This is a genomic window from Acinetobacter sp. YH12249 (assembly GCF_013417475.1).
GTDB lineage: Bacteria > Pseudomonadota > Gammaproteobacteria > Pseudomonadales > Moraxellaceae > Acinetobacter.
Window position 1 is genome coordinate 1 of the sequence record NZ_VPDX01000013.1, and the last position, 57,671, is coordinate 57,671.

At 44.1% G+C, this 57,671-nt stretch carries 52 protein-coding genes and 3 tRNA genes (1 of these 55 running past the window's edge); 26 read left to right on the forward strand and 29 right to left on the reverse strand.

The features are described from left to right. Window positions 1-173: 173 nt before the first annotated feature. Complete coding sequence (locus FTV25_RS08785) at window positions 174-419, reverse strand: SlyX family protein (RefSeq protein WP_004781873.1); 246 nt, start codon at window positions 417-419, stop codon at window positions 174-176. A gap of 39 nt (window positions 420-458) precedes the next feature. Between FTV25_RS08785 and FTV25_RS08790 the strand changes: the two genes are divergently transcribed. Continuing rightward, a complete protein-coding gene (locus tag FTV25_RS08790) occupies window positions 459-2,366 on the forward strand; it encodes an ATP-binding cassette domain-containing protein (RefSeq protein WP_180002963.1) in 1,908 nt (635 codons plus the stop codon). 123 nt (window positions 2,367-2,489) lie between these two features. Then, on the forward strand, window positions 2,490-3,425 hold the full coding sequence (locus FTV25_RS08795; protein WP_179993125.1) for a lauroyl acyltransferase: 936 nt from the start codon (window positions 2,490-2,492) through the stop codon (window positions 3,423-3,425). A 40-nt stretch (window positions 3,426-3,465) separates the two neighbouring features. On the opposite strand, the gene FTV25_RS08800 is transcribed toward FTV25_RS08795, so the two are convergent. Both FTV25_RS08800 and FTV25_RS08805 read right to left on the reverse strand, forming a co-directional pair. After that, window positions 3,466-3,873, reverse strand: coding sequence for a GNAT family N-acetyltransferase (locus tag FTV25_RS08800; protein WP_180002965.1), 408 nt, complete (start codon window positions 3,871-3,873; stop codon window positions 3,466-3,468). A 335-nt stretch (window positions 3,874-4,208) separates the two neighbouring features. Further along, the gene (locus FTV25_RS08805) at window positions 4,209-5,339 is read right to left on the reverse strand and encodes an endonuclease/exonuclease/phosphatase family protein (protein ID WP_180002967.1); all 1,131 of its coding nucleotides are present in this window, start codon (window positions 5,337-5,339) and stop codon (window positions 4,209-4,211) included. A 188-nt stretch (window positions 5,340-5,527) separates the two neighbouring features. Between FTV25_RS08805 and asd the strand changes: the two genes are divergently transcribed. From asd to truA, 5 genes are all read left to right on the forward strand, one after another. Then, window positions 5,528-6,646, forward strand: coding sequence for an aspartate-semialdehyde dehydrogenase (gene asd / locus FTV25_RS08810; RefSeq protein ID WP_004781864.1), 1,119 nt, complete (start codon window positions 5,528-5,530; stop codon window positions 6,644-6,646). 138 nt (window positions 6,647-6,784) lie between these two features. Next, window positions 6,785-8,389, forward strand: a complete 1,605-nt coding sequence (locus FTV25_RS08815; RefSeq protein WP_180002969.1) for a FimV family protein — start codon at window positions 6,785-6,787, stop codon at window positions 8,387-8,389. A gap of 65 nt (window positions 8,390-8,454) precedes the next feature. Continuing rightward, entirely contained in the window at window positions 8,455-9,783 is a 1,329-nt protein-coding gene (locus FTV25_RS08820; RefSeq protein ID WP_180002971.1) for a fimbrial protein FimV, read from the forward strand. 47 nt (window positions 9,784-9,830) lie between these two features. Next, window positions 9,831-10,802: an asparaginase domain-containing protein gene (locus FTV25_RS08825; protein ID WP_180002972.1), complete on the forward strand. Its 972-nt coding sequence runs from the start codon at window positions 9,831-9,833 to the stop codon at window positions 10,800-10,802. Between the two features lie 18 nt (window positions 10,803-10,820). Beyond that, window positions 10,821-11,618: a tRNA pseudouridine(38-40) synthase TruA gene (gene truA / locus FTV25_RS08830; protein WP_159123637.1), complete on the forward strand. Its 798-nt coding sequence runs from the start codon at window positions 10,821-10,823 to the stop codon at window positions 11,616-11,618. Between the two features lie 108 nt (window positions 11,619-11,726). Here the strand turns inward: truA and FTV25_RS08835 are convergent, their stop codons facing one another. Then, entirely contained in the window at window positions 11,727-12,734 is a 1,008-nt protein-coding gene (locus FTV25_RS08835; protein ID WP_004781856.1) for an AraC family transcriptional regulator, read from the reverse strand. A gap of 231 nt (window positions 12,735-12,965) precedes the next feature. Here FTV25_RS08835 and infA point away from each other — a divergent pair, with 231 nt between their 5' ends. From infA to FTV25_RS08850, 3 genes are all read left to right on the forward strand, one after another. Further along, complete coding sequence (gene infA, locus FTV25_RS08840) at window positions 12,966-13,187, forward strand: translation initiation factor IF-1 (RefSeq protein ID WP_001284370.1); 222 nt, start codon at window positions 12,966-12,968, stop codon at window positions 13,185-13,187. A gap of 140 nt (window positions 13,188-13,327) precedes the next feature. Next, window positions 13,328-13,723 carry a hypothetical protein gene (locus FTV25_RS08845; protein ID WP_180002974.1) on the forward strand — a complete coding sequence of 132 codons (396 nt, stop codon included), beginning with the start codon at window positions 13,328-13,330 and terminating at the stop codon, window positions 13,721-13,723. A gap of 189 nt (window positions 13,724-13,912) precedes the next feature. After that, window positions 13,913-14,326 (forward strand): hypothetical protein, encoded by a 414-nt coding sequence (locus tag FTV25_RS08850; protein ID WP_004781855.1) that lies wholly within the window; start codon window positions 13,913-13,915, stop codon window positions 14,324-14,326. A 66-nt stretch (window positions 14,327-14,392) separates the two neighbouring features. Here FTV25_RS08850 and leuB read toward each other — a convergent pair whose 3' ends face one another. The 4 genes from leuB to leuC all read right to left on the reverse strand — a co-directional run bounded on the left by leuB (window position 14,393) and on the right by leuC (window position 18,271). Continuing rightward, window positions 14,393-15,472 carry a 3-isopropylmalate dehydrogenase gene (leuB, locus tag FTV25_RS08855; protein ID WP_004781852.1) on the reverse strand — a complete coding sequence of 360 codons (1,080 nt, stop codon included), beginning with the start codon at window positions 15,470-15,472 and terminating at the stop codon, window positions 14,393-14,395. Between the two features lie 41 nt (window positions 15,473-15,513). Beyond that, window positions 15,514-16,077: a hypothetical protein gene (locus FTV25_RS08860; protein ID WP_034702380.1), complete on the reverse strand. Its 564-nt coding sequence runs from the start codon at window positions 16,075-16,077 to the stop codon at window positions 15,514-15,516. Between the two features lie 88 nt (window positions 16,078-16,165). Next, entirely contained in the window at window positions 16,166-16,816 is a 651-nt protein-coding gene (gene leuD / locus FTV25_RS08865; RefSeq protein WP_034702382.1) for a 3-isopropylmalate dehydratase small subunit, read from the reverse strand. Window positions 16,817-16,837: 21 nt separating this feature from the next. Continuing rightward, on the reverse strand, window positions 16,838-18,271 hold the full coding sequence (leuC, locus tag FTV25_RS08870) for a 3-isopropylmalate dehydratase large subunit (protein ID WP_004781848.1): 1,434 nt from the start codon (window positions 18,269-18,271) through the stop codon (window positions 16,838-16,840). Window positions 18,272-18,533: 262 nt separating this feature from the next. On the opposite strand from leuC, the gene FTV25_RS08875 reads away from it, so the two are divergent. From FTV25_RS08875 to ovoA, 3 genes are all read left to right on the forward strand, one after another. Then, window positions 18,534-18,770, forward strand: coding sequence for a DUF2061 domain-containing protein (locus FTV25_RS08875; protein ID WP_159123642.1), 237 nt, complete (start codon window positions 18,534-18,536; stop codon window positions 18,768-18,770). A gap of 185 nt (window positions 18,771-18,955) precedes the next feature. After that, complete coding sequence (locus FTV25_RS08880) at window positions 18,956-19,825, forward strand: LysR family transcriptional regulator (RefSeq protein ID WP_004781845.1); 870 nt, start codon at window positions 18,956-18,958, stop codon at window positions 19,823-19,825. Window positions 19,826-20,042: 217 nt separating this feature from the next. Continuing rightward, entirely contained in the window at window positions 20,043-22,166 is a 2,124-nt protein-coding gene (gene ovoA / locus FTV25_RS08885) for a 5-histidylcysteine sulfoxide synthase (protein WP_166138123.1), read from the forward strand. Window positions 22,167-22,209: 43 nt separating this feature from the next. Here ovoA and FTV25_RS08890 read toward each other — a convergent pair whose 3' ends face one another. Both FTV25_RS08890 and FTV25_RS08895 read right to left on the reverse strand, forming a co-directional pair. Then, window positions 22,210-22,461 carry a DUF2789 domain-containing protein gene (locus FTV25_RS08890; protein WP_004781841.1) on the reverse strand — a complete coding sequence of 84 codons (252 nt, stop codon included), beginning with the start codon at window positions 22,459-22,461 and terminating at the stop codon, window positions 22,210-22,212. A gap of 156 nt (window positions 22,462-22,617) precedes the next feature. After that, on the reverse strand, window positions 22,618-23,268 hold the full coding sequence (locus FTV25_RS08895; protein ID WP_180002976.1) for an HAD family phosphatase: 651 nt from the start codon (window positions 23,266-23,268) through the stop codon (window positions 22,618-22,620). Between the two features lie 182 nt (window positions 23,269-23,450). Here FTV25_RS08895 and FTV25_RS08900 point away from each other — a divergent pair, with 182 nt between their 5' ends. From FTV25_RS08900 to FTV25_RS08910, 3 genes are all read left to right on the forward strand, one after another. Beyond that, entirely contained in the window at window positions 23,451-23,933 is a 483-nt protein-coding gene (locus FTV25_RS08900; protein WP_004781838.1) for an RNA pyrophosphohydrolase, read from the forward strand. 91 nt (window positions 23,934-24,024) lie between these two features. Next, window positions 24,025-26,322 carry a phosphoenolpyruvate--protein phosphotransferase gene (gene ptsP / locus FTV25_RS08905; RefSeq protein ID WP_034702391.1) on the forward strand — a complete coding sequence of 766 codons (2,298 nt, stop codon included), beginning with the start codon at window positions 24,025-24,027 and terminating at the stop codon, window positions 26,320-26,322. Window positions 26,323-26,364: 42 nt separating this feature from the next. Continuing rightward, window positions 26,365-26,865: a hypothetical protein gene (locus tag FTV25_RS08910; RefSeq protein ID WP_180002978.1), complete on the forward strand. Its 501-nt coding sequence runs from the start codon at window positions 26,365-26,367 to the stop codon at window positions 26,863-26,865. Here the strand turns inward: FTV25_RS08910 and FTV25_RS08915 are convergent. Next, window positions 26,862-27,038, reverse strand: a complete 177-nt coding sequence (locus FTV25_RS08915) for a hypothetical protein (protein WP_004781833.1) — start codon at window positions 27,036-27,038, stop codon at window positions 26,862-26,864. The two genes, FTV25_RS08910 and FTV25_RS08915, sit on opposite strands and share 4 nt — an antisense overlap. A 637-nt stretch (window positions 27,039-27,675) precedes the next feature. Here FTV25_RS08915 and FTV25_RS08920 point away from each other — a divergent pair. Next, entirely contained in the window at window positions 27,676-29,196 is a 1,521-nt protein-coding gene (locus FTV25_RS08920) for a catalase (protein ID WP_004781832.1), read from the forward strand. Window positions 29,197-29,322: 126 nt separating this feature from the next. On the opposite strand, the gene FTV25_RS08925 is transcribed toward FTV25_RS08920, so the two are convergent. From FTV25_RS08925 to FTV25_RS08935, 3 genes are all read right to left on the reverse strand, one after another. Continuing rightward, window positions 29,323-29,463 (reverse strand): hypothetical protein, encoded by a 141-nt coding sequence (locus FTV25_RS08925; RefSeq protein ID WP_004781830.1) that lies wholly within the window; start codon window positions 29,461-29,463, stop codon window positions 29,323-29,325. Window positions 29,464-29,544: 81 nt separating this feature from the next. Beyond that, a complete protein-coding gene (locus FTV25_RS08930; protein ID WP_180002980.1) occupies window positions 29,545-30,600 on the reverse strand; it encodes an MBL fold metallo-hydrolase in 1,056 nt (351 codons plus the stop codon). Window positions 30,601-31,011: 411 nt separating this feature from the next. Next, a complete protein-coding gene (locus tag FTV25_RS08935) occupies window positions 31,012-31,950 on the reverse strand; it encodes a cation diffusion facilitator family transporter (protein ID WP_034169853.1) in 939 nt (312 codons plus the stop codon). A 131-nt stretch (window positions 31,951-32,081) separates the two neighbouring features. On the opposite strand from FTV25_RS08935, the gene FTV25_RS08940 reads away from it, so the two are divergent. Next, window positions 32,082-32,519 (forward strand): GNAT family N-acetyltransferase, encoded by a 438-nt coding sequence (locus tag FTV25_RS08940; protein ID WP_180002982.1) that lies wholly within the window; start codon window positions 32,082-32,084, stop codon window positions 32,517-32,519. Window positions 32,520-32,574: 55 nt separating this feature from the next. Here FTV25_RS08940 and FTV25_RS08945 read toward each other — a convergent pair whose 3' ends face one another. The 7 genes from FTV25_RS08945 to hcaE all read right to left on the reverse strand — a co-directional run bounded on the left by FTV25_RS08945 (window position 32,575) and on the right by hcaE (window position 39,062). Beyond that, window positions 32,575-33,483 carry a DMT family transporter gene (locus FTV25_RS08945; RefSeq protein ID WP_180002984.1) on the reverse strand — a complete coding sequence of 303 codons (909 nt, stop codon included), beginning with the start codon at window positions 33,481-33,483 and terminating at the stop codon, window positions 32,575-32,577. A 286-nt stretch (window positions 33,484-33,769) separates the two neighbouring features. Then, window positions 33,770-34,999, reverse strand: coding sequence for a 3-phenylpropionate/cinnamic acid dioxygenase ferredoxin--NAD(+) reductase subunit (hcaD, locus tag FTV25_RS08950; RefSeq protein WP_180002987.1), 1,230 nt, complete (start codon window positions 34,997-34,999; stop codon window positions 33,770-33,772). A 4-nt stretch (window positions 35,000-35,003) separates the two neighbouring features. Continuing rightward, the gene (locus FTV25_RS08955; RefSeq protein WP_180002989.1) at window positions 35,004-35,969 is read right to left on the reverse strand and encodes a 3-carboxyethylcatechol 2,3-dioxygenase; all 966 of its coding nucleotides are present in this window, start codon (window positions 35,967-35,969) and stop codon (window positions 35,004-35,006) included. A gap of 66 nt (window positions 35,970-36,035) precedes the next feature. Continuing rightward, window positions 36,036-36,851 (reverse strand): 3-phenylpropionate-dihydrodiol/cinnamic acid-dihydrodiol dehydrogenase, encoded by an 816-nt coding sequence (hcaB, locus tag FTV25_RS08960; protein WP_004781818.1) that lies wholly within the window; start codon window positions 36,849-36,851, stop codon window positions 36,036-36,038. Window positions 36,852-36,853: 2 nt separating this feature from the next. Further along, on the reverse strand, window positions 36,854-37,180 hold the full coding sequence (hcaC, locus tag FTV25_RS08965) for a 3-phenylpropionate/cinnamic acid dioxygenase ferredoxin subunit (RefSeq protein WP_004781817.1): 327 nt from the start codon (window positions 37,178-37,180) through the stop codon (window positions 36,854-36,856). Beyond that, the gene (gene hcaF / locus FTV25_RS08970; protein ID WP_004781816.1) at window positions 37,180-37,698 is read right to left on the reverse strand and encodes a 3-phenylpropionate/cinnamic acid dioxygenase subunit beta; all 519 of its coding nucleotides are present in this window, start codon (window positions 37,696-37,698) and stop codon (window positions 37,180-37,182) included. The genes hcaC and hcaF overlap by 1 nt, the downstream gene beginning before the upstream one ends. Further along, window positions 37,695-39,062 (reverse strand): 3-phenylpropionate/cinnamic acid dioxygenase subunit alpha, encoded by a 1,368-nt coding sequence (hcaE, locus tag FTV25_RS08975; RefSeq protein WP_004781815.1) that lies wholly within the window; start codon window positions 39,060-39,062, stop codon window positions 37,695-37,697. Before hcaE ends, hcaF begins: the two co-directional genes overlap by 4 nt. A gap of 280 nt (window positions 39,063-39,342) precedes the next feature. Here hcaE and hcaR point away from each other — a divergent pair, with 280 nt between their 5' ends. Beyond that, window positions 39,343-40,251 (forward strand): DNA-binding transcriptional regulator HcaR, encoded by a 909-nt coding sequence (hcaR, locus tag FTV25_RS08980; RefSeq protein WP_159123907.1) that lies wholly within the window; start codon window positions 39,343-39,345, stop codon window positions 40,249-40,251. A 376-nt stretch (window positions 40,252-40,627) separates the two neighbouring features. Here hcaR and FTV25_RS08985 read toward each other — a convergent pair whose 3' ends face one another. The 7 genes from FTV25_RS08985 to FTV25_RS09015 all read right to left on the reverse strand — a co-directional run bounded on the left by FTV25_RS08985 (window position 40,628) and on the right by FTV25_RS09015 (window position 48,770). Further along, complete coding sequence (locus FTV25_RS08985) at window positions 40,628-41,488, reverse strand: alpha/beta fold hydrolase (protein ID WP_004781813.1); 861 nt, start codon at window positions 41,486-41,488, stop codon at window positions 40,628-40,630. 283 nt (window positions 41,489-41,771) lie between these two features. Continuing rightward, a complete protein-coding gene (locus FTV25_RS08990) occupies window positions 41,772-43,046 on the reverse strand; it encodes an OprD family outer membrane porin (RefSeq protein WP_180002991.1) in 1,275 nt (424 codons plus the stop codon). A 415-nt stretch (window positions 43,047-43,461) separates the two neighbouring features. Continuing rightward, window positions 43,462-44,481: a 4-hydroxy-2-oxovalerate aldolase gene (gene dmpG, locus FTV25_RS08995; protein WP_125279391.1), complete on the reverse strand. Its 1,020-nt coding sequence runs from the start codon at window positions 44,479-44,481 to the stop codon at window positions 43,462-43,464. A gap of 11 nt (window positions 44,482-44,492) precedes the next feature. Further along, window positions 44,493-45,389, reverse strand: coding sequence for an acetaldehyde dehydrogenase (acetylating) (locus tag FTV25_RS09000; RefSeq protein WP_004781810.1), 897 nt, complete (start codon window positions 45,387-45,389; stop codon window positions 44,493-44,495). A 22-nt stretch (window positions 45,390-45,411) separates the two neighbouring features. Then, window positions 45,412-46,209: a 2-keto-4-pentenoate hydratase gene (locus tag FTV25_RS09005; RefSeq protein ID WP_004781809.1), complete on the reverse strand. Its 798-nt coding sequence runs from the start codon at window positions 46,207-46,209 to the stop codon at window positions 45,412-45,414. 420 nt (window positions 46,210-46,629) lie between these two features. Then, the gene (locus FTV25_RS09010) at window positions 46,630-47,298 is read right to left on the reverse strand and encodes an HAD-IA family hydrolase (RefSeq protein WP_180002993.1); all 669 of its coding nucleotides are present in this window, start codon (window positions 47,296-47,298) and stop codon (window positions 46,630-46,632) included. 503 nt (window positions 47,299-47,801) lie between these two features. Continuing rightward, window positions 47,802-48,770: an RluA family pseudouridine synthase gene (locus FTV25_RS09015; RefSeq protein WP_004781807.1), complete on the reverse strand. Its 969-nt coding sequence runs from the start codon at window positions 48,768-48,770 to the stop codon at window positions 47,802-47,804. Between the two features lie 769 nt (window positions 48,771-49,539). Between FTV25_RS09015 and FTV25_RS09020 the strand changes: the two genes are divergently transcribed. From FTV25_RS09020 to FTV25_RS09040, 5 genes are all read left to right on the forward strand, one after another. Then, the gene (locus tag FTV25_RS09020) at window positions 49,540-52,974 is read left to right on the forward strand and encodes an Rne/Rng family ribonuclease (RefSeq protein WP_180002995.1); all 3,435 of its coding nucleotides are present in this window, start codon (window positions 49,540-49,542) and stop codon (window positions 52,972-52,974) included. 173 nt (window positions 52,975-53,147) lie between these two features. Further along, complete coding sequence (locus tag FTV25_RS09025) at window positions 53,148-54,989, forward strand: long-chain-acyl-CoA synthetase (RefSeq protein WP_180002997.1); 1,842 nt, start codon at window positions 53,148-53,150, stop codon at window positions 54,987-54,989. A 197-nt stretch (window positions 54,990-55,186) separates the two neighbouring features. Next, window positions 55,187-55,262 (forward strand) — tRNA-Lys (locus FTV25_RS09030). A gap of 21 nt (window positions 55,263-55,283) precedes the next feature. Continuing rightward, window positions 55,284-55,359 (forward strand) — tRNA-Lys (locus FTV25_RS09035). A gap of 57 nt (window positions 55,360-55,416) precedes the next feature. Continuing rightward, window positions 55,417-55,492: transfer RNA gene (locus FTV25_RS09040), tRNA-Lys, on the forward strand. A 157-nt stretch (window positions 55,493-55,649) separates the two neighbouring features. Here FTV25_RS09040 and FTV25_RS09045 read toward each other — a convergent pair. Beyond that, window positions 55,650-56,336, reverse strand: coding sequence for a hypothetical protein (locus FTV25_RS09045; protein WP_159123913.1), 687 nt, complete (start codon window positions 56,334-56,336; stop codon window positions 55,650-55,652). Window positions 56,337-56,586: 250 nt separating this feature from the next. On the opposite strand from FTV25_RS09045, the gene FTV25_RS09050 reads away from it, so the two are divergent. Both FTV25_RS09050 and FTV25_RS09055 read left to right on the forward strand, forming a co-directional pair. Then, complete coding sequence (locus FTV25_RS09050) at window positions 56,587-56,859, forward strand: PspC domain-containing protein (protein WP_034169835.1); 273 nt, start codon at window positions 56,587-56,589, stop codon at window positions 56,857-56,859. A gap of 180 nt (window positions 56,860-57,039) precedes the next feature. Beyond that, on the forward strand, window positions 57,040-57,671 hold the 5' portion of the coding sequence (locus FTV25_RS09055; RefSeq protein WP_180002999.1) for a sulfite exporter TauE/SafE family protein. Its footprint extends 151 nt past the window's final position; the window shows 632 of its 783 coding nt (coding positions 1-632); its start codon is at window positions 57,040-57,042; its stop codon lies off the right edge, out of view.

Consider the following 57,671-nt stretch of genomic DNA (forward strand, 5'->3'; position numbering starts at 1 on the left):
ACAGAGTCACCATGACCAGACAAGTAATGTTCAACAACTTTTAATTTGAATTCTTGAGAATATTTAGCCATTAAAAAGCACCCTTCAAATTAGACTAAGAGTGTCCAACTTTCGGGGTGCAGATTAGACTGGAGGGCTTTTTTTTGCTTTCTTTCTTTAAAATTATTTGTAAATTAATAATGCGGTGGACGGTTGGTGACCGGATCAAAAGCATCAATCCCTTCGGACAAATCTGCAGACTCAACACGTTGATATAACAACTGCATTTGTTTTTTTAAATCGGCAATTTCCAGATTCTGGCGAGTGACCTGCTGATTCAGCTGTTCAACTAAATCATCTAAAAATGCAATTCGCACTTGCAAATCTTCAATGGGTGCGGAAAATGACGCCTGATCATTTAGATTTTGTTGTTTAGTCATTTTAAGTCCTCATTTGGGATTTCAGGAAACATTAACATTATGGCCTATATTACTTTAAGGGATGTCCAACTGGCATTTGGCGGACCTGCCTTGCTCGACGGCGCCAACTTTAATTTGGAACGCGGTGAACGAGTATGTTTGATTGGCCGTAATGGTGAGGGTAAGTCTACCTTACTTAAACTGATTGAAGGAAGTTTACTCCCGGATAGTGGTGAAGTTTCGTTACAAAATGGCATCACCATTTCCATGCTGGCCCAAGACGTGCCAATGGATTCCGGCAAGGTTGCAGATATTGTTGCCGACGGCGCTGGTGAAGCTTCAGAAGTGTTGCGTGCTTACCATGAAGCCAGTGAAGCTTGCGTGCTCGGTGATATGGAAGCCTGTGACCGCATGGGACATTTGCAGCATCAGATGGATCAGCTGGATGGCTGGGCTTTAGAAACTAAGGTTAATTCAATCCTAAGTAAAATGGGACTGGATCCTGAAGCGGATCTGGCCGATTTATCTGGCGGTCGTAAACGCCGTGTCCTGTTGGCACGTGCCCTGCTCACCCAACCTGATGTGCTGTTACTCGACGAACCGACGAACCATCTGGACGTCGAAAGTATTGAATGGCTGGAAAAATTCTTGCTCGAGCAGAATAACTTGACCTTACTGTTTATTTCGCATGACCGTGCCTTTGTGGACAGTATTGCGACCCGTATTGTCGAGCTGGACCGTGGTATTTTGCGTAGCTATGAAGGCAACTATTCACGTTACCTCGACCTAAAAGCTCAGCAGCTGGAAGCAGAAGAAAAACAGAATGCCCTGTTCGAGAAAAAACTCGCTGAAGAAGAAGCCTGGATTCGTCAAGGCATTAAAGCACGTCGTACCCGTAACGAAGGTCGTGTCCGTGCTCTGAAAGAATTGCGTGAAGAGTCTAAAGCACGCCGCTTCCAGCAAGGCAAAGTCAACATGTCGACTCAGGAAGCACAGCGTTCAGGCAAAGTGGTGTTCGAGATTGAACATCTCAGCGTGAAGTTTGGTGACAATGCACCGATCATTAATGATTTCTCGGCGCTGGTAATGCGTGGCGATCGGATCGGTCTGGTGGGTGATAATGGTGTCGGTAAAACTACACTAATCAAAGCCATTCTGGGAGAAATCGAGCATGGCGGTACAGTCAAAACCGGTACCCAGTTGGAAATTGCTTATTTTGACCAGCTACGTAATGTGCTAGATCTGGAAAAATCAGTTAAAGATAACGTTTCGGAAGGTTCAGATCATGTCGATGTGAATGGCCAACGTCGTCATATCTATAGCTATTTACAAGACTTCCTGTTCTCCCCAGAACGTGCCCGTACGCCAGTTAAAGCCCTTTCAGGTGGTGAACGCAACCGTATTCTGCTCGCCAAACTATTACTGAAACCATCCAACCTGATCGTGATGGACGAACCGACCAACGATCTGGATATGGTAACGCTGGAACTGCTGGAAGAAATGCTGGCGGAATACAAAGGCACCCTATTACTCATCTCGCATGACCGTGCCTTCATGGACAATGTCGTCACATCGACCTGGGTCTTTGATGGCAAAGGCAATATTGATGAATATGTCGGTGGCTATCAGGATTATCTGGAACAACGTCCAGATCAAACTGTGGTTGACCAGAAAATGGCAGTCAAAAAAGCTCAGGCCAAAGCTGAAGCAGCAGTTACACCTGTAGCATCGGCTCCGAAGAAAAAACTCAGCTACAAAGATCAGCGTGAACTGGAAATGTTACCGGCTGAAATTGAAGCACTGGAAAAAGAACAAGCTGAACTTTCTGACAAACTGGCGGATGGCTCGTGGTTTGTCACAGATGCAGCAGCAGCGACCAAGGCCTCTGAACGTTTAGGCGAAATTGATGAGATTTTGCTGGAAAAAATGGAACGTTGGGACCAACTGGAAAATATGACCAAAGGCTAATCTTTAAATCGCCTAGTCACTAAGCATCTGTATTCGTACAGGTGCTTTTTTATTTTGCAGTTTTTTATTTCAAAAAGCTCTTCTGCTACACTGCTGACATCTTTGATTTCAAATATTGAATTTATGAGTCGAACGCCAGAATACAAACCCGGTGAATTTCAATGGTCATTCCTGTTACCGCAATACTGGGGTATCTGGGTGGGTATTGTATTTCTGATGATTCTGGCCATCTTACCTTGGGCGATTCAGCATCGTCTGGCACGTCTACTTGGCCAGATGGCATTTAAATATTTGAAATCTCGTCGTGAAACCACGCTTCGCAATCTGGAAGTTTGTTTCCCTGAATGGTCAGCTCAAGAAGTTCAGGACAATGCTCGTATGGTCTTTATTGACCAGATGCTCGGTGTATTTGAGACCTTGAATGCCTGGTACTGTCCAAAATGGTTTAAAGGCCGGGTACAGATTGAAGGGCTGGAACATATCCAGCAGGCTCAGGCAGAAGGTAAAGGGGCTTTATTGCTCGGTACCCACTCGACTTTGCTGGATGCTGGTGGTTATTTATGTGCACAGTATTTTGAGCCGGATGTGGTGTATCGACCACAAAATAATCCCTTGCTCGATATGCTGATTTACCGCTGCCGTGCCACCATTTATGCCAACCAGATTGACCATGATGATATGCGCGGTCTGGTGCGTAACCTGAAAAATGGCCATGCTATCTGGTACAGTCCGGATCAGGATTTTGGTTTAAAACAGGGTGTGATGGCACCCTTTTTTGGAGTACCTGCAGCCACAGTCACTGCACATCGTCGCTTATTAAAAATGACCAAAGCCGCTGCCATTCCACTCTATTTTTATCGAACTGGTGATATTAAAGATCCATGCTACTGTGTGTTGATCGAGCCTGCGGTAGAGAACCTGCCAAGTGCGGATGAAGTCGATGATGCAACCCGGGTAAATCTGATTATTGAACGCCAGTTGCGCATTGCACCGACGCAATATATGTGGTTCCACCGTCGCTTTAAGACCCGTCCTGAAGGCTATGATAAAATCTATTAAAAACTAGAAAAAATATGGACGGTATTATTGGCAAGACAACTCAATGATCCGTTCCTTGATAAATCCACATCGCTTCTGTATGCCCTGCACGCTCAAAACCTAGAGCTTTATAAAATTCAGTGGCATGCTGATCAGCCACCAGAATTTTCTGATGAAATCCTGAATAACGTTGCAGCATTTCTTGCATGATCAGACGACCAATACCCTGTCGCTGCACCTCCGGGTGAACCAATAAATGTGGGAAATACACCACCAGATAACCATCTGAAATCGCATTTCCCAAGCCGACCAGCCGACCGTTGATACGTGCCGTCACCAGACTATGAGAATGCTGCAAAGCCTTTAAAAGCAATTGAGGTTTTTCTGCAGCTGACCATTGATTGACAAGATAGAGCTGTAGCACTTCGAATTCATTGACTGAATCATGATCGGAAATCATAACTTCCATTCAGGTAATATCCATTTTTAATTTAAATTTTATTTTAACAATCAATTAATTATAATAAAAAAATGAGCCAAAAATAATTTAACCCGGGTTCTACATCCTGTAAAACCCGGGTTAATGAGGTTGTGCTTTCATATGTTATAATTGCTTCTTCGTTGTTGTGATTTCCCTTTCAGCATCATTTCCATGATGTTTTCATTCAGCTTCGTCTTCCTTATGAGAATATCCTTTCTCGACTCCCTGTGCTGATGAGCTTAGAATACGTGGATTCCTCTGTACTGCCCATTCGCAAGAAGCGGAAACTGCTGTAAGCAATATCGTACACTTTTCAGCTAAAACTATAAGAATTTCTCCTCATTCTTATAAGCCATCGTAATCTTATCAGTGACTTTCTTCTCTTCTTTCTCTGCCTTTTCAATTCCTTCCTGAATGGCTTCTTTGGCTTCCTGATCATCCTGATCCGTTTCTTCCAGTTCTTCCTGATGATGCTCAAATACCCGCCCAGTTTGTAAAACCAGATAAACCGGAAAATGATCTGATCCGACGTGTTTTAAACGCTCCATATGCACCAGGGCAAAATCGGTGCTGTGAAACACATGGTCAAGTGACCAGCGCAATAAGGGATAATCGGCATGAAAGGTATTTACATAGCGTCGGCCAACACGCGGATCCAGCAAACCACTAATACGCTGAAATAAACGTGTCGTGCGTGACCAGGCCACATCATTCAGATCTCCCATCACAATGCAGCTTTCATCCAGATCCTTAATCTGGTCCCCTACAATCAGCAATTCCGCATCACGTAAGGTTGAATCTTTGGCTTCAGTTGGGCTTGGTGGTTTCGGATGCAGACAATAGAGCTGTACCGGCTGTCCGGAACGTAACAAGACCTTGGTATGAATCGAGGGAATTTCATCACTCAGAATAAATTTAACCTCGGTTTCACTCAGCTCAAGTTTGCTGTACAGATGCATGCCATACAGATTATCCAAAGGTACAGGTACCCGATAGGGGTAATCTGGCTCAATGACGGCCAGCGCATCCTGCCATGCATGATCGGTTTCCAGCGTTAAGACCAAGTCTGGCTGATGGGTCTGGATCTGTTCAATCAGTAAATGATATTTAGTATTGGTGGTCAGAACATTTGAAACAATCAGGGAAATCTGACGATCCGGATCCAGCTGATCCTGCTTGACCTGCTTGACCTGTTTTTTCCAAACAAAGGTATAAGGCAAGACCATTTTCAGCTGATACGCCAAAGCAGCGATCAGGCCGACAAAAAGCAGCTGATTGAAGGCCGTCCATGGGTGATCGACCAGGAGAAAAAGAACAAAGGCAATGAAGCCCAAAACCAGAATCTGTAAACGTGGAAAATCTGCACCACGAATCCACCATTCATCTCGGGGAATCAGCGACCAGAAACTTAACCAGATGACCACGATTGCCATGATCTGGATAAACCCTACCATAAGATACACTCTTTACTAAGTTATTATTTTTTCTAAAAGAAAAATTGCTTTATCAATTTTGTATGTATCATAAAGCAGATATTTCGCTCAAGAATATTGATGTTTTGATTGTGTAGCTCTTGCAGTCACGTCCCTTTTTGATACACTCGAATCCCTTTTGATTTTTTAACGCACCGAGGCAAAGTGACATGAAAGTAGGTCTGGTCGGTTGGCGCGGGATGGTGGGTTCCGTCCTTATGCAACGTATGGTTGAAGAGAATGATTTTGCTCATTTTGAGCCATTCTATTTTTCTACCAGTAATGCGGGTGGTGAAGCTCCGGCATTTGGTGGTAAGACTGCCCCAGCACTTATGGATGCAACAGACATTAACAGTCTGAAGCAAATGGATGTCATTATTACCTGTCAAGGTGGCGATTACACCACTGAAGTTTTCCCAAAAATCAAAGCTGAAGGCTGGGATGGCTACTGGATTGATGCAGCATCTACCCTGCGTATGGATGATGAAGCAATCATCGTACTTGATCCGGTGAACATGCATGTGATCAAAGACGGTCTGGTCAAAGGCACCAAAACTTTCGTGGGCGGTAACTGTACTGTTTCCCTGATGTTGATGGGCTTAGGTGGTCTGTTCCAGAACAATCTGGTGGAATGGGCAACTTCAATGACTTATCAGGCAGCTTCTGGTGCTGGCGCGCAAAACATGCGTGAGCTGATTACTGGTATGGGTTATTTATATAACAATACCAAAGACTTGCTGGATGATCCACGTTCTCCAATTCTGGACATTGATTCTAAAATTGCTGAATTGCAACGTGGTGAAGGCTTCCCATCTGCAAACTTCGGTGTACCTTTAGCAGGTTCTCTGATTCCATACATCGACAAGCAGCTGGAAAGCGGCCAGTCTAAAGAAGAATGGAAAGGTCAGGCTGAAACCAACAAGATTCTAGGTAACCAGCAGATCGTACCGATTGATGGCCACTGTGTACGTATCGGCGCAATGCGTTGTCACTCTCAGGCATTAACGCTGAAACTTCGCAAAGACGTTCCACTGGATGAGATCGAAGATATCATTGCAAATGCAAATGACTGGTCTAAAGTTGTGCCAAACACTCGTGAAGCATCAATGACTGACCTAACTCCTGTTGCAGTCACTGGTACATTAACTGTACCTGTTGGTCGTCTGCGTAAACTGAACATGGGTAAAGAATACCTAGGTGCATTCACAGTAGGTGACCAGTTACTTTGGGGTGCTGCAGAACCTTTACGTCGTATGCTGCGCATCTTGATTGACTATAAAAACTCTTAAGTTTCCGTCAGGAAATAAATCACAAAGCCGATCTTTATTGATCGGCTTTTTTGTGTAACTATTGCGTAAGTATTTTACAAAAAACAAACATCCCGTTAATCTATAATTTTCGCTATGCGATAATGACTGAGCTCACAGATGACTGTATATAACAAATTAAAGCTTGCCATTTTAGCCATTGTTGCTTCACAAAATATCTATGCGATTAATGTAGATTCGGTACAAATCCAGTCTGCACCTGGGGAATTGCTTTATGCGGAAATGAATTTCCGTCAATCAGATATTAACTTGCCCATTGAGGTAAGTTTAGCCTCGCCAGAAGACCTGATTTCTATGGGCGCATCGCATCAGCCACCGGGTCATTTGAATTTTTTCACCCGTCGCAACAGTAATGGAACTGGGGTTATTACCATTACCTCCTCGCGCCCGGTTACTGATCGTGAATTAAATATCATTGTTAAAATCAAGGAAGGCAATGCAGCACGCCTACAGCATATCCGTACTGCATTAAGACCTAAAACTGATTTGTTACAGGCCAGCCTGAAACAGACTGAACAGCCCCTCGCGCCTGTCGTAGTCGTGAGTGAAAAAGATATTGCCCTGAACTTACCGGTGAGTACGCGTTATACCAATGCACAATCCAAACCAACCACCCCGTTTGTGGCAGAAAAACCGTTAGCCTTACAAAACACAGCACCTCCTGCATTATCAGCCAGCTCTATCCCTAAAACAGCGTTAGCTGCTGTGACCCATGAGCCGACATCGAGTATTGCAGCTCAAGTCACAAGCCCAACAAAACTTAATACTGAAACTGCGGTAGCAGCGACAAGTCATAGTTCACAGCAAGCTGGCAATGTAAACACTGCGCCAGTGAATACTTCATCCAAAGCAGCTCACGCGACTGCGGCTCAAGCAGATGCAACGTCAAACTTACAGGCTGCAGCTACAAAAATTCAGGCTGAAACAAAACCAGCTGAAATTACAATAGATCCAACAAATAAAAATGCAGCCTCAGCGCAAGTTTCTGCACCGACAAACCCTGAAAACCAGATGGTGTCCAGTGATCCACTTGTCAAAAAATATGCAGAACAACAGGCTCGCAAGCAGGCGGCATCCAGCACTGCACAGGACAAACCAAATTTAGCGACTAAAACTCAGGCACAGCCGGCAGCCATCAAACAAAGCACCTCAACCCAGATCAAGCCGACGTATGTGGTACAGTCAAATGAGTCGCTTTGGGGCATTGCTTCCAGGATTGCCAATGAACAGCAGCGTCCAGTAAGTGAGGTCATGCAGCAGATCAAGCGTGAGAATGAACATGCTTTTATTGGGGGTGATGCTAACCGCTTGCGTAAAGGCGCAGCACTTAATTTAGCGACCGTTCATACTGCGAAAACTCCGATACAGGCCTCAGCAATTAAGTCTGCTCAAGCACCCTCTAAACCTGCTGCAAAAACCAAATATCGCCTGAATGAGGCTGAAATGAGCCTGGTTGCCGAGAATCAGCGTGATTCCGGCCAGGTTTCTGCCAACTCAAACACAAAAGAAAATCGAACTTCGAAAGAGTTGTCATTAAAAGTTATGACAGCCCGTGAAAAAACCGTTAAATTACAGAGAAACGTAACTGAACTAGAATTGGCACTCAATCAGAAGGATCACAGAATTCAATTATTAAATGCTCGTCTTGCCCAGCTGCAACAACAGCTTAAAGCACAACAGGCAGATAAAAAGCCAATTAATTAAAAAGTTACACATGACGATTTATTGGGATAGGCGAACTTAATGACTCTATCCCCAAGGGGTAAAACATGCTGATTTATGTGATTCCATTAGTGATATTGATCATCGTATTAATTGTCATAAAAAAACGACAAGATGCTCAAGAATCAGATAAAGCAAAAACTAAAACTGTAAAAGCGAAAAAACCTGGCGCTGCGTCAAAATCCACTTCCCAAAGAACCAAAGTGGTCGAGCCAGCCGGAGTCGTTAAAAAATCAGCAACGCCTCTATCAGCAGAGACACGCAAGAAAATTGAAGGTCTGATTCAGGAACGTAATTTCTTTGCAGCCGAAGCGCAAATCAATCAGGCACTGAATCGCGATAATTCTCAACATGAGTTGTATTTACTGCTACTCGACATTCATATCCTGCAAAAAGATGAATTTGCGATTTCACAGCTGATTAACCATGTTCGCTCTCTGGAACTGGAAGATATTCTGGCTCAGGCTGAGGTCAAAAAGCGTGAGTTTGAAAACTCTTCGGTCGCTGTTCAGGATACTATTGATTTCCCAAGTGCTCAGCCACAAACCCCTCCTGTACAGGAAAGCAAACCTTCTACAGATGCCTTTGCAGACCTGGTTGCCGCCCCCGCTTCAAACGAACAGGCATTTGATGCATTACAACAGGAACTGCAACCGAGTAAACCAGCTGCTGTAGCGGAACCAGTACCTGATATCCAACCCTTAGAGTTCAACTTTGAACCGAAGATTCCAGCGGCTGAGCCAATAAAAACGGAAGAAGTTCCGCCTGTATCAGATAATTCAGTTGAATTTGATCTTCAGATGAATACTGCTGAAACCCAGACTGCTCCAACAGCAGCAACTGAGTCAGCACCGGTTCTGGATTTTAAGCTTAAGCTTGAACCATCTATATCCTTAAAAACAGAATCAGCGCCTGCAACAACAGAAGAAATCCAGCCTTTAGATTTCTCTTTCTCTTTAGACACTCCAACACCTACAGCAGAAAAAACAGCCGAACCTGCGACTGAGTTTGACCTGTCTAGCCTCGATATTGCAACGCCTGCAACTGAAACGCCTGCTGCGACTGAAACATCTGGACTAGATTTTAAACTTGATAATATCGAAGCTGTAAAAGAGGTTCCTGTTTCTACAGGGGTGAATTTTGAGATTCCGACAGCGCCTGTGACTTCAACAACCGATCAACATGATCCATTGGTGCAGTCCTTCCCGGAACTGATGGAAGTTAATGAAGCGGACCTTAACCTGGAGCTGGCACAGCAATATATCCAGTTAGGCGCTTATGCAGCTGCCCGTGAAGTCATAGCTGAACGTGAAGCTGAATATACAGCAGCACAACGTCAGCAAGCCGATCAGTTGCTGAATCAAATCGCATCTTAATCAATTTCCCTTTACACTAAAGCAGTCACATTTGGCTGCTTTTTTTTATGATGAAAGATATTGCACTGATTTATATGGGCGGCACCTTTGGCTGTGTCGGTGACCCGCTCGCCCCTATGTCTGCCGATTTATTTATTCCCAAACTGGAACAGCTGCTTGCTACGGATCAACCGTTCATTCAGTATTACTGCGCTCCTGTGATTAAGGACAGTAGTGCCTGTACTGCGACAGACTGGTTAGAACTGGTGCAATTTATCCAAAATCTGCAATCTGAACAGCAGATACAACATTTTGTGATTATTCACGGGACAGATACCCTGAGCTATGCCAGCGCAGTATTGGCACATTTTATGGGGAATTCGGCTCATATTGTGCTGACTGGCAGCCAGTATCCCCTCCTGAATGCTGAAGGCGATGCGCAACGCGAATTTAGCGATGCCATGGACAATCTGAGCTTTGCGCTCGCTTCAGTAACTCAGTGTAATGCAGGTGTTTATCTGGCTTTTCATCAGCAACTGATTCATGCTCAAACTGCCTTAAAGCAACATACCACTGAGCTGAATGCCTTTACTGGTCTGGATGCGCATATCGCTATTCAGGCCAACCAGCAAAGTCATCAGGTTACAGCAGACGATATTGCCAAAGCTCTGGATTTTAACTGTATGAGCTTGATGATGCAGCCGATCGATTTAGTTCAACAGTTCAATAATCTGAAAAATATTTTGGCCTATCCTCCGCATTTTCTATTCCTGCAAGGCTTTGGAACCGGCAATCTGGCCGTCAATCCAGAGATCGTAGATTTTATCAATCAGCTCTATGCCAAAGGCTGTATCTCGGTCTTAACTACTCAAGTGCCTTTCGGTGCCACCGATCAGCGTTATGCCATTGCTGAATGGGTGCATGATTGCAAAATTCTACTCAATGAAAGTTATGGCCATGCTGATCTTTATGCAAAAGCCCTAAAAATGTATTTACAATATGACACGGTAGAACAATGGCATGCCCATTGGTACGATTAGTCAGGTTTTGAGGTCATTATGCAGCGTTTTGCGGTGGGAATTGAGTTTTGTGGAACGAATTATCGAGGTTGGCAGACTCAACAACCGGGCGTAATCAGTGTTCAGGAAACCATCGAGAAGGTTCTCAGTAAAATTGCCGATGAACCGATTATTCTGCATGGTGCAGGCCGAACCGATGCCGGCGTGCATGCGACCAATATGGTCGCACATTTTGATACCCATGCCTTGCGTTCTGAACGAGGCTGGTTAATGGGCTCAAATAGCCAGTTACCTAAGGATATCTCAATCCAATGGATCAAGGAGATGGATGATGGCTTCCATGCACGCTTTAAAGCACAGGCACGCCGTTATCGTTATATTGTCTATAACTATCCGGTACGCCCTGCCTTGCTGCATAAACAGGTCACTCATATTTACTATCCACTTGATGTCAAAAAGATGATTGAAGCGGCTGCAAAGTTTGAAGGCACACATAACTTTGAGAGTTTTCGTGCAGCAGCCTGCCAGTCCAATCAGCCGGTACGTCACGTCCGTCACTGCCGCCTGATCCAGCATGGGCCTTATCTGATTCTAGATATTCAGGCGGATGGCTTCCTGCATCATATGGTACGCAATATCATGGGCTGTTTGCTGGAAATCGGCCAAGGCATGTATGGAGTTGACCATATTGACCATATTTTTGCAGCAGAAGATCGTAAAGCAGCCGGTGTTACCGCACCACCGGACGGTCTGTATTTTATCCAGGCTGAATATCCAGAGTATTTTGACCTACCCAAAGTACCTTTGGGTCCATACTGGTTAAATATGCCGGAATAAGCTAATTATTTTTAATTTTTAAATCCCTCCTAACCTCCCTTTGAAAAAGGAAGGAACTCCTCTCCTTTATTAAAGGAGGGGTTGGGGGAGGATTTTAGATTTTAAAGATTAACGCTGCTTGCGCTTCCGATATTCCACCGGCGTTTCATTGGTCCAGCGTTTAAAAGCACGGTAGAAGGTACTTGGCTCCGAGAATCCAGTCAGATAAACGATACGTTCTACACTTTCATTGGTACTCGCCAATAGACGTTTAGCCAGACGACAGCGATAATCAGACAGAATCTGCTGGAAACTGGTATTAGCCTCACTGAGCTGGGTACGTAAACGGCGTGGAGTAATATTCAGTTGAGCGGCTACAGTTTCTAGCGTTGTTTCACCACTTTCTAAAGTAGAGCCAATAGCCCGACGCACTTCCCCGACTAAATCGTAACGAGCCAGTTCCTGTAATTTTTCAATTGCCAGCTGTTCATGTAGCTGCAACAGTTCCGGCTCTGCCTGCCAAAGCGGGAAATCCAGAATACTGGGATCAAAATACAAACGGGTTTCTTTCTGGCCCAGACTTACCGGACATTCATAAACCCGGAAATATTCTTCATCTGCCGCGCCTTTGGAAAAATTGAAATCGATATAGATCGGTTCAAAACGGCCTTCAGTAATAAATTTAAAGAAACGCAACACACCTGACATCGCACATTCGGTAAAGTGACGATTGACCAGACTTTCAGCAAAAGGCTGTTCACCATTGGTCAGATAGCAGCGATCATCTTCGACCACCAGCTTGGCATGAAAGGCATCACTGATCAGACGCTGATAAGCCAGTGCACGTTTCAAGCCTTCACCAAAATTCTCTGATGAAATAAACAGATGCTCAATCACCTGTCCGCGATAGAGTGGCAAATGTTCACCCAGATGCAATCCGATATCCGGGTCCTTACTGACCTCTTCTGCGGCAACCCAGAAGGCATACTGAGCACTAAGCGGAGTACGGTCATTGGTCTCCACCTGATTTAAAGCGACTCCTGCTTTCGTCAGAAGTTCTTCTGTTGGCAAACCTGCACGACGAATCGCCTGATAGCCTAAACGCAATACGACTGATGCATCCGTTAGCTGACTCACTCAAAAACCTTCCTTGTATGTACTTCATTTATACTTAAAAAGATTGAAATTAGATTAACTGTGATTGACCAAACTGACAACAGATACCACACGCTTTTTAGTTAAAAAGTTTAAACTCACACTTCGCTTATTTTACTGACAGATGATCAGTCTAACGCCCGTTACACCTTGTGTTTTGCGAAAAAATTGACTATAATTTGCGCCTTTCCAATTTATTCATTCAGGTAGGCTATGGCCAATAAAGAGGAACTCATCGAGTTCGAAGGCGTTGTCACCGAGACGCTTCCTAATACTATGTTCCGTGTACGTTTAGAAAACGGTCACGAAGTAATTGCCCATATTTCTGGTAAAATGCGTAAACACTATATTCGTATTTTGACTGGCGATAGCGTGAAGGTCGAAATGACTCCTTATGATTTAACTAAGGGTCGTATCACATACCGTGCGCGCTAAGTTTTAGCGGAAGCAAAAGCCACTCATCCAGTGGCTTTTTTATTGCCTTTTCTTTTATATCAATTCCCCTGTACATTCACTATACTGCATTCGAAGATAATAATTTCTATTTTTCCTCTAATAAAAACAGTGAATCATTCATGCAAAAAATCTTGCTTTCTCTGATCCTAGGAATCAGCCTGACTGCCTGCTCCACTACAAGTTCGATAAAATCACGGCAGCTAGATCAGCAACTACAGCAATATATCGGCCAATCTGCAGAGTCAATTCGCAAGGATCTGGATTTAACTGCACTTGGTTTTAAGACCTCAAAAGCACCTGTACAAACAGAAAAACGTCTGAGTTATACCGTACTTCGCACCATTGAACTGCCACTGGGAACACCGGCCATTCAGCAAAGTGTCAGTATAGGTGCTCCTGTACGACTCGCAACTGCACCCGGCCCGGGTTATCAGGTTGAAATGCCCTGTCAGATTCATTTTCAGCTAGAACAAGAGATTGCCCAATCTGTGCAATATAGTGGACGTGCCTGTTAAGACTCATTTTTGCTTTTTATTCATTTTGAAGTGGATATAAAAGCGTTCTAAGTTGTCTTAGATTTGACAGCTACAGCTAACATCTAACTGCCTGATTGTTCCTGTCCTGTCTAATAATAAATTACAACAGTTCCTCTCACACTTTGCTATTACACTGTTTTTAAGCGTTCCTTGAGTAGGAGTGATGTGATGTTGATAAGCAAAGGTACTCCTCTGGTATTGGGCTTGAGCATCCTGTTGCTCGGTCTGTCAGGGTGTGCACAGACACCCACGATCAGCCAGACCGACCGTGAAGCTTATTTACAACAATTTATTGGTCAGAGCAGCCAATATATTGATCGCAATTTAGATCTGAAACGTTTGGGTTATCAGCAAATCAGTGAGCCTGAGCTCAGCTCCCAACAGCTCAGCTATGTCGTAGAACGTCCTGTGACCGTTCCCTTACCAATTGCCCAGTTTCCGGCAGCAGGTACAGGCACAGTTCCGGTTCCAGTCACTGTGAGTCCTGCATCAGGTTATGATGTGAATTTGCAATGCAAGATTACCTTTTTGCTCAAAGACAATATTGCAACTTCTGTCAGCCTTTCGGGTCGAACCTGTTAATCAAAATCAGTCATAAAAAAACGCAGCTCAAGGCTGCGTTTTTTTTACATGAAACTAATGAGTAACTCAGTTCAATGCAGTTACCACTGCCTGACCCATTTCCACTGTACCCACTTTAGTCATGCCTTCAGACATGATGTCAGCAGTACGCAGACCTTGGTCTAAAACATTCCCTACTGCATCTTCAATCGCTTTAGCGGCTGCTTCTTCACGGAAGGTATAACGCAGCATCATGGCTACAGACAGAATGGTTGCCAATGGGTTTGCCAGGTTTTGACCTGCGATGTCTGGTGCAGAACCATGGCAAGGTTCGTACATCCCTTTACCATTTTCATCCAATGAAGCTGATGGCAACATACCGATTGAACCAGTCAGCATTGCAGCCTCATCAGACAGGATGTCACCGAACAGGTTTGAAGTCACAATCACATCAAACTGCTTAGGCGCACGTACTAACTGCATCGCAGCATTGTCTACATACATATGAGACAGGTTAATGTCCGGATATTGCTCTTCTTTCAGTGCAGTCACGGTTTGTTTCCAAAGCTCAGTCACTTCAAGCACGTTGGCTTTATCAACTGAACATACTTTACCGCCACGCAGACCAGCAAGTTCGAACGCAACCTTGGCAATACGTTTGATTTCAGATTCTGCATAAACGTCAGTGTTGAAACCTTGTTTTTCGCCATTTTCCAGTTCACGGATCCCGCGTGGCTGACCGAAGTAAATACCACCAGTCAATTCACGTACGATCAGGATATCCAGACCAGAGACAATTTCCGGTTTCAAGCTAGAGGCATCAGCCAATTGTGGATAAAGAATCGCTGGACGCAAGTTCGCAAACAGATTCAACTCACTACGTAGTTTTAACAGGCCACGTTCTGGACGGATTGAACGCTCAATCGTATCCCATTTTGGACCGCCTACAGCACCGAGCAGAATTGCATCTGCTTTTTTCGCCTGTTCAGACGTTACGTCTGGATAAGGTGAACCGTGTGCATCAATCGCAGCACCGCCCAACAGACCTTGTTCCCATGTTAAACCCAGATTGAATTTTTCATTAACTCGTGTAAGCACCTGTTCTGCGGCTTTTACAATCTCAGGGCCAATACCGTCACCAGCTAAAATCAAAATTTGTTTAGACATGAGCTTTTCCATTTATAAGGTCAGGCATCCACCTGACTAGGTTAAATTTTTTTTTCTACAAACTCTGCAATGCCATTGATGACATTATAGGGTTTGCAAAAACGACGAATCACTTTCTGCTCTTGCAATAGGTCCACACACAATGGATCAGGTGCAGAGGCATTTAATAAACTGGTGCTACGTGCATTTCGGTCACGGAACATTTTCAGGGTATAGCGTTTATTCGCCTTAAACTGCTGGAACAGATGCAAGGTCTCAGCCTTATCCTTGCTAATCGGATAGAAACGCACCACCAGTTCATGCTGCCCTTCCGGTACAGATAAATAAATCGGATTATCCTGTTTCAGGTTTTTGGCCTGCAAACGAACCAGACGCTGATCCAGCGCTTCTGGGCTGATTCGCTTGGTGGATTCATCCACAATCATGGTCCGATTTAAACGTTCAAACTGACAATCCGGTGTGCCTGCACAATAAATCAAGGCATTGGATTTGCTTTCTGCATCTTCTTTGGCATGTTTAAGTTTGAAGGTATCAATGCTCTGACACGCGGTCATCAGCACTGATACTGCACTTAGAGCAAGCCACTGTTTCCAATACGTTGCCATGATGTCTGTATTAACCTATCAAAAAAAATTAATAATCTTCTGATATTAGCAAGGCCTTCGCAGTCATGCCATGACAATTTTTGCTGTTTTATGAATGAATTTCAGCAAATACCCATGGGCGTGATTGTTTGGTTTTTTCTTCGTAGGCACGAATATCATCTGCTGCCTGCAAAGTTAAGCCAATATCATCCAAACCATTTAACAAACAATGCTTACGGAATGGGTCCACTTCAAACTTGAAACTTTCGCCATTTGGTGTACGAACTTCCTGCGCTTCCAGATCAATCGTTAACTGATAACCTTCAGCTGCTGCACATTCCTTAAATAACCGATCAACCGTTTCTTCCGGCAAGATCACCGGCAACATGCCATTTTTAAAACAGTTATTAAAGAAAATATCAGCAAAGCTTGGTGCAATCACAGTACGGAAACCGTATTCATTCAATGCCCACGGCGCATGCTCACGGCTTGAACCGCAACCAAAGTTAGCACGAGAAATTAAAATCGATGCACCTTGATAACGTGGCTGGTTTAACACGAAGTCCGGGTTAATCGGACGAACCGAGTTATCCTGACCCGGATAACCTTCATCCAAATAACGCAATTCATCAAACAGGTTTTCACCGAAACCGGTACGTTTGATCGATTTCAAAAACTGTTTTGGAATAATTAAATCTGTATCGACATTGGCACGGTCTAAGGGTGCAACAATACCTTGTTCAACGGTATAAGCTTTCATATTTCTGCTCCTGCGTACCAATTAAAATGAACGGACATCAACAAAGTGACCGGCAATCGCTGCCGCCGCCGCCATGGCTGGACTCACCAAGTGGGTACGACCGCCATTACCCTGACGACCTTCAAAGTTACGGTTTGAAGTTGAGGCACAATGTTCGCCTGGCTGCAACTTGTCAGCATTCATTGCCAAGCACATAGAACAGCCTGGTTCACGCCATTCAAAACCAGCTTCGATAAAGACTTTGTCCAAACCTTCAGATTCTGCCTGCTGTTTCACTAAACCCGAACCCGGAACGACCATGGCCTGCTTAATGCTAGAAGCCACTTTACGGCCTTTGATTACTTCAGCCGCAGCACGAATATCTTCGATACGTGAGTTGGTGCAAGAACCGATGAATACACGGTCTAACTGAATATCTGCTAAAGGCTGACCTGCAGTTAAGCCCATATATTGATAAGCACGGTTCCAGTCATTGCGCTGTACATCATCTTTGGCCTGTTCCAAAGTTGGAACCGCTTGAGACACCGGAATCACCATCTCAGGAGAAGTCCCCCAAGACACTTGCGGTTCAATCTCTTCACCTTGTAACACTACAACTGTATCGAAGTGAGCACCTTCGTCGGAGTGCAAAGTATTCCAGTACGCAACCGCCTGATCCCATTGCTCGCCTTTCGGTGCATATGGACGGTCTTTAACATACTCAATGGTTTTTTCATCGACTGCGACCATACCGACACGTGCACCCGCTTCGATTGCCATGTTACACACGGTCATACGGCCTTCAATCGACATGTCACGGAACACCTGACCACCAAATTCAATCGCGTGACCTGTACCGCCTGCAGTTCCGATTTTACCGATAATGGCTAAAACCACATCTTTCGGTGTTACGCCCTGACCCAATTTACCGTCAACGCGTACCAACATATTTTTCATTTTCTTCTGAACCAGGCATTGGGTTGCCAATACATGTTCAACTTCTGATGTTCCAATCCCGTGTGCCAAGCAGCCAAATGCACCATGTGTTGCAGTATGTGAGTCACCACATACAACGGTCATACCTGGCAAAGTTAAGCCCTGCTCAGGACCTACAACGTGCGCGATCCCTTGACGAATATCGTTAATATCAAATTCAACAATATCGAATGTCTTACAGTTGTCATCCAAGGTTTGTACCTGGATACGTGAAGTATCATCTTCAATCCCAGCCACGCCCTGCTCCCGCTCTTTTTTAGAGGTCGGTACGTTATGGTCAGGTGTTGCGATGTTGGCACTTAAACGCCATGGCTTACGGCCAGCAAGTTGCAAGCCTTCAAAGGCTTGTGGTGAAGTCACTTCATGCAATAAATGACGGTCGATATAAAGTAGAGCTGAACCATCATCTCGTTGTTTTACTAAATGGTCATCCCATAACTTATCGTATAATGTTTTTGCTGTTTGGGTCTCGCCTGCCATGTCGATGTGCTCCACTGGACTGGGTAAATTCTTTCGCTAATTTTGATTATATCGCTGCATTCACATAAATCTAATTTATCATTTTTATTAGTTAAAAAACTTTTTGGAATCTTTTAAAACTTAAATTAAATCATGGTTTAGCTCTCTTTTTATAAATCTAATTTTCCGATCGTTTTATTAAAAATATTCGTTTTTACAAATTAAATGAGAATTATTATTATTTCCTCATCGGCACAGATCATTTGTTTTGAGGAAGATCCACATGGCACATATTCAACGTTTCGTAGACAACAATCAGCGCATGTTCAAAAAGACATTTAGCTATTACATCATGCACATCACTGTCGCGATGTTAGTGGGCTATTTTGTCACAGGCAGTTTAACCATGGCGATTGCCTTGAGTTTATTAGAACCGACTGTACAGGCAGTTGCTTTCTTCTTCCACGAGAAAATCTGGGAAGCAAAAAGCCAGCAACAGGATGAGGAAATCACCGCATAATTTTTTGTCGATCTTCCTCTTTGAGCCACCTACCCTCGGTGGCTTTTTTTATGACATAAAATAAAACATTTAAAAATGTGTATTAATTCAACATTAAACCAAGAGTTCTATATTTTTACTTTGATTTATTCTCAAATTATTACAATAATAAACTTAAGCATAAAAAAACTTTATAGGTGATCAAGATGAATCTCGCAGCTTTTGAAGCCTTTGTAAAAGTCATGGAAACAGGTTCGATTTCTTTGGCTGCAGATCAGCTTTTTATTACCCAACCGGCTGTGACCAAACGTATTCACAGTCTGGAAGAATATTTTGGGGTGAAATTATTTGAATCTGCGGGCCGTGGTGTTCAGGCCACTCATGCGGCACATTCCCTGCTGCCTAAGGTAAAAAACTGGCTGAACGAGTTGGGTGATATTCACTACACCCTGAGTCATGAACAAGGTCAGGTCCAAGGCAAACTGAAAATTGGCACCAGCCATCATATTGGCCTGCATCATTTACCGAGCCATCTGCGTGAGTATGTACAGCAATATCCAAATGTGACGCTAGATGTACATTTTGTAGATTCTGAACAGGCGCATGAACAGGTCATTGCTGGTGATCTGGAACTGGCTTTCCTGACCTTGCCACCGCATGGTGATGAACGCCTAAAATATGTCACTATCTGGAATGATCCTCTGGTTTTTGTGGTCGCACCATTCCATCCACTGGCTCAGCAAAAAAACCTGTCTCTTGAAGATCTGGTGAATTACCCAAGCCTGCTGCCTTCTGCGCAGACCTATACTACGCAGATTACGATGGCCGAGTTTGAAAAGCAGGGCATCAAGCCGAAAACGACCATGAGCAATAACCCGCTTGAATCCATCCGGATGCTGGTTTCGATTGGTTTAGGCTGGTCAGTCTTGCCCAAAACCCTGGTCAACCATGACCTGCAAGAACTGGATCTGAATCTGGAAATGAACCGTCAGCTCGGTATGGTCTGGCATCCGGGTCGTACTCAATCGAAGGCGGCTGAAGCATTGGTTCAACTGATGCAAGGCCCGTCAATTTAAAATTAATTTTCACATTTCTCTGCTGCATCGATATCGATGCAGCATTTTGTTACCTAAATACATCGCATCAGTTGCTTCCTTTCAAGTACTTTTAAAAGTATCAAATTCATTTTCCTGAAGATGAAAAATTAAAACGTATTCAAGGAAGCACAGAATGCAGATCAAATCTTCTGATTCCAAAACTTTATTATCTTCTTCTCATGACCTGCTCGAAGAAATGGGTTTATGGAAACCGCTTAAACCAACGCTACACCCGACTCCCAACCTTGATTTTGAAGATGAACCGACAGCGCGTGCCGTATTACGTGATTATTTTCTAAATACCTTTGACACCTATGAGCAACTGTTTGACTGTCTGAAAAATGAAGAAGCCTTTTATGACAAACCGATTGCCTTACGTCATCCACTGATCTTTTATTTTGGTCATACTGCCACTTTTTTTATCAATAAGCTGTTGCTGGCTCAACTGATCCCGGAACGTTTAAATCCGCATCTGGAAAGTATCTTCGCGATTGGTGTAGATGAAATGAGCTGGGATGATCTGGATGAACAGAACTATCACTGGCCTAGCATTCAGGCGGTACGTGATTACCGGCATCAGGTGCGTGCCCTGGTCTTGAAAGTGATAGAACATGCGCCGCTACAACTTCCACTGAACTGGCACAATCCCTGGTGGACCATCATCATGGGCATTGAGCATGAACGGATTCATCTGGAAACCTCTTCAGTTTTAATTCGCCAGCATCAGTTACGTTATGTACAGAATCATCCGCAGTGGCGTGCCAATGTCATTACCGGTATTGCGCCTGAAAATAGTCTGGTAAAGGTACCGGCAGGTCAGGTCAATTTACATAAAAATTTCGAACATGCTTTTTATGGCTGGGACAATGAATACGGCCACCATCATGCCGAAATTGCAGAATTCGAAGCCTCTAAATATCTGGTGTCCAATCAGGAGTTTTTAGCCTTTGTTGAAGCAGAAGGTTATCAGACAGCTGACTACTGGACTGAAGAGGGCCAGCAATGGTTAGCATTTTCTCAAGCCACACATCCTACCTTCTGGGTCAAAACGGAACTGGGTTGGTCCTTAAGACTGATGCTGGAAGAAGTTCCAATGCCTTGGGACTGGCCAGTCGAAGTGAATTATCATGAAGCCAAAGCTTTCTGTAACTGGAAATCAGCACAGACCGGAGAATCCATTCGTCTGCCCACTGAGGATGAATGGTATCGATTGTATGCAGTTTCAGGACTGGATCCAAAATTACCAAGTCCTGAGCAAGCCAATATTGAATTAAAATATGGCCCTAACTCTTTTCCGGTGGATCATTTTCAGCATGGCGATTTTTATGATGTTCAGGGCAATGTCTGGCAATGGACCGAGACCCCGATTTATCCTTTCGAAGGCTTTCAAGTCCATCCTTTCTATGATGATTTTAGTACCCCAACCTTCGATGGCCAACATCATCTGATTAAAGGCGGTTCCTGGATTTCAGCTGGCAATGAAGCCCTGCACAGTTCACGCTATGCGTTCCGGCGACATTTTTTCCAGCATGCCGGTTTTCGTTATGTTGCCGCGGAAGAGACATCACCGCAGTTTCACTCTCAATATGAAAGTGATCAGCTGATTTCCCAATATCTGGAATTCCAGTATGGAGCAGAATATTTTGCTGTTCCAAACTTTGCCCAAAGCCTGATTCAATTGGCTCGTTCTTATTTTCAAAACATTCCGTGTCATAAAGCGCTGGATATCGGGTGTGCAACCGGACGCGCCAGCTTTGAACTGGCCCAAGATTTTGATCAGGTCACCGGTCTAGATTTTTCAGCCCGTTTTATTCAGCAAGGTGTGGTGCTGGCGCAAGGAGAGACCCTGCGCTATAGCATTCCTGTTGAAGGTGAACTGGTGGAATATAAATCCTGCTCACTGGCAGAACTTGGACTTGAACAGGTTGCCAATAAGGTCGAGTTTTATCAGGGCGATGCCTGCAACCTGAAACCGCAGCTTAAAGATTATGATTTTATTCTGGCAGCTAACCTGATTGATCGTCTGCATCATCCTAAAGCTTTTCTAAGTGAGATTCATAATCGCCTGAATATAGGCGGCATTTTGATGCTGGCCTCACCTTATACCTGGCTGGAAGAACATACAGCACGCAGTGAATGGATCGGCGGATTTAAGCAGGCGGGAGAAAACCTGAGTACCTTAGAGGGCATCAAAGCTTTGCTAAGTCCACATTTTGAAATGCTGGACGAACCTGTGGATGTGCCTTTTGTGATCCGAGAAACAGCGCGTAAATATCAACATACCCTGTCCCAAATAACTTTATGGAAAAGGGTACGATAATTCCAAAATGAAAAAGCCAATCAGTTGATTGGCTTTTTGTTCGCTATTCCATCCCACTGGTAGCATCTTCATGCAGAGATTCATTAAGCTGATCCACCACAATGGCCCATTCTCCATCTGAAGCAATTTTTTCAGCCAGGAACTGGCGCTGTGCATCTGACCAATACGGCGCCTCCATCAGGTTTACATCTTTGGGTAATTGATGCTCATGAATAAATTGGGCAATCCCTTCTGCACTCGAATCCAGACCTAACTGTGCAAATAGATGAGTCATACGTGGTCTAACTTGGGTCATTTTCATTACCTCAGCGCTTGCTATCGTTATTGTCGACTTGCTTTATTTATTCTGAGCATAGCATGTTTATTCAGCAACGGGCATGTCAAAAAGTACCCTATTCTGCTTATAAAAAAGCACAACCGAAGTTGTGCCTGATTAAATCAAAAGAATTGCTTAAATCGACCAGTCCTGAATTTCCCAGCCCTGTTCTTTGGCCAATGCTTCCAGACGATCATCCGGATTCACAGCAATGGCATGATCTGCATGTTCCAGCAGAAAACGGTCATTGATTGAATCTGAATAGGCCCAAGACTCGGTCACGTCACGACCTGCCAGCCATTGTTCCAGACGGGTCAGTTTACCTTGTTGATAGCAGGCAATATTGGTCACCTTACCGGTATATTTACCATCAACGACTTCAGCATTGGTGGCAATAATTTCAGTAATCCCAAACTCACGGAAAATCGGTGCAGTAATAAAGTCCGAAGTTGCAGTAATGCCTACAATTTCATGCCCTGCATCTTTATGGCGCTGAATCGCTTTAAAACCTTCCAGACGCATCTGGGGGCGAATGACTTTTTGCATGAACAGTTGATGTAATTCGGTCAGATAATCATGGTCATGTTGGGTCAAAAACTGGAACACAAATTCATTATAGGCATAGGGATCCAGTTGACCCTTTTTATAGTCCTCATAGAACTTGTCATTCATGGCGCGGTGATGAACGGGATCCACCAGGCCTTCATTGACCAGGAATTCCCCCCAGGAATGATCCGAATCGGTGTTTAACAGGGTGTGATCGAGATCAAATAGCGCCAATTTCATGAAAATACTCGTAAAAACTGAAATTTAAGAAAAAAATTGTAAATCTATCTCCGCTAGTCGATAGAAATTCGTTAAGATCATAGCAATTTTAACATTTTTAAACTTTGCTTTTTTTCGAGTTGGATAAAGAAATAATATTCCCCGAAAGCAAAGGCATAAATTAAACAATTTTAGGTAGCCAAATGATCGACTCAGAAGGTTTCCGACCGAATGTCGGGATCATTTTGGCAAACGATGCTGGACAGGTTTTATGGGCAAAACGCATTGGTCATAATGCATGGCAATTTCCACAAGGAGGTATCCAATATGGAGAAACCCCTGAGCAGGCACTTTATCGTGAGCTGAGAGAAGAAGTTGGCTTACTGCCTGAACACGTCCAGATTATCGCGCAGACCAAAGGATGGTTGCGTTATCGTTTGCCGTATCGATACATTCGCACGGATTCAGATCCGGTATGTATCGGTCAAAAACAGAAGTGGTTTTTACTCAAACTGACGGCGCCCGTACAGAACATTCAACTTGATCTGTCCGATCCGCCCGAATTTGATCAATGGCAATGGGTCAGTTACTGGTATCCATTAGGCCAAGTGGTGAATTTTAAACGCGATGTTTATCGCAAGGCCATGATTGAACTCTGTCAGCAATTACCACAACAAAAACCTTAAAAAAATCGCGTGCATGTGCAGATTTTTTGCTCGGCTATTGTTATAAATAAACTAAATTACCGGACTTCTAAAAAAATACGGAGCAGCTCCCATGTCGAATATGCAACTGGATACCCTGAGACGCATTGTCCAAGAGATTAATGCGTCTGCCAGTTTGCATGAATCACTCGATATTATGGTCAATCAGGTGGCCGAGGCCATGCATGTGGATGTCTGCTCCATTTATCTGCTCGATGAACGCAACCAGCGCTATCTGTTGATGGCATCTAAAGGCCTGAAGCCTGAAGCTGTCGGTCATGTGTCTCTACATACCGGTGAAGGTCTGGTTGGTCTGGTGGGTCAGCGTGAGGAAATCGTTAACCTCGACAATGCCCCTAAGCATGATCGTTTTCTGTATTTACCGGAAACGGGCGAAGAAATTTATAATTCCTTTCTGGGCGTTCCAGTCATGTACCGCCGTAAGGTCATGGGCGTACTGGTGGTCCAAAATAAAGAATCCCAGGATTTTAGTGAAGCGGCTGAATCATTCCTGGTTACGCTATGTGCCCAGCTTTCGGGCGTAATCGCTCACGCTCACGCAGTCGGTAATATTGATGTATTCCGCAAGCCAAATAATTTACCGGCATATAAAACCTTCCAGGGCGTATCGGGTTCTGGCGGTATCGCACTCGGCCGTGCCATTGTGCTTTATCCACCTGCAGATCTGGGCGCTGTTCCGGATCGTGAAGCAGATGATATTAGCGAAGAACTGGCTTTGCTAGATAATGCCTTAAATTCGGTACGTGAAGAAATTCAGTTCCTGGATGACAAGATGCAGGATGCGCTGATGGCCGAAGAACGTGCTTTGTTCAGTGTGTTCCTGCGTATGCTGGATGAAAATGCCCTACCATCGGAGATTAAAGCACTGATTCGTGATGGTCACTGGGCACAAGGTGCGGTTCGCATCGTGATTGATAACCATGTGGCGCAGTTTGCCCAGATGGAGGATGATTACCTGCGTGAACGTGTCGCTGATCTAAAAGATCTGGGACGTCGTATTCTGGCCAAGTTGCAGGAAGCCGATGAAAGCCATCGCGAACTGACAGATGAAAGTATCCTGATTGGTGAAGAAATTTCAACGGCTGCACTGGTGGAACTGCCTGTTGATAAGATTGCCGCGATTGTCACCACTGAAGGTGCCATGAATTCGCACATGGTGATTGTGGCACGCGCACTCGGTATTCCGACTGTCGTGGGTGTGACTGAACTGCCAATCAATACCCTGGATGACGTCGAGATGATTGTCGATGCGCATCAGGGCCGTATCTTTATCAATCCACCACGTCGTCTGCGTACCCGCTATAAAGAAATTCAGAAAGAAGAAGAACAGATTGCCAAAGATCTACGTCAATACGAGACCAAAGATGCAATTACGCCAGATGGTACCGCTGTACGTCTGTTTGTAAATACCGGCCTGATGATTGATGTGGTTCGTGGTGTACAGCGTGGTGCCAAAGGTGTTGGCCTATACCGTTCGGAAATCCCGTTCATGCTACGTGACCGCTTCCCGGGCGAAGAGGAACAGCGAGCCATTTACCGGCAGCAACTGAGTCACTTTGCCAATAAACCGGTAGTCATGCGAACGCTGGATATTGGTGCAGATAAAGACCTGCCATATTTCTCGATTGAGGAAGAAAATTCAGCATTGGGCTGGCGCGGAATTCGTTTCACGCTGGATCATCCTGAAATCTTTTCTTCACAGATTCGCGCCATGCTAAAAGCCAGTATTGGCCTGAACAATCTGCATATCCTACTGCCGATGGTGACCAGTGTCAGTGAAGTTGAAGAAGCACTGTATCTATTAGAGCGTGATCATTATGCCGTTCAGGAAGAAGAGCAGGTCAAAATTACCAAACCGCAAATCGGAATTATGGTCGAAGTACCAAGCGTACTGCATCAGATTGATGAATTTTCTGAACTGGTCGATTTCTTCTCGGTCGGTTCTAACGATTTGACCCAATATTTACTTGCTGTAGACCGGAATAATCCACGTGTGGCCAATGTCTATTCACACTTACATCCAGCGATCCTGCGTGCCCTGACCCGTCTGGTAGAGGATTGTCACCGTAATAACAAACCGATCAGTATCTGTGGTGAAATGGCCGGTGATCCTCTATCGGCCGTACTATTAATGGCCATGGGATTCAATACCCTGTCCATGAGTTCTAGCAATATTTTGAGAGTCCGAAAAACGATTTGTCATGTACCGATGCCTGATGCACAGGAATTACTCAAACATGTACTAAAACTGGACAATCCACTCATGGTAAAAAGCTGGATGGAGCATTATTTTAGAACACATGGTTTAGGAGATATGGTGAAATCCACCACCCGTATGGTCAGCGCTTAAGGAGGAACTTTTCCAGGTTCCTCTGCATCAGTCGAGGTACTTATGGAATTTGTGCTTATCCTGCTTATGCTGGCTGCAGCGTTTTATTTTATTATTGTTGCACCGGCCTTACGTTCACAAAAATCCAGATATACATCTTCTCATGATCGTATCAATACCAGCTCGAGTCACCAGTATATCCGTGAAACTGAACGTCCTAAAGCCTGTCCCTTATGGGGAATTGAAATTTCTCGTACCCAGCAACGGCGTTTAGGCAAGAATGATCCATCGGTCATTGCGGCAAAACTGTATCGGCAACAGCTAGGAAAATTTGCCAGTTTTCAGCAAACCCGGCCTATGGCTGATGCTGATCCAAATAGATCTTCGAGTTCTGCGACCCTGCCCCGTTTTTTTCAAAATATGTTTCCCGAAGAAGCTTCTTCAACCACCCGGCGGACTTCACCGCATTCTTCGAAAAGAAATTCATCTTTTCACTATACCCTCCAGAATCCCTTAAAGTCAGCTCCTGTCCAAAGCAGATCCACTTCTTCCTGGCCGCCCTAAGCCGCCCATAAAAAAGGGCGATCATCTTGTTGATATCGCCCTTGTTTGTGCTTGGTATAACCACGTTTTGCATTTTTCTTCCGGTCTACAAAAACCTGGCTTTTATTGACTTCATGCATATGTTTGGCCACGAAGTTTGGCATGACTGCCTCTACAGCTTTTTTCTTTGCCATCTTGCTCTCTGTTTAATTTGGACTAAGGAAATGATCCGCTCGGGATGTGAAATGATTATAAGGGCGACTGGCCAATTTTCAAGCAGATCAGGACTTAAATATTTTCCAGAAAATAGATAATTTGGTAGATATTCTTGCTGTAAAAATCAGAAAATTGTGAGCAAGAGAATGCTGATTTAACTACCTGTTTAATCCTTGAATTTTAATCCTTAAATCTTTCTATTTAAAAAATATTTATAAAATTAATAACTTAATAAATATTTAATAAAACCTAATGAAATCTAAAAGAGATATTGAAGCATTTTTCTGACTTAGAGAAGACATCTTAAATTCTGATTTTCTTACTTAATCATTTTAAACTGAGTGAAAAATTTGCATATTTTAACATTGTCACATTTCTAGAAATATCTTATGTTCAAATTAGATTATTTATTTTCAATGACTTAATTTTTATTCATTTAGGCAGTATTTTCTGAAGTTACAGAAAAACCAAACTTATTGCCAAAACACCCAATTCAACAACTCACTTAATTAAAAATCTGTTGGAAATAAAGCCCCTAATGTTATTCCTGCGCTTATAGATGATTTTTTTGAATGCTGGAATAACGAATAAAATTCTCAACGCTTGGAGAGAAATATGAGCCAAGATATGAAAAAGTGCCCTGTCACCCATCTGACTACTGAAGCTGGCGCACCTGTAGTCGACAACCAGAACAGTATGACGGCAGGTAGCCGTGGCCCATTGCTGGCCCAAGATTTATGGCTGAATGAAAAACTGGCTAACTTTGTTCGTGAAGTGATTCCTGAGCGCCGTATGCACGCAAAAGGTTCAGGTGCATTTGGTACCTTTACCGTAACCAATGACATTACTGAATATACCCGTGCAAAAATTTTCTCGGAAGTCGGTAAAAAAACCGAACTCTTTGCCCGTTTTTCGACCGTCGCTGGTGAACGCGGTGCAGCTGATGCAGAACGTGACATTCGTGGTTTTGCCCTGAAATTCTATACCGAAGAAGGGAACTGGGACCTAGTCGGTAACAATACACCGGTATTCTTCCTGCGTGATCCACGTAAATTTCCTGACTTAAACAAAGCAGTAAAACGTGATCCGAAAACCAATAAACGTAGCGCCACCAATAACTGGGATTTCTGGACTTTATTGCCGGAAGCACTACATCAAGTTACCATCGTAATGTCCGATCGTGGGATTCCGGCTGGTTACCGTCATATGCACGGTTTCGGCAGTCATACCTACAGTTTTATCAATGCCCAAAATGAACGCTTTTGGGTAAAATTCCATATGCGTACCCAGCAAGGTATCAAGAATCTGACTGATGCTGAGGCAGCAGAGTTGATTGCTAAAGACCGTGAAAGCAGTCAAACCGACCTGTTTGATGCGATTGAACGTGGCGATTATCCGAAATGGAAAATGTACGTTCAGATCATGCCTGAAACAGATGCCGAGAAAGTGCCTTATCATCCGTTTGACCTGACCAAAGTCTGGCCGAAAGGTGATTATCCACTAATTGAAGTAGGTGAATTCGAACTCAACCGTAATCCGGAAAACTATTTCCAGGACGTAGAACAAGCCGCTTTTGCGCCAAGCAATCTGGTACCAGGTATCAGCTATTCACCGGATCGCATGCTACAGGCACGTTTGGTCAATTATGCTGATGCAGCGCGTTACCGTGTAGGTGTGAATCATGCCCAGATTCCGGTCAATGCCGCACGTTGCCCGGTACATTCAAATCACCGTGATGGTTTGGGCCGTATGGATGGCAACTATGGTTCATTGCCGCATTATGAGCCGAACAGTTTCAGCCAGTGGCAGGAACAGCCAGAATTCAGAGAGCCCCCCCTCAAAATCACGGGTGATGCAGATTTCTGGGATTATCGCAAAGATGATAATGACTACTTCAGCCAGCCACGTGCCCTGTTCAACCTGATGAATGATGAGCAGAAACAGGCTCTATTTAATAATACCGCAGCCGCAATGGGTGATGCGCTTGATTTCATCAAGTACCGTCATATCCGTAACTGTTATGCCTGTGATCCCGCCTATGGTGAAGGTATTGCTCAAGCTCTTGGGATGAGCGTAGCTGATGCCCAGATGGCTCGAGCAACTGATCCAGCTAAAGGCCTACCAAGCTTTCTCTAAGTTTTTTAGCTTGAACTGAGCGAATAAAAAACCACCCGAGGGTGGTTTTTTTATTGGTGTTAAATTAAAGCATTAGGAATATGAATTGCAGTTCATTTCAGGTCATGTGTTTGACGGTCACGGATTTCAAAAAGGTTCTTCTACCAGTACCCAGATCTTTTTCATATCCATCAGATTCACGAAGAAATCATTGCTCAACATACCCACCCGATCAGTCAGTATGCCATGCTTGTTTCCACCACGATTGGCACCTGTACCCTTCAGCATAGGATTTAATCCTATACAAATGAGAGCTACTCTATATGCTAGCTAACGACTCAATCGTTATACAGGAGTGATCTTAAGCCCTTAGACAATAATCCGTTTGCCCTCACGAATACAGTAAAACGGGTTAATCAGCTTGGATGAATGCTGAATAATATGCTGCAGTTCATTTTCAGGCTGGTCACGTGCTTCATCAGTGAGCTGGAAGGTCCGATAATGGATCGCCATTGAGCAACGTGCCATTAAGTCCTGATGGGCATGAAAAGCATCTTCCGGATTCATATGAATATTGCGCATCAGTTCACGTGGTTCATAGGCACCGATCGGTAACAGCGCAATTCGTGGTGGCCCCAAGCGTTTGCGAATTTCCTTGAAATGCGGCGCATAGCCGCTATCCCCGGTAAAATAGCAATGATCCTTGCCATTCAATAAGGAAAAACCGCCCCATAATGCGCAGTTCTGGTCACGCATTCCACGTCCTGAAGCGTGCTGTGCTGGCGAATAGACAATCTGGATATCTTCAAAAAATGCATTTTCCCACCAGTCCATTTCAATGACATTATAGTCTTTAGGCAGGTACCAGCCATTACCAAGGCCGGTATAGATCGGCATTTGATAGGTCTGATGCAACCAGGCCAAGGTCGCCAGATCCATATGATCATAATGGTTATGGCTGAGCAATACGGCATCAATATGCGGCAGCTCATCCAGGGCAATGCCAGCAGGAATAACGCGCTGTGGCCCTCGGGATGCAGAAGGACTGGCATATTCACACCAGACCGGATCAGTCAGAAAATTATACGGCCCGATCTGGATCAGAGCGGTGGCATGCCCAATAAACCAGATTTGCCAGTCATCTAAAGTGGCTTCTGGCCGATTTTGTGGCAAGGCACGCGGACGTGAAAAAAACTCGGCACGTTCCTGTTCCAGATTCACTTCCCAGGTGCTGGATTTTCTGGTGAATAACCATTTATACAAGTCAAAGCGACTCTGCTCGAGCGAATGATGCTCCAGATTCTTAAACCGCTCACCATCAAAATGATCGGAATGTAGATAATCAAATACCGGCTTGGACCAGAGATGTTTCCAACTGGACTCAGTCTCAAGCTGAAATTTTTTAGTCTTGAAAAGATCTTGCATAAATATCCACTATTTATTATTTGTTATATGCAAGACAGCATCCACCTGGAATTTTCAAACGGAGCATCTCTTTAAATCGCATACAAACTTATATACTTCGGTATTTCAGCATAGTATGAAATACGTGCCTAAGATTCATTTATGTTTTTGTTATTTTTAGCAAAACATCGAGCCCATGGAAAGACTAAAACCGATGAAAAGCTTCTAAAAAAATGAATACTCGAGATCAAGTTTGTGCCCATTCTGCTTTCTAAAAAGACAGGAGAATGATCGATATTCATCCGATAATTCTCACTCCATACCTGACTGTACATGATTTCATAACCTAAATTTTTATCCCGTATTCATGTAATCACGCTTGATGCCCTTCTGACTATCCGACGAAAGTTATCTGCTGAAAACTTCACTTCCTTAAATACGACCCTGGGTCCGTTCCAGCCATACCGCTTTGGTTTGAGGTTTCACAAACAGGGTAATAATTTCTGGGTGTAGCTGTTTGATCTGCGCTTCAATCCGGTTGACGCATGCTTCAATTTCATCAGAAGTCAGATCGTCTTTGAATTCCAGACTTAAGGAGGCAATCACCTGATGCGCGCCCATCTGCTCGGTGAGTACACCATTGGCGCTATAAACCGCAGCATCCTGCTGGGCAATGTTAAGTACATTTTCACGCAGTCTAGGATCTGCTGTTTCACCCAGCAATAGGCCTTTGGTTTCACGTGCCAGTAACCAGGCCGATACCGCCAACACGACACCAATCAGAATAGAGGCTGCACCATCCAGTTCAGGAATATTCAGTTGATGAGCCAGGAAAATCCCGATCAGAGCAATAAAAAGCCCCACTAGCGCAGCAGTATCTTCAAATAACACAGTAAAGGTGGTCGGATCTTTACTGCGCCTAAAAGCTTCAAAATAGCCCATCTTCCCTTTCATTTTACGAAAGGTTCTTAAAGCTACGGTCCAGGAGAATCCTTCACACAGAATCGCAATACCCAGCACAATATAGTTGATCATCGGATCCTGCATTTCTTCAGGATGAATGATGTGCAGGATACCTTGATAGATGGATACAATCGCACCCAGTGCAAAGACCATCAAGGCCACAATAAAGGCCCAGAAATACAGTTCACGGCCATAGCCAAAAGGATGGTGGGCATCTGGACGCTGCTCTGCTTTTTTCATGCCGTACAGCAGCAGAATTTCATTCAGGGTATCGACCACCGAGTGAATCGCTTCACTGAGCATCGCAGAACTATTGGTAATATAGGCTGCGACAAATTTAACCAGCGCGATAGCCAGGTTGCCAAATAATGCTGCATAGACCACAATTTTATTAGATTCAGATGACATTCAAAGTTGTCCTAGTTTTTCCTCAAACAGATGGATCTATTTGATTTTTCATTTTATCTCTTTGCATCTTAATAAACTGCTGACATAAATTGTTTATTGTTTTGTTGTTCTCATTTTTAATCGGAATCTTCATGGCTGTGATTGTCCCTACTTCTGCCAATCGGCATCCTCAGCTCCTAAAACTGTGGGAACAGTCCGTCCGGGCTTCGCATCACTTCCTGAATGACGAGCAAATCCTGAAGATTCGCCAGCAGATTATTCAGCATAGTTATTTTGATCAGGTGCAACTGTTCCATGTGGAACATCAGCAGCAGATTCTAGGCTTTATGGGCATTGCTGGCAGCAAACTGGAAATGCTGTTTATTTCCCCTTCGGCCTTCCGGCAAGGCATTGGTAGCCAGTTATTGCAACATGCCCTTACTCTGGGTGTGACTGAAGTTGATGTGAATGAGCAGAACCCCGATGCGACTGCTTTCTATTTAAAACATGGTTTCGAGATCATCAGCCGCTCAGAAACCGATAGCGAAGGTAATCCCTACCCGATACTGCATCTAAAACTGCAAAAATAAAAAAAAGGAAGCCAAAGCTTCCTTTTATATGTAAATTTAGTTTGCACTGTAAATCTTAAGACTTGGAAAAATACTGCTCGCGCCATTCTTTCCAGAAGTACATCACGATCCCGAACATCACCACGGCAATACCGGCAAAGGCATGGCTGCTGATCACTTCGTTATTCAGGGTTGCACCGAGAATAAGGGCAATGATTGGCGTCATTACATTACTGAGGGATACGGTGGATGCGGCTAAACGGCGAATCAGCCAGAAGTAACACAGCATCGCCACAATCGAAGATAGAATCATCGTAAAACCAAAGCCGAACAGCGCCTGCATAGTTGGCATTTGTGTTGGGAAAGATTGCCAGATAAAAGGAATGATTAGTAATGATCCCAATGAGGAAACAATCAAAGAACCGGTGGCTTGGGACATCGGTTTTAAAGGAGCATTGATCTGCTTCACCCAGAAAATCGAGCTGATATAAGACACCATACTAATCAGCATCAGAACCACGCCCCACGGATTCACCTTACTATCTGCTGACTCCGCAAAGACAAAACTTAAACCACCGACTGCCACAGCCATACCGAGCCATTGCAGCCAGATCAGGCGGTTGATTTTCAGGATGACATGCCCGATCAGACCTGCAACCAGCGGTGAGAAACCGAAAATTAAAGCCATTAAGCCTGAGGTCAAATAATTCGCCGCCAGATAGATAAATAACTGCGCACCAATGAGGTTCAGACTACCTGCTACATAGCTCATCATGGAGGTTCGATCAAATGGCAATGGATTACGCATGGCAGCCAAGATCACCAAAGCCAGCACAGAAGCACCGAAATAACGGATGATCAACACCCACATCGGATGTACTTCTTGCACGCTCCAGACAATCGCCAGTGGCGTCGCTGCCCAGATCAGCACCAGCAAGGCATAAATACTTGCCGTCACCAGCATGGGAGATGAATTTGAATTCATAAAAGACTCAATTAAATTTTAATCAGAAAGAATTGAACTAACTTCTCGCTCAAATCCACAATCAACAATACTGATGGAGGCAGGGATGCCACCGCTAAACTGGGATATAGGGATATATCCTCAGTTTAGCAAAAGATTTTTGTTACTTTTCATCTTTGAAAAGTAAGCCAAACCTACACAAAGCCATTTCAAATCACAATGGAATGTGAGGTCATGACAGCACAATCTGACAGACATAAAAAAGCAGACCCAGGTTGCCCGAGGTCTGCCCTTTTGTAAACTCAGATTACTTCACAAGTTTACGAAGATCCTGGCTGAGATCTAAATATTTGTCTGCTTCAAACGCAGCATTCTTGCTGATCAGCTTTTTCAGGTGACGCATTTCTTTTGCCGCATTTACAGTAATACCGCCAACAATAACGCCATCAGTCACACCAAACATCACGAATGATGATTCAGCGCGAAGCTCTGGATTGATTTCACCACGAACTTGCCATTCAGCAGCCGCCATATCACCTACGAACTGGTAATTGATGTCCAACTGATCTGTCCAGAACCATGCTGGGTTTGGAGCCGGATGTTCAACGCCCATTACGTGACGCGCAAAGATCCCTGCTTGCAGGTTGGCATTTTCCCAAGTTTCGACACGACGGTGGTTACCACAGTCACGTAATTGAGTTGCCACGTCACCTGCCGCATAAATGTCTGCATTTGAAGTCTGGCAGTTTTCATTCACTTTAATCGCGAAATCAACATCTAGGCCAGCGTCGACTGCTAGCTGTGCATTTGGCACGATACCAATACCATAAACTACTGCATCAGCGCGAAGTTCTTCACCACCCTCAAGGGTAATCACAACTTCTTCACTGTCCAGTTTGCAGTCTGCAATCTTGGTTTCCAAGCGAACGTCAATACCAGCCAAACGTTGTTGTTCCAGCAGGAATTCGCTCAGGATACGAGGTGAACAGCGACCCATGACCATAGGACCCATTTCGATCACAGTTACCTGACACTCTTTGAAACGTGCAGAAGAAGCCAGTTCCAGACCAATCACACCACCGCCGATCAAGACAATACGACGGCCTGATTGCAATACAGGCACCAGTGCCTGTGAATCTTCCAGGTTACGCAGCGTATAAACATGTTTACCCAGCGCATCGAAGTTCGGCAGACGACGAGCTGCGCCGCCTGTAGCAAGCAACAGTTTGTCATAAGCAACAACGTCACCATTTTGAAGTTCAACCGTATGCGCTTCAGCGTTGATTTTTGCCACGCCATTGCCACGAATGGTTTCTACACCAAGTTCCACCAGTTTTTCTTCTGACAGAATCTCAATCTTGGTTTCTTCAGGTTTTAGAATCACGTCTTTAGACAGTGGTGGACGCTCATAAGGAAGATGCGTTTCATCACCGATCAGAATGATTTTACCTTCGTACTTGTTGCCACGAAGTTCTAAAATCGCGCTTGCACCTGCCTGGCCAGCACCTACAATTACGATGGTTTCGATGTTGCTCATGTCTTTAACCTTTTAACTCTGCAGATACGATGCCGAAGCCCGCAATCCATTCACTGATTTCTTCATAACAGTGTGTTGTCATTTCGTACTCGCCCATTTCGCTTAAAGCAGCAAATGCAGCCATCCACGAACGAACTTCCTGACCACCACGGCCACCATCACGGCGGATTTCAGCTTCAGTCATGGCTTCCAGTGCAGTGAAGTCGGCATTCTTGAATTTTTCAAGCAATGCGATATCCCATTCAGCATTCAGAGGAACTGCAACAGAGGTGTCACCTGCTGCCAGTTTCTGGCCCACTGCAATAATTTTTGACTGACGCGCGTTACGTGCTTCAGGTGTCGGGTTACGACCAGCAATCAAGAACTCTTCCACTTCTGGAGGTACAGAACCCATTTGCGGAGTTGGTGGATCATGTGACAGACCACCTGTACCCAGAACTAGTACACGCTCATTTTCAAGGTTCAGAGATTTGATGAACTGACCTACAGCACGGCCCAAAGCGATGGTGCGCTTCGTGGTTGGCATCGGTGCTGCAGCGCCATTAATGAAAATTGGAATCGTTGGATAACGATCAAGTTTGCCGTCGCACAGGAAGTGCAATGGCTGAGTCACACCATGGTCAGCTTGCATACGGTAAGAATAAGCAACGTCCACACCTTCATCGAGTACACGACGGACCAAGCCCAGTGCTTTGTCTTCAGGTACATCAATGTGTGCATTGTCTTTACCATAGTCCCAGTCCCCTGCAGCCGTCGCACGAATGCCCACGCAGAAGCTCGGCATCAGGTCATAGAAGAAACCATTGAAATGGTCAGGACCAAAGGTAATGATCAGGGTTGGGTCGTAAGCTTTTACTTCAGCAGACAGTTTTTCAAACGCTTCACGAACGGCCTGTTCTTTGCGTTTTTCCTGCGGTGAAGCAAATTCCATTAAAGGACTGTGCGATGCACAAATAAGTTTAACGGCCATGAGAGACTCCTTAAAAGGAAGGCAGCCAAGAACAGGCTGCCGAAAAGTCCATTTCAGACTAGATTTTTATTCGTCAAAGAAACCGGCACGTGGCTGACGTAAGCCGCGAATACCCAGACCGCATTCTGCATTGATCAGAACACCAGTCAAAGGACGGTTATTTTGACGAGATGCCAAGAGCACATATGAACCAGTCATATCTTCCGGCTCAGGTAAGAAATTCAGTGGCATGCCACGTGCGATTTTCTCAGGATCACGTGCATCGAGCAGGCCAAGATTTTCCTGACCCAAAGATGCAGCACCTTTGATATTCACATTCATACCTGATGGCGCAACGGCATTGACTCGGACTTTAGGTGCAAGTTCATAAGCCAGTTCTTTCATAATGCCTACACCGGCATGTTTTGATGCAGTGTAAACCGGACCGCCACCTGCAGAATAAAGTGCAGAATTTGACAGTGTGAAAATGATCGAACCTTCAGATTTCACGAGCTCATCAAGTGCAGCTTTGGCACCCAAGATCAGAGATTTGGTATTAATCCCCATAATCTCATCAAAGGCTTTTTCCAGCTGCTCACCTGAAGTATTGACGATATCGGCATAGTGATCCCAGATACCGGCATTACCCACGAAACAGTCGAGTTTACCGTAACGCTCTACAGTCGCTTTAACAGCGCGGACGTTGTCTTCATAGCTGGCCACATCACCTGCGATTGCCAGCACGCGATCACCAAAATGTGCATTCAGTGCATCGACTTTAGACTGTGAACGTTGAAGAACGGCCACTTGTGCACCCTCTTCCAGGAAACGTTCTACCAGTGCCCAACCGAGACCTGAACCACCACCAGTGATCAGTGCAACTTCGCCTTGTAGCCAACCCATGATTACTCTCCTGCCATCTCTACGTATAACGCACCATCTTCAAGTACAACTGGGAATGTTTGAATTGGGTCAGTTGCTGGTAAGCAAAGTGCCTGACCTGTTTTCAAACAGAAACGAGCTGCATGAAGTGGACATTCCACTGTACCGTCGTCTTCAAGGTAGCCTTCAGACATAGAAGCATTACCGTGTGAACAGCGGTCGTTCATTGCGAAGAATTCGCCACCGTTGTTGAATACTGCAAGCGCTTCGATACCGTTTACGCCGCAATCCACTTTTAACGCTTCGCCTTCGTCTAATTCGTCAACTTGGCAAACAAAAATCTTATTCATTAGAAGAACACACTCAGGTTATGTGAGTTATAGGTAACTTGGTCAAGCGTGATCTTACGGTTGAAGATCTGGAAGCCCAGGCCGCCTTCAACTTTGCGGATCTTGTCATGACGTTTACCACAGTAAATCGTAACGTCTTTCTCTTTCTGGGTACGGTACAGTAGGTATGTCACGTACACATCGTATTCGCCTTCAACTTCAGTTGGCTCAACAATCACGTTGCTCACCATGTGAGTGGTACGTGATGGAGGCTCTTCAGCCCAAGCCATACCAGTTTCTAGACGTGCAACACGACGTTCCAGAAGATCTTTCGTATCGTTGAATACCCAGGTAGTAGGTGGTTCAACTGAACGACGACGGTCACGCGTTTGAGCGTTTGGTGTAGTACGTAGCGTGTAAGAAATATCTTCAGCTAGCGTGTCTAACCACTCGCGGAATTTCCAGTCATCAAGAAGCTTGGCTTCTTGATACAGGAACTGACTAATTTGGTGATGAAGTTCTAAACTGATTTGACTCATTTCATAAGCTCCTTCTCATATTCGTCAGCCGCAGCTTCAACGTCTTCCCATTTTTCATGAATCAATAAATCTGCCCAACGGCGGTACATACCACGTGCTGCAGTTTCAGAGAAAATATAGTTAGTGATACCCGGGATACCATCTTCACGTACTTTCTCGTTACCTTTACCCATTTCCATAATGAGTTTGTTTTGACGCGCTTTGTAACCACGTAAAACTTTTTGGATTTCGATCCAGTTTTCAGAGTCATCTTGCTCTAGGAAACCAGCAGGACCGAAGGCACGAGTTGCAGAACGTTCAAATGCTGCTTGTACATCTTCTGGCGCGTCCGCATCACAGATACAGAATGCCCAAACTTCAGTTTTGTTTGGACCACGTGGGTGCCATACACGAAGAGTCGCAGTACCGTTCAACCAAGACAATGTAGGGAACATGGTGTTGTGACCTGCAAGACGCAGCGCACGAGTTTCACCTAGGCGTTCTTTCACTTCTTCGTAAGTTTCGCGGAAGTAGTTTGCTACTTCACCATCAACCCATACGTTTGCGTCTGGTTTCTCTGTGAAGAAGAAGCCTGAACCGTGACCACGTGAACCGTATTGGATCGCGTCTTTCGCAGTTTCCCAAACTGGACGAGCAGTTTGTGCAGCACCTAATTTCTTAGAAGATTCGTCGTCTGGTTTCGCACCAAGCACCTGAATTGCAGATGCGTGAGAGAACAACGCGTGATATTGGTCAGATGCGAACTGTTCAGCTGCAAATTTCCAGTTACACTCGATTTCCCATTTGTGTACACCACCCACAATCACAGTACCGCCTTCACGACGATCTACAACGCCGTCCAGGTACCAAGCGATATCGCCCATGTATTCTTCTAGATCTGGAGTCGTTTCATCCCAGCATCCGAAAATCAGGCCTTTGTATGATTTAACACGGTTAACTTCTACCAGACCCCATTGCTCTTTACATGCACCATGTGGGTAAGCACGATCTTCAAGCGGGATGTCTTTTAGAGAACCATCAATACCGTATGACCAGCCGTGGTATGGGCAAGTGAACGCACGTGTATTACCACAGTCTGCGAAGCTTACGCGCATAGAACGGTGACGGCATTGGTTTAAGAATGCTTTGATTGAGCCATCTTTTTGGCGTGCCACGATGATTGGATCTTCACCCATGTAGGTATTGAAGAAATCGCCAGCCTTAGGAATTTGGCTTTCATGGCAAAGGAATAACCATGTACGACCGAAGACACGTTCAAGTTCTAATTCGTAAATGTCAGGATCTGTATAGATAGATGGCGTGATACGTCCATTTTGTGCATCGACTAAAGCGTCGATTTCGCGCACATCAATTTTTCCACTCATGAAAAGCTCTCCTGTGACCAGTTATGGCACAAAGTAATAGACTCAACTTTTCAACGATGATGGATTTTAGGGCGGTTTTGGGGAAATATTTTTTTTGTTTCAATTAATAGTTTTAAGCAATTATTCTAGGCGTGTATTTTTATATTAAAACACTAATCAATCCCTCCAAAGCATTTACTTTCTAAATGACAAAATAATCTTCACGACATAGTTGTTTATAGATTATACTCTTCTGAAATTATAGTAAGACATTTTTTGGATTACTCGACGGGCTGATGATATGGAATTACGACACCTCCGCTACTTCATTACTGTGGCTGAAGAACTCAACTTCAGTAAGGCAGCACTCAAACTTTACACGGCTCAGCCATCACTTAGTCAGCAAATCAAAGATTTGGAAGAAGATGTCGGTGTCAAACTGCTACACCGTACCAAGCGTAAAGTCGAACTGACCGAAGAAGGTGCTGTATTCCTAGAACAGGCCCGCCTGACGCTGGCACAAGCTGATAAGGCGATTGCCATGGCCCGTCAGGTCTCACAAGCCAAGCAGCAGATGCTACGCATCGGTTTCGTCCCTGTCGCGGAAATGAAAATCTTCCCGTATATCCTGCCGAATCTGCGCGTGCAAAACCCTGATTTAAAAATTGAATTGCTCAGTCTGAACAATAATGAGCAAATGCGATTATTGAAGAAAGGCGAACTGGATCTGACCTTTACCCGTCACAATTTCCATAGTGATGAAATTGAAAGCCAGTTTGTGATTCGTGAGCCATTGATCTTCATTTTGCCGAAGGATCATCCTTTAGCGAAATACGACCGTATTCCAGTTAAATTACTGAATGGTATAGATTTTATTATTCCATCTGCAGAACAGTCACTCACCCTGCACAATACGATTATGGAATTTGCCAAGACCAATGGCATTGAGCTTAATATTGTGCAAAAGGCGGATAATATCCTGTTCAATATCAACTCGATTGGAATGGGCTTGGGCTGTGCCATCCTGCCAGGCTATATCGCACCATTGACCATGAACAATACTGTAATCCGCCCGCTGGATGTAGAACTTCCCTTTTTAGATCTTTATGTTAGCTATCGCAAGGATAGTAATTCAGTCGCAGTGAAGAAGTTCCTGGAACTCCTGACTCGCGTATTCTACCTAGACATTAACCGCGACGAACCACATTAATTTTCTATTTTTATAGCAGCACACGTAATTTCCTCTGAGAATACGTGTGCTTTTTTGTTTTTATTTTTTCTGATCAAAATTTCATTTTATATTCATTTTTCCTATGACAGACCACATCTAGCTTGGCTTCCAACATCTCCGACCATGGCTTATTAGGTTTAATTTTTGCTCAAATTAGGCTTCTTTTACAACTTAAGTCTAATAAGAAGTCTAAGGCCCATTTTAATTTTTGAAATTCTGATTAATAGCTAAAAGGCATTAAAAACATTCAAAAAATTCACTGAATGAAATGACACTCATTTGGCAGCAGTAAATCAAATATTTTAGAAAGAAAAAAGGATGACCGAAGCCATCCTTTTTCTAAACTGTTTACGACTTATTTTACGCCGTGTACAGCCAGGTAGTTTTTGATCACAGTGTTGAACTCATCTGATTTTTCAACTTGAGACCAGTGACCACATTGACTGAAGATGTGTGCATCAGCATTTGGCACGATGTTCAGGATGTCCCAAGTACGAGAAACCGGAATGACCACATCTTGAGTACCATGAATCAATAATACAGGTACAGTGATGTCTTTCATTTTTTCGAAGTCTAATGGGAATTCGAAACGGTCACGGTCACGTGCGCCTACTACATCCATCAAACGGTTTGATGCATAGTCATTTGCAGCAGAAGCAAAACGTACTTTCACCAGTTCGTCAGTGATCAGGTCTTTGTTCACGACAAACATAGACAGGGTTTTCTTGATGCCTTCTTCAGTTAATACAGGGTTTGCATGTGCTTTTAGTGCAGCAGTCTGTTTTGCACCGCCAGTACCCATAGACACGATACCTAGAACACGTTCAGGATAATCAAGTGCCATCTGGAATGCCAACCAGCCACCCAGAGAGTTACCCACTAACCAGGTTTTTTCGATACCTAATGCATCTAGAGTACGTACAGCATGATCCACCCATGCACGGATACCATAAGCAGTACCTGGTGCAACCACAGTTTGACCATAACCAATGGTATCGATTGCGATACAACGTGCTTGTTCACCAATTGAAGGCAGGTTTAACCACCAGTTTGCAGCAGCAGACACACCCGTACCTGAACCGTGCAGGAACAGAATAGGCGTACCTTCACCAATTTCATGGTAGTGAGTCAACTCACCTTCTGCAGTTTCAATCCATTTGTCTTCTAAGCCGAAGAAAGGATCTGTTTTATAATCAGGGATTTGAACAGTGCTCATCATGATTCCTCTTACAGTTTCTTGCTTGCGTGTTCCTCGATGACGAGAACTCGACGTCAAGTTGACTCATTAAAAATGATCTTTTTACCGTCTTATATTAACCGCTCTACTGTCTTCAACTGATATAAAATTACGATTGCATACTACAAAAAATATATTATTTAAGTATTTGTTTTAATTAATTATTTTAAATTTAAAACCCTGTTTAATTTAAGGCTTTGATTAAGTTCTTAACTCAAAAAAAAGCAGTCAGAATACTGACTGCCCTTAAAATGCGCTTAACTTAGAATTTATGGGTATAAGTCGTCGCTACGCGGTATTCTTGAAGATCTGGTTTAGTAGGATTAGCAAAATTCACATCGATATACATCGCTTGAATGCCTAATCCTTTTAACTTACCCTCTGGAACAGTGTAATTCGCAATCAGATTTAACTCATCAGTATTAAAGTTTTGATCACCTGATTGAGCATCATAACCTTTGAAATAAACTGCAGTCGCATTTAAGCCTTTGGCACCCATTTCAGAGAAGTCATAGCCATAAGAAATATTCCATGACTTTTCTTCTGGTGCAGTAAAGGTTGCAACGCCCCAGTTCACCAGATAAGGCTGCGGCACCCAGCCGCCGAGTGATGGAAATGCAGTATCACCAAACATTTGCTGATAACCCAGACCTACGGTATGCGCACCATGATTAACTTTTGCCCCTACTGACAATGCCTGATTATCAATATCACCATACAGTTTGTCACCTGAATCTGAGTTATCAAAATAACGCACATGGCTATCTAATTTGGTTTTTTCGCCTAGCGCAGTTTTGTAATTCACACCCAAGTAATGCTGTTGGTAGATGTCTTGAACATCTGCATACCAGTAGCTACCACCAATTTCAGGCGTGAACTGGTGATCTACACCGGCAATCCACATACCATCAGATTCAGGACCTAAGTCATAATGACCTTGTGTACCATCAGGTAAAGTTCTACCTGGAGAAAATAAAGCTAAATCACGGAACTGATTGTCGTAACGATTATTAATTTTATCAATATAAGCCAAAGTCAGTTTGGTATCTTTAATCTCTTTAGATTCTAACCATGCACCGCTATAAGTAGTGATGAGCTGACGAGATGGATCAAATACCAGCACTGGAGATACAGGCAATAACTCACCCACTTTCAGCTCAGTCTCAGAAACTTTAGCTTTTAAGGTTGCGCCAACTTTACCAAAATGATCTTTAGATTCTTTACCATCGTGAGGCAACACCCAATCCGGATTTTGATCACGGCCTTTGAGTTTAACTGCATGTTGAACCAGAACATCTGCACCAACCTGCACCCCACCACCAATATCGTGATAGCCTGACTTCGCATCCAAAGTCACACCTTGTGACCAAGAACCCCAATTACGTGAAGAAAAATCATCTTGATACTGACGATCTAGATAAAAGTTTTTAAATTTAAGCTGGACATTACTATCGTCAATAAAATCTGCATTCGCTGCAGTTGTTCCTAAACTTGCTGTTGCAGCAAGCATTGCTATCCATAAGTTTTGACGACGCATGGCTTATTCCTAGTAATCAAATTAAGCTATGCCGCTATCATGCTCAACTCTAGTTTTTTTAAAAATCCGACTACAGTATTAAAATTTTTCTATTAATCTCTATAGATAGAATAAGTATGCTGAAATTTGAAAAAGACTTATATTTATAAACAATTAACTAAAATAAAAAATTAACCAGATAATCAATATAAATCCATGTTTTCTCTTATATAAACAGCCATTATTTTTTTATAATTTAAAAATAACTTTTTATTTATCGTTTTTATGTTTAAGGAAATGTGTTTGATTATTTTCTTAAAATAAATAGTAATAATTAAAATATCTTATTCTATCGTTTTAATATCTTATTCATTTTATTCAAATAAATAAAAAAGCGCCCTTTCGGACGCTTTTTTTAAAATTTAGCTTTTAACTATTAAGCTTGAAGCTCTTTCGCTTTAGACATAGTCAATGCCAAATCTTCAATCATATCTTCCTGACCACCAACGGTACCACGACGACCTAGCTCAAGCAGAATTTCACGAGCAGATACGCCATATTTTGCTTCAGCACGTTTAGCGAACAATAGGAATGAAGAGTAAACACCTGCATAACCCAGAGTTGCAGCATCACGGTCAGCACGGATTTGGTGAGTCATCATTGGGATGATCAGATCTTCTGCAACGTCTTGTACTTTAAACAGGTCAACACCAGTTTCCATTTGCATACGGTTTGCAACCGCAACAAACAGTTCAAGTGGCGTATTACCCGCACCAGCACCCAGACCGGCAGATGCCAAGTCAACACGTGTTGCACCCGCTTGTACAGCAGAAACAGAGTTAGCTACGCCCATACCTAAGTTGTGGTGACCATGGAAACCGATTTCGATATCTGAACCCAAGTTAGCACGTAAGATACCTACACGGTCAGTCACGTCTTGCGGAAGCATATAACCAGCAGAGTCAGTCACATAGATACAGTTAGCACCGTATGACACCATTTTTTGTGCTTCTTCAAGTAATTTTTCAGGTGTTGCCATGTGAGCCATCATCAGGAAGCCCACAGTGTCCATACCCAGTTTACGCGCAGCAGTAATATGCTGTTCAGAAACGTCTGCTTCAGTAGAGTGAGTCGCTACACGAATAGTTGCTACACCTACATCATGTGCCATTTTCAGGTGATCAACCGTACCGATACCAGGAAGTAAAAGTGCAGATACTTTCGCTTGTTTCAGGTTTGGAATCACCGCTTTCAGGTATTCTTCATCAGTTGCAGCTGCGAAACCGTAGTTCACAGAGTTACCGCCAAGGCCGTCACCGTGTGTTACTTCAATCAGCGGTACACCTGCATCATCCAGAGCAGTTGCAATCGCAACCATTTGCTCAGGTGTAGTTTGATGGCGCATGGGATGCATACCATCACGTAAAGTCATATCATTAATAATAATCTTAGACATGAAGGTGCTCCTTAAGCTTCAACTGCATTTAAAACACGTTCTGCAAACATCTCTGCGGTACGTGCAGCTGCTGCAGTCATAATGTCGAGGTTACCTGCATATTTCGGCAGGAAGTCACCCAGACCTTCAACTTCAAGGAAGATCGATACGCGGTTGCCATCAAATACTGGACCATTCACCAGTTTGTAACCTGGTACGTATTTTTGGACCTCGAGGATCATCGCATGTACAGATTCAGTGATCGCTGCCTGATCTGGCTCACCTTCTACTAGACAGTGAACAGTATCACGCATCATCAGTGGTGGCTCAGCCGGGTTAATGATGATGATCGCTTTACCTTGTTTCGCACCACCGACTTTCTCAATTGCACCAGCAGTAGTACGCGTGAATTCGTCGATGTTTTTACGTGTACCAGGACCGACTGATTTAGTCGATACAGTCGCAATGATTTCGCCATAGTTCACAGGCTGAACGCGAGAAATCGCTGCAACCATAGGAATCGTTGCCTGACCGCCACAAGTTACCATATTGACGTTTGGCACTTCACCTTGTTCAAGCAATGCTTCAAGGTTGACAGGTGGTACGCAGTAAGGACCAATTGCAGCTGGTGTTAAGTCAATCATTAACACGCCAAGCTCGTTCAGCTTACGGCTGTTTTCAGCATGTACATAAGCAGAAGTTGCATCGAAGGCGATTTTGATGTCATCTTCAACTACGTGAGGCAGCAAACCGTCTACGCCTTCAGCAGTGGTTTTTAAACCCATTTTTGCTGCACGTGCTAGACCTTCAGAAGTTGGGTCAATCCCCACCATCCATACTGGTTCTAACCATTCGCTGCGTTGCAGTTTATAAAGCAAATCAGTACCAATATTACCTGGACCGATCAATGCACATTTAATCTTTTTCATGAATGTACTCTCTTGTATTCCCTTATTCAGCAGCAAAAGCAGCTGTTACTGAACCAAAGCCTTCAATTTCAACTTTGAATTCGTCGCCAGGCTGAGCTACAACCATTGGACCCAAAGCACCAGTCAAAATAATGTCGCCTTTTAGCAATGGACGGCCACGGCGTACCATTTCATCTGCCAGCCACACAGCAGCATTTAACGGGTTTGCCAGACATGCTTTACCCACGCCTTGAGAAACCACTTCGTCGCCACGTGTCATGACCATCTTGCAGTTCACAAGATCAAGGTTTTCCAGTTTGACAGGCTTAGAGCCCAGAACGAATGCAGCAGAAGATGCGTTATCAGCTACGGTATCAATCAGGCTGATTTTCCAGTTTTCGATACGGCTATCGACCACTTCTACAGCAGGAAGTGCATAGTCAGTTGCACTAATGATGTCTGCATACGTATGTTTTGCTTTAGTCAGATCTTCTTTGATGACCAATGCGATTTCAGCTTCAACTTTCGGTTGAATCAGCAAACCTGCAGGGATTGCTTCACCATCGCCATAGGCCATGTCGGCAAACAACATACCGAAGTCAGGCTGATCTACGCCAAGCTGTGCTTGAACCACTTTCGATGTCAAACCAATTTTACGACCTACCAGACGGCGACCTTCCGCCAGAGCACGCTCGGTATTTACTTCCTGAACGGCATAGGCAATATCTACGTCAGCACTTTCACCACCAAGTTCCGGGCGAATCGGTGCGATCGCAGTTTTTGAGAGTTCAGCAGTACGTAATGCTTGTGCAACTGATTCAACAACAGCAGAATTCGACATCAATGTTTCCTTAAACTGCAAAAATGAGGCTTATGCCGAGAACTAAGACAAGCAAAATGTTCTGACCTGATCATTTCGATCATTCCAATAAACAATTGCGCCTAGTACGGGCATATGAATAAACAGTTTTAGGATGGGAAAAATACGACGTGAATGCCAATAGTTATTTTATTTTTTGCAATAGCTATTATCTATAAATTAAATTTATAAAAATCAATTAAAAACATAATCTTATAATTATGAATTAAGTTATATCCAACTAAATAACTCAACAATCATGACAGAACAAAACCACTGTAATCACAACTTTAGACTAAAAGATAAGACCAGTTGTTCAAATCTACCGCATTGATCCGCATCTTGATCCGCATCTTCTATTTCAGAAAATGCCGGATCTTGAAGAATGACTAAGATACTGAATTAAATCGCTTCCTTCCATTGGACTTTAGCCAATAAAAAGTCATGCAAACTGCTGACATCCTTTACAATCGACAGTGGATTAAACTGTGCCAAAGTTTCCGGTGTATGTACGCCATAAGTCACACCTACACTTGGCATGGCAATGTTCATCGCCATTTCCAGATCATAAGAAGTGTCACCGACCATAATCGCTTCATGCGCATTGACACCAGTTTCAGTCAGAATTTCAGCCAGCATTAAAGGATCAGGTTTGGAGCGGGTTTCACTGGCAGCACGAGTGGCATGGAATAGTTCCAGACTATTCGTTTGTTTTAGTACCCGGTCTAAACCTTTACGGCTTTTACCTGTTGCCACCGCTAGCTTAATCCCTTCATCTTTTAAGCTATACAGCATCTCAGCTACGCCCTCAAACCAGGCATCATTGACTGAGTTCATCACATAGTGATCTGAATAGGCCTGCAAAATATCCGCATGTAATTCTGGTACAGTTGGGAATAGCCGTTGTGCGACTTCTGGCAAACCCAGCCCGATAATGCTTTTCGCATCTGCATCAGTTAAAGGTTGCTGAAACTGTTGCGCAGCAAACTGTAAACTCGACACGATCTGACCCACTGAATCAAATAAAGTGCCATCCCAATCAAAAATGACCAGTTTTATAGGTGAATTCATATAAGGTTCCTAGTATTTGATTCAGTACTAATCCACCCCGGCCCTCCTTTTTCAAAGGAGGGAGAGTTTTATCACAAAATAACTTTTATTGTGATATCACAACAGCTATTGGCTATCCAATGGCGACATGGATGTCGCCGTTGATCTGTGGCATAGGGACATGCCATCAGATCAACAGAAGGGGTTTTGTTACTTTTGCCCCCGTCAAAAGTAAAACACTGCCTACGCGATAAAATTTGAATTTATAACTACAAAACTCGGCTGTGCTTTACTTTTACCTCACCTCAGCCCTCTCCTAAAAGGAGAGGGAGATTCATTACTAAATAAATGAAGGAGTAAACCTAATTAGCAATAAAATTTACTACACCTAACTCATGAATAAAGTTATTTAAATAACGTTCCCTCTCCTGAACGAGTTTAAAGCACTGCTTTAAACGATGTGCAAGAAAGGAGACTTGCGTAGCAATGCTACTCAGGGAGAGGATTAACTTAAAAGCTAAAAATTACTCGTCATCTTCCGTAGGTATTACCACCTTATCCGCCTTTTGCGCACGAAGCTGAGCTACAAGACTCTGCATATCTTCAGGCAAAGGCGCTTCAATCGTCGGATAGCCTGGAATTTCCAGACGCATCGCATGCAGACATAAGCGGCGTGGTTTTGGTCCACGATATTCAGTTTCATGTCCGTATTTTTCATCACCTACCAGCGGATGACCAATGCTGAGACCATGTACACGAATCTGATGGGTACGACCAGACAATGGAGAAGCATACACCAGTGTCGCATGCATAAAACGCTCTGCCACATTCCACTGGGTTTTAGACTCTTTGCCTTCTTTAGAGACACGGACACGGCGCTCACCATTAGAAAGTTCATAACGATGCAAAGGTGCATCAATGAGTTGCTTATCTAGCGTTACCTGCCCTTTCACGACAGCGGCATAAGTTTTTTTAATCTTATGTTCACGTAATAAATCTTGTAGCGTTTTTAAGGTACTGCGCTTTTTCGAGATCATCACCAGACCCGATGTGTCACGGTCAATACGGTGAATCAATTCCAGGTATTTTTTACCTGTTGCAGCACGTAGGCCTTCAATCAGGCCATACGCCACACCGCTACCGCCATGCACAGCAATACCCGATGGTTTATTGACAACCATCAAGCCTTCATCTTCATATACCACACGTGACAGAAGACCTTGAGCCACCTTGTCCGAAATCGGCGCTTCTGATTCATCTTTTTGTTCATAACGAATAGGTGCCACACGAATCTGGTCGCCAATCGCCAGTTTGGTTTCGGCCTTAATGCGTTTTTTATTGACGCGAACCTGTCCTTCACGAATCAGACGATAAATCCGACTTTTAGGCACCCCTTTCAGACGACTGAACAAGAAATTATCGATTCGCTGTCCATCTTGATGTTCATCCACTTCAAACCAAGTGACGCTTTGCCATTGTTGTGTAGAATTCATACAGTTACTATGACCCAAAAATTACTAAAATTGATTAAAAACTGATCACTTAGGTTATGCTTTACACAAGAAACATAAGCTTAGCCCATAGGCAGATGATGCAAGGTTTGATATAGTCAGCGCACGGAAACCATCGTTTGTGAGTAAAAGTTGAAGCATTTCAGATTTCTCTGAACTTGATTATTCAATTAAAGACTCACATGATACGGGAAGGTCCCAAAAGAATTATGCCGACGCCGAAGGCTTATTATATCGGCAAACAAAGCAAACTGTTGCGTTTAATTGTACCTCAGGTACATAAATCAGTTTGTCTGAAAAAATATGTCGCCAACCTAGTTGGTTTTTAAACGTAAACTGATACACATCAGATTAGTCGCACCCTGAAGACGACTTCAGGCTACAGCGTTTGATGCATTGGATCTGCACAGTTTGTAAAGATACGACGACAATTCCGTATCAAGACACTTTCTATAAAGAAGGGATGATCTTCGAGCAATGTGACAGTGAAAGTTACTCACATCTAATGCACCGCTTGTCCGCCAGTGAAACGTTCAGGTGACTTTAATCGTTTAAAGATTGAAGCCGTATTGCCATCATCAATACGTGAATCAAAATACCGAAGCTGATCTATATTCAAGTAGACGCCGGGAATAAAAGACTCAGACCACAATGCCAAGCATTGGAGATCTGGGCCATTGATCCGTGATGTGTGATGTTCGCTACGTGAATAGCGATTTTTTGCTGTGTATCACTATAAGGTGTTACACCCATGAAACGTATGTTGATTAATGCAACACATGCCGAAGAAATTCGCGTTGCACTTGTCACTGGTCAGCGTCTTTACGATTTCGATTTAGAGAATCGTACCCGTGAACAAAAAAAATCTAATATCTATAAAGGTCACGTGACTCGCGTTGAACCTTCTTTAGAAGCTGTATTCGTTGAATACGGCGCAGGTCGCCAAGGCTTCCTGTCTATGCGTGAAATCGCAAACTCTTATTACAAAGCCGATCCTCGCCAAACTTCAAATATCCGTGAACTGATTACTGAAGGTACTGAACTTCTGGTTCAGGTGGAAAAAGAAGAGCGCGGCAATAAAGGCGCTGCTCTCTCAACTTTCATCTCTTTAGCTGGTCGTTATCTGGTTCTGATGCCAAACAACCCGAAAGGTGGCGGTATCAGCCGTCAGATTTCTGGTTCAGTACGTGAAGAACTGAAAGAAATGCTGGCCTCTTTAAATGTGCCACGTGGTATGAGCGTCATTGTTCGTACAGCAGGCATTGGCCGTTCTCAAGAAGAATTACAGCTTGATCTGCAACATTTGCTAGACCTTTGGGCACAAATTCAAAGCACTGCAAATTCAGGTCCATCACCTATGCTGGTCCATCAGGAAGCAGGTGTGGTAACTCGTGCCATCCGTGATTACCTGCGTGATGATGTAGCAGAAATCCTGATTGACTCTGAGCAAGCCTATAACGAAGCTTATAACTTCGTTAAAGCAGTAATGCCGCTTCAGTTAGACAAACTGAAAACTTATACATTGAATGAGCCTTTGTTTGCGCATTTCGGTATCGAAAGCCAGATTCAAACTGCTTATGAACGTGAAGTAAAACTGCCTTCAGGCGGTTCGATCGTGATCGATCAAACTGAAGCTTTAGTTTCAATCGACATTAACTCGGCAAAATCAACTCGCGGTCAGGACGTTGAAGATACAGCGTTAAATACCAACCTTGAAGCCGCTGAAGAAATTGCTCGCCAATTACGTTTACGTGATATCGGTGGCTTAGTTGTCATCGACTTCATCGACATGACCAAAGACCGCAACCAGCGTATGGTAGAAGCGAAACTGCGTGAAGCAACGCAAAGCGACCGTGCACGTATCCAGTTCGGCCAATTGTCTCGTTTCGGCCTGATGGAAATGAGCCGTCAACGTCTGCGTCCATCGCTTGAAGAAGCAACTGGTTATGTCTGCCCACGCTGTCATGGTACCGGTATGGTACGTGACCTGCGTTCTCTATCACTTTCAATTATGCGTAAAGTGGAAGAAATCGCACTACGTGAACGTCATGGTGAAGTTCAGGTTGAAGTACCGGTAGAAATTGCGGCGTTCATGCTCAATGAAAAACGTCACAGCCTGGTATATCTGGAACAAACTTCAAATACACGTGTGACTGTACTTCCACATCCACACTTGGAAACACCTCACTACGAAATTTCGTATAATCCTGAAGGTTTCGCACCGACAAGTTACGAGCGTACTGAAGCAACCCGTTCAAGCGAAAAAGAACTGGGCTATGAGTCTTCTGAGTGGCATTTAGAAGAAGAACATACGCATACCGCTGCACCAGCACCTGCTCAGCAGCAAAACAACGGCAAAAACAATAAACGCCGCAATAACCAGAATCAGCAAAATGTACAGCAAGCACCTGTTGCACAACAGGCACCTGCTCAAGTTGCAGCACCTGCTGCCAGCCCATGTGCATGGTTAGAAAACCTGTTTGTACAAAAACAGGCAACTACTGTTGATCAATCTCGCACAGCGAACAATGCTGCTGCTGCCATCGAACAGATGGTAAATGGCGGTGCGGTAAGCCGTGGTCAGTTCGGCCAGGTTGCTCCTGTAACACCAGCAGTATCTGCACAGCCAACAGCTGTTGCAGCACCAGCAACTACCGGCAATGCTTATCTGGCGCCATCGACTGTAGTCCATAAACCAGAGCGTGATCAGTCTGAAAAAGCTGAACGTGAAGAGAAATCACAGCGTCATAACAAGAAAGCACGTAGCAACAAGCACAAAGAGCCACGTGAACAGGCGCAGTCTGATAATGCATCACAACATCAGGTGCATGAAGAAGTGGTTCAGGTTTCTCGTCAGGAACAACGTCAGGAAGCGCGTGAAAACAAACGCAACTCTCGCCGTCAGCACCACAATGAGTCTGCACAGCAAAGCGATACTCACGGCAATGAGCAACAGCAAAACGTGCCACGTCGTGACCGTCGCAACCAGCAACGTCCAGAACGTCCAAATCGCCACCGCGATCCAAGTGTTCTAAATGAACAAGCTGCACCTCAAGCACCTGCTGCCGTTGAAGCGCCAGCAGTCAATGAAAAGCAAGTTCGTGTGGAACTGGTCGATGCTCCTCGTAAAGAAGTGATGCCAACAGCAATGGTGGTAAATATTGACGAGGCGAAAAGCGAAATTGTGGCATTGAATGACACTGCTCCAGTCGCAAAACCTGCTGTTGAAGTGACTGCCCCTGCCGATGCTCCTGTAGAAGCACCAGCTGCGGAAGAGTTCCTGGCTGAAGTGACTGCATCTGCTCCTGCAGAGAAAACGCCTGAAGCTCAGTCATCATCAAAACAGCGTGCCAGCAATGACCCACGTCAACGTCGTCGCGACCGTCGTGCTGCACAAGGCCAACAGGCGAAAACTCAGCAATTGACACCATCACAGGTGCCAACACTTGGCCAATACACTATTGGTAGCCTGATTCGCCATGTTTATGGTGAAGACTGTTCAGTCCTGATTGAACAGTTCGGTCTGTTGCCAACGTTTAACCGTGCATTGCAAAAGTTCACGCAGGAATATAATGCGACTTTAGCAACGGTTTCGACCGCGACCACAGAGAAAAAACCTGTAACTCGTGATGTAGAAGTCAGCAAAGCGCAGCCTGAAGCAGAACCTGCTCCTGTGCTGGATTTAACTCCGCCTGCACCAGTTTCAGAGAAACGTGTGGCGAATGATCCACGTGAGCGTCGTCGTCTCGCCAAACTGGCTGCCGAGCAAGCATTACAGCAGGCTAAACAGCAAGCACAAGCTGAAGCAGAATCTACTGCGGCTGAACCTGCTGCAGAAGCAACGGCTCCAGCGGAAGAAGCGAAAGCTGAAAGTGCTGAAGCTGCACCTGCTGAAGCTCCGGTAGCTGCAGTAGAAAGTGCTGATACAACTGAAGCGACTCAAACTCCTGAGCCAGCTGCGGAAGCATCTGTAGAAACTGCGAAAGCTGAACAGGCTCCCGCTGAAGAAGTCACTGAAACAACTACAGTTGAAGTAACTCCAGCAGAAAGCGAAGCTACGCCTACCGAAACTCCGGAAGCCGATAAAGCTGAAGAAGCTGTAGCAAAAGCTGAAAAACCGGCTGCCCGCCCACGTCGTCCACGTGGCCGTCCACCGAAAAAAACCAATACTGCAACTGAGTCATAATTCGCCCAATTGCAGTTAACTAAAAAACCTAGTCATTTCGGTGGCTAGGTTTTTTTTGCTAGATTTTGTCAGAATAGGTTGATTACTCTAGTTTCAACACGCTAAAAGATGGCTATCATCCGTTTATTGCATATAAATTAAACGCATTGGATACGAAAAATAATAGGACGCCCATGACCCAGACGAACCAACCCGATCTTATTGGCATTGCAGATGTCGCAGCCAAAATCCCTGCCTTCATCAGTAAGGTCCCTAATCTGCTGAACGGACTGCGACAGGCTTATTTACGTACTCCCAATACGCCCGCAGGCCTGGGTTTAGCTTTTGAAAAAGCAACACAGCGTAATTCTGAAGGTATTGCATTACGTTTTGAGGATCAGTCCTATACCTATGCTCACCTAAATGGCTGGGCGAACCAGATCGCACATTTCTACCTTTCTCTCGGTGCACAGAAAGGTGATGTGGTGGCCGTGATGGTCGAGAACCGTCCGGAGTTCATTGCCAGTGTGATTGGTCTGGCCAAGCTGGGTATCACGATTGCGCTGGTGAATACCTCTCAGGTCGGCAAAGTCCTGACACATAGTATTAACCTGGTGAAACCGATTGCGGTCATTGTCGGTGAAGAGTGTCGTGCTGCCGTTGATGAAATCCGCAATAATCTCAATATTGCCGCTGACCGTTTCCACTGGTTTGCCGATCAGAACACACAAGAAAATACCGGACAAGCACCTGAAGGGTTTATCAACCTAGCAGAGCAGATTGACCAGTTCCCGAAATTCAATACACCGACTACGCATTCGGTACAAGGCAAAGACGGCCTGTTCTATATCTATACTTCAGGTACTACCGGCTTACCTAAAGCGGTGATCTTTACCAATAGCCGCTGGACACTCGCCTATGGCACCTATGGCCATGTCCTGAACCTGAATAAAGATGATGTGATGTACTGCACCCTGCCGCTTTATCATGCGACAGGTATTGTGGTGTGCTGGTGTGGGGTGATTGCCGGAAGCAGTACTTTTGCCATCCGCCGTAAATTCTCCACCTCTTCCTTCTGGAAAGATGTCAAAAAGTTTGATGCTTCTGCGATTGGTTATGTCGGTGAACTTTGCCGCTACCTGATGGATGCCCCACCGTCTGAACTGGAAAAAGGCCATCGTGTCACCAAGATGATTGGTAATGGCATGCGCCCGAACATCTGGGATAAATTCAAATCCCGTTTTGGCATCAAGGAAGTACTGGAACTGTATGCCTCAAGTGAAGGTAATGTCGGTTTCAGCAATGTCTTTAACTTTGACAATACTGTCGGTTTCTCACCAACGCCTTATGCCATTATCGAATTTGATAAAGATAAAAATGAGCCTGTACGTGATGCCAAAGGTCGCTGCAAACGGGTGAAAAAAGGTGAAACCGGTTTATTGATTGGTAAAATCACCCGCCGCTCCCCTTTCGATGGCTATACCGATCCGGAAAAGAACAAGGCGGTCATCATGCATGACGTGTTCAGCAAAGGTGATTCCTACTTCAATACCGGCGATCTGGTACGTAATATCGGTTTCCGTCATGCCCAGTTTGTTGATCGTCTCGGTGACACCTTCCGCTGGAAAGGTGAAAATGTTTCAACGACTGAAGTCGAAAACATGCTGACCGAGTATGACAAAATTATCGAAGCTGTAGTTTATGGTGTAGAAATTCCAAATACCAATGGCCGTGCCGGTATGGCTGCAATTACCCTGCAACCGGGAAGCACCCTGGATGAGCAAGACCTGAAAAATATGGTCAGCACCTTTAAACGCTGTCTGCCTGCATATGCAGTTCCAGTTTTTCTGCGCATTCAAGAACAGGTAGAAACGACCGGTACCTTCAAGTATCAGAAAAACAAACTGAAAGAACAGGCTTTTGACCCAAACAAAACCGATGAACGCCTGCTGGTTTTATTGCCAGGCAGCGATGCGTATTGTGAGCTGACTCAAGAAATTTTTGAGAATATTCAAGCCTATCAATATCGTTTCTAAGTGCTGAAGTTGCCTATTTTTTGTTTAGATAAAGCAGAATTGTTGTATTTATAATCAAACATAGGCAACTTTGTTATTTTTTACTTGCGCTGCAATGAGATCTTGCTACAATACGCTCCATCAAACAAAGTGGTGCTTTCAGAACTCTTTAGTTTCTTTTGCACTGCACAATTAAGCCTTGCTTGATTGTTGGTTCAGGGCCGTTAGCTCAGTTGGTAGAGCAGTGGACTTTTAATCCATTGGTCCCGCGTTCGAGTCGCGGACGGCCCACCATTAAATTTGATATCCCCTGATGGGCCGTTAGCTCAGTTGGTAGAGCAGTGGACTTTTAATCCATTGGTCCCGCGTTCGAGTCGCGGACGGCCCACCATCATTTCTAAAATCTCTTTTTAGAAACTTCAATCAAAGCTACTTTGATTACCCGAATGGGCCGTTAGCTCAGTTGGTAGAGCAGTGGACTTTTAATCCATTGGTCCCGCGTTCGAGTCGCGGACGGCCCACCATTCTCCCCTCTATATTTATTTCTTCTTTCAATATTCTTATAATATTTCCTATATTATTCAGTTCATTCTTTTTATTTAAGCGCAATTCATCCTGACAATTTTAGAATCGCCATTTCCATTTACTCTGTTTTTAAATTTTTTACAGATTTTATCGCTTTTATTCTGTCATCTTAAATTCAGAATCTTTGACCAACTCATACGCTTTAGAAGGTGCAGGATAACCCTGATCAAATAACTGCTGGTTTGCCCGTTCTTTTTCGTCATAAATTTTTTCCAGATTCATGACCAGATGGGTTGGGCTTTTAATTGTATAATAGAATTTTGCCCCCTCTTTACGGTCCACGATCAGTTCAGTTTGTTCCGGATTAATCGTCCAGCGGTCCTTACGATAGGTCACATTGCTTTCGGTCTGAACTCGTCTGGAATTATTCACAAAGACTTTGCCATAATGCACGATACTGCGATGCACTGTACCATCTGGCAATAAAGTCAAAATAAACACCGACTTCCCTTCCGTACAAGGTGCAAACCGTCCGTCACAATCAATTTGGGTAAGATAACGCCCGACATAGCTTTTGGCATAATCCGGTACAGGTTTAGGATCGACATTTGGTTCTACAGGCAATGCATTATAGGTTGCAGTCTGGGTGAGCGATTTAGCATTACGGGTGTCATAACTTTCATTGGCGGCGGAGATGACTACGCCATCTTGTGCCAAAGTTTTCGTAGTATCAGGTAAGGGTTTGCTTTGATGGTCATCACAGGCAATCAGTCCTGCAACACTTCCCAGCACAAATCCAAGCCGGCATAAACCACTTAAATGATGCGATACATTCGATTTCATTTTAAAAATATACCTGAAGGGGTGCACATCGATATAGGCAGACGACTCACTGAAAACTTATAAGTTTTAATAATGAATTCAATGGAATTTTTATGATCTTAGTGATTTTTTAAGGATTATTTAATCTCCCGTAACATTACTTAACGAATTTATTTTCAATAGATACTTTAAAAATTCAGATAAAACTCCATTCTTATAAATACGAGTCATTTTTTAGACTCAACCTTATTTTTTCTTTTAGGAGACTTGGATGGCCAATGTTGGTTTATATCGCTCTAACCGCTCAAACATGATCGCAGGTGTAATGGGTGGTATTGCTGAACGTTTTGGTTGGAACGCAAATTTATTACGCTTGATCTTCGTGATTATTTCGGTTATGAGTGCTGCTTTCCCGGGTATCTTAGTTTATCTGGTTCTATGGCTGGTGATGCCAAAAAAGAATTCTATGCCTGATTATGCTGCGAGCAGAACTGATTATGAACGTCCTGTGCGTACCGTGAATCAGGATAAAGACTACCGATAAAATCGTTTCCTCTTTCACCTAAATATTCATATGGTGAAATTTTTATGCCACGGTCCTTCCCCCAAAAGATCGTGGTTTTTTTTGCCTGATTTTTAGGTTTTGGTCTTATTACCATTTTATGCTTTACCCTGCTCGCCTATTCAGGATAAGTTGATACTTTCTATTTGAAATGGATTTCAGATGGCGCAGGCAGAATGGATTGTGCTTTGGCTGTGTGCGATCGCGGCATTACTGCATGGGGTCAGTGGTTTTGGCTTTCCTATGCTGAGTACGGCTGCCTTATCCAGTGAATATGCCTTAAGTACAGCAGTCACCCTGGTGATTCTCCCCTGCCTGTTATTGAATCTTTGGATGCTTAATAGTGATCCAAAACATGGCCTGTTGCAGAGCATTCGCTATTATGCCTCACGCTATTGGCCACTCATGCTCAGCAGTCTGGTCGGTAGTGTGCTGGGGGTCAAACTACTTATCTGGATCAATGAAGGCTATCTTAAATTATTGCTGGGTCTGGTGATTATCTTTTATGTGCTGGATCAATTACGTCCTACTCCGCTTCGGGTCAGTAGCAGTCAGCTCAGTATGCTAGGATTCGGTTTACTGGCCGGCATGATTGGAGGTGCAACCAATGCCATGGCACCCTTCCTGATGATGTATCTGCTTAGCTGTCAGCTCTCCAAAACTGATATCGTCATTATCAGTAATCTCAACTTTATTGCCAGCAAACTGGTGCAGTTGACCTTACTCTTCCCGGTCCTCATTTCTTTACAAACCCATCAGCGACATATCCTGCTCGGAATCACGTTATTTGCACT

Coding starts and splice junctions, on each gene's coding strand:
- FTV25_RS08895 (WP_180002976.1), bottom strand. CDS start 23,268: ATGAAATTGGCGCTATTTGATCTCGATCACACCCTGTTAAACACCGAT.
- leuC (WP_004781848.1), bottom strand. CDS start 18,271: ATGGCAGGCGAGACCCAAACAGCAAAAACATTATACGATAAGTTATGG.
- FTV25_RS08935 (WP_034169853.1), bottom strand. CDS start 31,950: ATGTCATCTGAATCTAATAAAATTGTGGTCTATGCAGCATTATTTGGC.
- FTV25_RS09015 (WP_004781807.1), bottom strand. CDS start 48,770: ATGAATTCTACACAACAATGGCAAAGCGTCACTTGGTTTGAAGTGGAT.
- asd (WP_004781864.1), top strand. CDS start 5,528: ATGAAAGTAGGTCTGGTCGGTTGGCGCGGGATGGTGGGTTCCGTCCTT.
- FTV25_RS08850 (WP_004781855.1), top strand. CDS start 13,913: ATGTTGATAAGCAAAGGTACTCCTCTGGTATTGGGCTTGAGCATCCTG.
- hcaE (WP_004781815.1), bottom strand. CDS start 39,062: ATGAGTGGAAAAATTGATGTGCGCGAAATCGACGCTTTAGTCGATGCA.
- FTV25_RS08845 (WP_180002974.1), top strand. CDS start 13,328: ATGCAAAAAATCTTGCTTTCTCTGATCCTAGGAATCAGCCTGACTGCC.
- FTV25_RS09045 (WP_159123913.1), bottom strand. CDS start 56,336: ATGAAATCGAATGTATCGCATCATTTAAGTGGTTTATGCCGGCTTGGA.
- FTV25_RS09025 (WP_180002997.1), top strand. CDS start 53,148: ATGACCCAGACGAACCAACCCGATCTTATTGGCATTGCAGATGTCGCA.
- FTV25_RS09050 (WP_034169835.1), top strand. CDS start 56,587: ATGGCCAATGTTGGTTTATATCGCTCTAACCGCTCAAACATGATCGCA.
- ovoA (WP_166138123.1), top strand. CDS start 20,043: ATGGGTTTATGGAAACCGCTTAAACCAACGCTACACCCGACTCCCAAC.
- FTV25_RS08785 (WP_004781873.1), bottom strand. CDS start 419: ATGACTAAACAACAAAATCTAAATGATCAGGCGTCATTTTCCGCACCC.
- hcaF (WP_004781816.1), bottom strand. CDS start 37,698: ATGAGTCAAATCAGTTTAGAACTTCATCACCAAATTAGTCAGTTCCTG.
- hcaR (WP_159123907.1), top strand. CDS start 39,343: ATGGAATTACGACACCTCCGCTACTTCATTACTGTGGCTGAAGAACTC.
- FTV25_RS08815 (WP_180002969.1), top strand. CDS start 6,785: ATGACTGTATATAACAAATTAAAGCTTGCCATTTTAGCCATTGTTGCT.
- FTV25_RS08875 (WP_159123642.1), top strand. CDS start 18,534: ATGGCACATATTCAACGTTTCGTAGACAACAATCAGCGCATGTTCAAA.
- FTV25_RS08860 (WP_034702380.1), bottom strand. CDS start 16,077: ATGGCAACGTATTGGAAACAGTGGCTTGCTCTAAGTGCAGTATCAGTG.
- FTV25_RS08955 (WP_180002989.1), bottom strand. CDS start 35,969: ATGGCCGTTAAACTTATTTGTGCATCGCACAGTCCTTTAATGGAATTT.
- ptsP (WP_034702391.1), top strand. CDS start 24,025: ATGTCGAATATGCAACTGGATACCCTGAGACGCATTGTCCAAGAGATT.
- FTV25_RS09005 (WP_004781809.1), bottom strand. CDS start 46,209: ATGTCGAATTCTGCTGTTGTTGAATCAGTTGCACAAGCATTACGTACT.
- hcaC (WP_004781817.1), bottom strand. CDS start 37,180: ATGAATAAGATTTTTGTTTGCCAAGTTGACGAATTAGACGAAGGCGAA.
- FTV25_RS08790 (WP_180002963.1), top strand. CDS start 459: ATGGCCTATATTACTTTAAGGGATGTCCAACTGGCATTTGGCGGACCT.
- FTV25_RS08920 (WP_004781832.1), top strand. CDS start 27,676: ATGAGCCAAGATATGAAAAAGTGCCCTGTCACCCATCTGACTACTGAA.
- FTV25_RS08945 (WP_180002984.1), bottom strand. CDS start 33,483: ATGAATTCAAATTCATCTCCCATGCTGGTGACGGCAAGTATTTATGCC.
- leuB (WP_004781852.1), bottom strand. CDS start 15,472: ATGTCTAAACAAATTTTGATTTTAGCTGGTGACGGTATTGGCCCTGAG.
- FTV25_RS08820 (WP_180002971.1), top strand. CDS start 8,455: ATGCTGATTTATGTGATTCCATTAGTGATATTGATCATCGTATTAATT.
- FTV25_RS08925 (WP_004781830.1), bottom strand. CDS start 29,463: ATGCTGAAGGGTACAGGTGCCAATCGTGGTGGAAACAAGCATGGCATA.
- FTV25_RS09020 (WP_180002995.1), top strand. CDS start 49,540: ATGAAACGTATGTTGATTAATGCAACACATGCCGAAGAAATTCGCGTT.
- FTV25_RS08910 (WP_180002978.1), top strand. CDS start 26,365: ATGGAATTTGTGCTTATCCTGCTTATGCTGGCTGCAGCGTTTTATTTT.
- hcaB (WP_004781818.1), bottom strand. CDS start 36,851: ATGGGTTGGCTACAAGGCGAAGTTGCACTGATCACTGGTGGTGGTTCA.
- infA (WP_001284370.1), top strand. CDS start 12,966: ATGGCCAATAAAGAGGAACTCATCGAGTTCGAAGGCGTTGTCACCGAG.
- FTV25_RS08990 (WP_180002991.1), bottom strand. CDS start 43,046: ATGCGTCGTCAAAACTTATGGATAGCAATGCTTGCTGCAACAGCAAGT.
- truA (WP_159123637.1), top strand. CDS start 10,821: ATGCAGCGTTTTGCGGTGGGAATTGAGTTTTGTGGAACGAATTATCGA.
- FTV25_RS08890 (WP_004781841.1), bottom strand. CDS start 22,461: ATGACCCAAGTTAGACCACGTATGACTCATCTATTTGCACAGTTAGGT.
- FTV25_RS08915 (WP_004781833.1), bottom strand. CDS start 27,038: ATGGCAAAGAAAAAAGCTGTAGAGGCAGTCATGCCAAACTTCGTGGCC.
- leuD (WP_034702382.1), bottom strand. CDS start 16,816: ATGAAAGCTTATACCGTTGAACAAGGTATTGTTGCACCCTTAGACCGT.
- FTV25_RS08940 (WP_180002982.1), top strand. CDS start 32,082: ATGGCTGTGATTGTCCCTACTTCTGCCAATCGGCATCCTCAGCTCCTA.
- FTV25_RS08800 (WP_180002965.1), bottom strand. CDS start 3,873: ATGGAAGTTATGATTTCCGATCATGATTCAGTCAATGAATTCGAAGTG.
- FTV25_RS08795 (WP_179993125.1), top strand. CDS start 2,490: ATGAGTCGAACGCCAGAATACAAACCCGGTGAATTTCAATGGTCATTC.
- FTV25_RS08880 (WP_004781845.1), top strand. CDS start 18,956: ATGAATCTCGCAGCTTTTGAAGCCTTTGTAAAAGTCATGGAAACAGGT.
- FTV25_RS08930 (WP_180002980.1), bottom strand. CDS start 30,600: ATGCAAGATCTTTTCAAGACTAAAAAATTTCAGCTTGAGACTGAGTCC.
- FTV25_RS08805 (WP_180002967.1), bottom strand. CDS start 5,339: ATGGTAGGGTTTATCCAGATCATGGCAATCGTGGTCATCTGGTTAAGT.
- FTV25_RS08825 (WP_180002972.1), top strand. CDS start 9,831: ATGATGAAAGATATTGCACTGATTTATATGGGCGGCACCTTTGGCTGT.
- FTV25_RS08900 (WP_004781838.1), top strand. CDS start 23,451: ATGATCGACTCAGAAGGTTTCCGACCGAATGTCGGGATCATTTTGGCA.
- FTV25_RS09010 (WP_180002993.1), bottom strand. CDS start 47,298: ATGAATTCACCTATAAAACTGGTCATTTTTGATTGGGATGGCACTTTA.
- dmpG (WP_125279391.1), bottom strand. CDS start 44,481: ATGTCTAAGATTATTATTAATGATATGACTTTACGTGATGGTATGCAT.
- FTV25_RS09000 (WP_004781810.1), bottom strand. CDS start 45,389: ATGAAAAAGATTAAATGTGCATTGATCGGTCCAGGTAATATTGGTACT.
- FTV25_RS08985 (WP_004781813.1), bottom strand. CDS start 41,488: ATGAGCACTGTTCAAATCCCTGATTATAAAACAGATCCTTTCTTCGGC.
- hcaD (WP_180002987.1), bottom strand. CDS start 34,999: ATGAGCAACATCGAAACCATCGTAATTGTAGGTGCTGGCCAGGCAGGT.